Origin of the sequence: Leisingera sp. ANG-M6, assembly GCF_000813905.1 — a bacterium.
Lineage (GTDB): Bacteria > Pseudomonadota > Alphaproteobacteria > Rhodobacterales > Rhodobacteraceae > Leisingera.
Genome location: NZ_JWLG01000017.1, coordinates 168928 through 226598, shown reverse-complemented (window position 1 = coordinate 226598; position 57671 = coordinate 168928). Strand labels below are relative to the sequence as shown.

At 63.1% G+C, this 57671-nt stretch carries 49 protein-coding genes and 1 tRNA gene (2 of these 50 only partly in view); 29 read left to right on the top strand and 21 right to left on the bottom strand.

The window, feature by feature from the left end; translation table 11 throughout:
- Nucleotides 1-391 carry the 3' portion of a hypothetical protein gene (locus RA24_RS16125; protein ID WP_039145885.1) on the top strand. The gene continues 209 nt to the left of window position 1, outside the view, so only the last 391 of its 600 coding nucleotides appear in the window; its start codon lies off the left edge, out of view; its stop codon occupies nucleotides 389-391.
- 33 nt (nucleotides 392-424) lie between these two features.
- Here RA24_RS16125 and RA24_RS16120 read toward each other — a convergent pair whose 3' ends face one another.
- From RA24_RS16120 to guaB, 3 genes are all read right to left on the bottom strand, one after another.
- Nucleotides 425-2740 (bottom strand): ATP-binding response regulator, encoded by a 2316-nt coding sequence (locus RA24_RS16120; protein WP_039192889.1) that lies wholly within the window; start codon nucleotides 2738-2740, stop codon nucleotides 425-427.
- Nucleotides 2741-2834: 94 nt separating this feature from the next.
- A complete protein-coding gene (locus tag RA24_RS16115; protein WP_039192886.1) occupies nucleotides 2835-4007 on the bottom strand; it encodes an RsmB/NOP family class I SAM-dependent RNA methyltransferase in 1173 nt (390 codons plus the stop codon).
- A 36-nt stretch (nucleotides 4008-4043) separates the two neighbouring features.
- Nucleotides 4044-5492 carry an IMP dehydrogenase gene (gene guaB / locus RA24_RS16110; RefSeq protein ID WP_039192884.1) on the bottom strand — a complete coding sequence of 483 codons (1449 nt, stop codon included), beginning with the start codon at nucleotides 5490-5492 and terminating at the stop codon, nucleotides 4044-4046.
- A 186-nt stretch (nucleotides 5493-5678) separates the two neighbouring features.
- On the opposite strand from guaB, the gene RA24_RS16105 reads away from it, so the two are divergent.
- From RA24_RS16105 to RA24_RS16090, 4 genes are all read left to right on the top strand, one after another.
- Nucleotides 5679-6845: a CaiB/BaiF CoA transferase family protein gene (locus tag RA24_RS16105; RefSeq protein WP_039193066.1), complete on the top strand. Its 1167-nt coding sequence runs from the start codon at nucleotides 5679-5681 to the stop codon at nucleotides 6843-6845.
- A gap of 146 nt (nucleotides 6846-6991) precedes the next feature.
- Entirely contained in the window at nucleotides 6992-9037 is a 2046-nt protein-coding gene (locus RA24_RS16100; protein WP_052257570.1) for an ASKHA domain-containing protein, read from the top strand.
- 73 nt (nucleotides 9038-9110) lie between these two features.
- Nucleotides 9111-9184 (top strand) — tRNA-Gly (locus tag RA24_RS16095).
- Nucleotides 9185-9328: 144 nt separating this feature from the next.
- Nucleotides 9329-9811, top strand: coding sequence for a hypothetical protein (locus RA24_RS16090; RefSeq protein ID WP_019296263.1), 483 nt, complete (start codon nucleotides 9329-9331; stop codon nucleotides 9809-9811).
- Nucleotides 9812-9855: 44 nt separating this feature from the next.
- Here the strand turns inward: RA24_RS16090 and pgi are convergent, their stop codons facing one another.
- The 3 genes from pgi to zwf are packed head-to-tail and all read right to left on the bottom strand — an operon-like array spanning nucleotide 9856 to nucleotide 13624.
- Nucleotides 9856-11463, bottom strand: a complete 1608-nt coding sequence (gene pgi / locus RA24_RS16085; RefSeq protein WP_039192881.1) for a glucose-6-phosphate isomerase — start codon at nucleotides 11461-11463, stop codon at nucleotides 9856-9858.
- A gap of 17 nt (nucleotides 11464-11480) precedes the next feature.
- Nucleotides 11481-12152 (bottom strand): 6-phosphogluconolactonase, encoded by a 672-nt coding sequence (pgl, locus tag RA24_RS16080; protein ID WP_039192878.1) that lies wholly within the window; start codon nucleotides 12150-12152, stop codon nucleotides 11481-11483.
- On the bottom strand, nucleotides 12149-13624 hold the full coding sequence (gene zwf, locus RA24_RS16075; RefSeq protein WP_019296260.1) for a glucose-6-phosphate dehydrogenase: 1476 nt from the start codon (nucleotides 13622-13624) through the stop codon (nucleotides 12149-12151). The genes pgl and zwf overlap by 4 nt, the downstream gene beginning before the upstream one ends.
- A 140-nt stretch (nucleotides 13625-13764) precedes the next feature.
- On the opposite strand from zwf, the gene RA24_RS16070 reads away from it, so the two are divergent.
- Together RA24_RS16070 and RA24_RS21820 are read left to right on the top strand one after the other, a co-directional pair.
- Complete coding sequence (locus RA24_RS16070) at nucleotides 13765-14718, top strand: radical SAM protein (RefSeq protein ID WP_019296259.1); 954 nt, start codon at nucleotides 13765-13767, stop codon at nucleotides 14716-14718.
- 136 nt (nucleotides 14719-14854) lie between these two features.
- Nucleotides 14855-16345: a caspase family protein gene (locus RA24_RS21820; RefSeq protein WP_052269614.1), complete on the top strand. Its 1491-nt coding sequence runs from the start codon at nucleotides 14855-14857 to the stop codon at nucleotides 16343-16345.
- A 32-nt stretch (nucleotides 16346-16377) separates the two neighbouring features.
- Here the strand turns inward: RA24_RS21820 and RA24_RS16060 are convergent, their stop codons facing one another.
- Nucleotides 16378-16647: an usg protein gene (locus tag RA24_RS16060; RefSeq protein ID WP_019296257.1), complete on the bottom strand. Its 270-nt coding sequence runs from the start codon at nucleotides 16645-16647 to the stop codon at nucleotides 16378-16380.
- 224 nt (nucleotides 16648-16871) lie between these two features.
- Between RA24_RS16060 and gyrA the strand changes: the two genes are divergently transcribed.
- On the top strand, nucleotides 16872-19580 hold the full coding sequence (gene gyrA / locus RA24_RS16055) for a DNA gyrase subunit A (protein WP_039192875.1): 2709 nt from the start codon (nucleotides 16872-16874) through the stop codon (nucleotides 19578-19580).
- A gap of 138 nt (nucleotides 19581-19718) precedes the next feature.
- Nucleotides 19719-20069 carry a DUF6614 family protein gene (locus RA24_RS16050; RefSeq protein ID WP_039145874.1) on the top strand — a complete coding sequence of 117 codons (351 nt, stop codon included), beginning with the start codon at nucleotides 19719-19721 and terminating at the stop codon, nucleotides 20067-20069.
- A gap of 194 nt (nucleotides 20070-20263) precedes the next feature.
- Here RA24_RS16050 and RA24_RS16045 read toward each other — a convergent pair whose 3' ends face one another.
- The 3 genes from RA24_RS16045 to RA24_RS16035 are packed head-to-tail and all read right to left on the bottom strand — an operon-like array spanning nucleotide 20264 to nucleotide 23695.
- A complete protein-coding gene (locus tag RA24_RS16045; protein WP_039192872.1) occupies nucleotides 20264-21733 on the bottom strand; it encodes a carboxypeptidase M32 in 1470 nt (489 codons plus the stop codon).
- A gap of 3 nt (nucleotides 21734-21736) precedes the next feature.
- Nucleotides 21737-22882, bottom strand: coding sequence for a heme A synthase (ctaA, locus tag RA24_RS16040; protein WP_039192870.1), 1146 nt, complete (start codon nucleotides 22880-22882; stop codon nucleotides 21737-21739).
- 60 nt (nucleotides 22883-22942) lie between these two features.
- Nucleotides 22943-23695: an RNA methyltransferase gene (locus tag RA24_RS16035; protein WP_019296252.1), complete on the bottom strand. Its 753-nt coding sequence runs from the start codon at nucleotides 23693-23695 to the stop codon at nucleotides 22943-22945.
- Nucleotides 23696-23861: 166 nt separating this feature from the next.
- Between RA24_RS16035 and RA24_RS16030 the strand changes: the two genes are divergently transcribed.
- A complete protein-coding gene (locus RA24_RS16030) occupies nucleotides 23862-24494 on the top strand; it encodes a thiamine phosphate synthase (RefSeq protein WP_039192867.1) in 633 nt (210 codons plus the stop codon).
- 26 nt (nucleotides 24495-24520) lie between these two features.
- On the opposite strand, the gene RA24_RS16025 is transcribed toward RA24_RS16030, so the two are convergent.
- Complete coding sequence (locus tag RA24_RS16025; protein WP_039192863.1) at nucleotides 24521-25672, bottom strand: HupE/UreJ family protein; 1152 nt, start codon at nucleotides 25670-25672, stop codon at nucleotides 24521-24523.
- On the opposite strand from RA24_RS16025, the gene RA24_RS16020 reads away from it, so the two are divergent.
- The 4 genes from RA24_RS16020 to RA24_RS16005 all read left to right on the top strand — a co-directional run bounded on the left by RA24_RS16020 (nucleotide 25671) and on the right by RA24_RS16005 (nucleotide 29138).
- A complete protein-coding gene (locus RA24_RS16020) occupies nucleotides 25671-26480 on the top strand; it encodes a DUF4198 domain-containing protein (protein ID WP_039192861.1) in 810 nt (269 codons plus the stop codon). The genes RA24_RS16025 and RA24_RS16020 overlap by 2 nt on opposite strands.
- A gap of 41 nt (nucleotides 26481-26521) precedes the next feature.
- Nucleotides 26522-27430, top strand: a complete 909-nt coding sequence (locus tag RA24_RS16015; protein ID WP_039192858.1) for a PfkB family carbohydrate kinase — start codon at nucleotides 26522-26524, stop codon at nucleotides 27428-27430.
- On the top strand, nucleotides 27427-28341 hold the full coding sequence (locus RA24_RS16010; protein WP_039192855.1) for a pseudouridine-5'-phosphate glycosidase: 915 nt from the start codon (nucleotides 27427-27429) through the stop codon (nucleotides 28339-28341). The genes RA24_RS16015 and RA24_RS16010 overlap by 4 nt, the downstream gene beginning before the upstream one ends.
- Nucleotides 28342-28421: 80 nt before the next feature.
- Nucleotides 28422-29138, top strand: coding sequence for a DUF502 domain-containing protein (locus tag RA24_RS16005; protein ID WP_019296246.1), 717 nt, complete (start codon nucleotides 28422-28424; stop codon nucleotides 29136-29138).
- Here RA24_RS16005 and RA24_RS16000 read toward each other — a convergent pair.
- On the bottom strand, nucleotides 29135-30163 hold the full coding sequence (locus tag RA24_RS16000) for a patatin-like phospholipase family protein (RefSeq protein WP_019296245.1): 1029 nt from the start codon (nucleotides 30161-30163) through the stop codon (nucleotides 29135-29137). The genes RA24_RS16005 and RA24_RS16000 overlap by 4 nt on opposite strands.
- 100 nt (nucleotides 30164-30263) lie before the next feature.
- Nucleotides 30264-31037: a 3-hydroxybutyrate dehydrogenase gene (locus RA24_RS15995; RefSeq protein ID WP_019296244.1), complete on the bottom strand. Its 774-nt coding sequence runs from the start codon at nucleotides 31035-31037 to the stop codon at nucleotides 30264-30266.
- 428 nt (nucleotides 31038-31465) lie between these two features.
- Between RA24_RS15995 and RA24_RS15990 the strand changes: the two genes are divergently transcribed.
- The 5 genes from RA24_RS15990 (at nucleotide 31466) to RA24_RS15970 (ending at nucleotide 35602) form a co-directional block, all read left to right on the top strand.
- Nucleotides 31466-33181 (top strand): extracellular solute-binding protein, encoded by a 1716-nt coding sequence (locus RA24_RS15990; protein WP_241480954.1) that lies wholly within the window; start codon nucleotides 31466-31468, stop codon nucleotides 33179-33181.
- Nucleotides 33182-33253: 72 nt separating this feature from the next.
- Complete coding sequence (locus RA24_RS15985; protein ID WP_039192850.1) at nucleotides 33254-34087, top strand: arsenate reductase/protein-tyrosine-phosphatase family protein; 834 nt, start codon at nucleotides 33254-33256, stop codon at nucleotides 34085-34087.
- Between the two features lie 21 nt (nucleotides 34088-34108).
- On the top strand, nucleotides 34109-34585 hold the full coding sequence (locus RA24_RS15980) for an arsenate reductase ArsC (protein ID WP_039145841.1): 477 nt from the start codon (nucleotides 34109-34111) through the stop codon (nucleotides 34583-34585).
- Nucleotides 34582-35238, top strand: coding sequence for an aquaporin (locus RA24_RS15975; protein ID WP_039145839.1), 657 nt, complete (start codon nucleotides 34582-34584; stop codon nucleotides 35236-35238). Before RA24_RS15980 ends, RA24_RS15975 begins: the two co-directional genes overlap by 4 nt.
- 133 nt (nucleotides 35239-35371) lie before the next feature.
- Nucleotides 35372-35602 (top strand): hypothetical protein, encoded by a 231-nt coding sequence (locus RA24_RS15970; protein WP_019296239.1) that lies wholly within the window; start codon nucleotides 35372-35374, stop codon nucleotides 35600-35602.
- Nucleotides 35603-35625: 23 nt separating this feature from the next.
- Here the strand turns inward: RA24_RS15970 and RA24_RS15965 are convergent, their stop codons facing one another.
- Complete coding sequence (locus RA24_RS15965) at nucleotides 35626-36249, bottom strand: helix-turn-helix domain-containing protein (protein ID WP_039145837.1); 624 nt, start codon at nucleotides 36247-36249, stop codon at nucleotides 35626-35628.
- 64 nt (nucleotides 36250-36313) lie between these two features.
- On the opposite strand from RA24_RS15965, the gene RA24_RS15960 reads away from it, so the two are divergent.
- The 4 genes from RA24_RS15960 (at nucleotide 36314) to RA24_RS15945 (ending at nucleotide 41601) form a co-directional block, all read left to right on the top strand.
- The gene (locus RA24_RS15960) at nucleotides 36314-37819 is read left to right on the top strand and encodes a class I adenylate-forming enzyme family protein (RefSeq protein ID WP_039192847.1); all 1506 of its coding nucleotides are present in this window, start codon (nucleotides 36314-36316) and stop codon (nucleotides 37817-37819) included.
- Between the two features lie 5 nt (nucleotides 37820-37824).
- Nucleotides 37825-38481 carry a DsbA family oxidoreductase gene (locus RA24_RS15955; RefSeq protein ID WP_039192844.1) on the top strand — a complete coding sequence of 219 codons (657 nt, stop codon included), beginning with the start codon at nucleotides 37825-37827 and terminating at the stop codon, nucleotides 38479-38481.
- A 151-nt stretch (nucleotides 38482-38632) separates the two neighbouring features.
- Complete coding sequence (locus RA24_RS15950; protein ID WP_082020375.1) at nucleotides 38633-39868, top strand: multidrug effflux MFS transporter; 1236 nt, start codon at nucleotides 38633-38635, stop codon at nucleotides 39866-39868.
- A gap of 59 nt (nucleotides 39869-39927) precedes the next feature.
- Complete coding sequence (locus RA24_RS15945) at nucleotides 39928-41601, top strand: tetratricopeptide repeat protein (RefSeq protein WP_039192841.1); 1674 nt, start codon at nucleotides 39928-39930, stop codon at nucleotides 41599-41601.
- A 57-nt stretch (nucleotides 41602-41658) separates the two neighbouring features.
- Here the strand turns inward: RA24_RS15945 and mfd are convergent, their stop codons facing one another.
- Nucleotides 41659-45111: a transcription-repair coupling factor gene (mfd, locus tag RA24_RS15940; protein ID WP_039192839.1), complete on the bottom strand. Its 3453-nt coding sequence runs from the start codon at nucleotides 45109-45111 to the stop codon at nucleotides 41659-41661.
- A gap of 42 nt (nucleotides 45112-45153) precedes the next feature.
- A complete protein-coding gene (locus RA24_RS15935) occupies nucleotides 45154-45675 on the bottom strand; it encodes a hypothetical protein (RefSeq protein ID WP_019296232.1) in 522 nt (173 codons plus the stop codon).
- Between the two features lie 182 nt (nucleotides 45676-45857).
- Between RA24_RS15935 and hemB the strand changes: the two genes are divergently transcribed.
- On the top strand, nucleotides 45858-46856 hold the full coding sequence (gene hemB / locus RA24_RS15930) for a porphobilinogen synthase (protein ID WP_039145827.1): 999 nt from the start codon (nucleotides 45858-45860) through the stop codon (nucleotides 46854-46856).
- A gap of 150 nt (nucleotides 46857-47006) precedes the next feature.
- Nucleotides 47007-47582 carry a lipid-binding SYLF domain-containing protein gene (locus RA24_RS15925; RefSeq protein ID WP_019296230.1) on the top strand — a complete coding sequence of 192 codons (576 nt, stop codon included), beginning with the start codon at nucleotides 47007-47009 and terminating at the stop codon, nucleotides 47580-47582.
- Between the two features lie 92 nt (nucleotides 47583-47674).
- Here the strand turns inward: RA24_RS15925 and RA24_RS15920 are convergent, their stop codons facing one another.
- Entirely contained in the window at nucleotides 47675-48643 is a 969-nt protein-coding gene (locus RA24_RS15920) for an NAD(P)-dependent oxidoreductase (protein ID WP_275041216.1), read from the bottom strand.
- Nucleotides 48644-48667: 24 nt separating this feature from the next.
- Here RA24_RS15920 and RA24_RS15915 point away from each other — a divergent pair, with 24 nt between their 5' ends.
- The gene (locus RA24_RS15915; RefSeq protein WP_039192834.1) at nucleotides 48668-51145 is read left to right on the top strand and encodes a penicillin acylase family protein; all 2478 of its coding nucleotides are present in this window, start codon (nucleotides 48668-48670) and stop codon (nucleotides 51143-51145) included.
- 61 nt (nucleotides 51146-51206) lie between these two features.
- Here RA24_RS15915 and hflX read toward each other — a convergent pair whose 3' ends face one another.
- The 4 genes from hflX to trkA form a co-directional block, all read right to left on the bottom strand.
- Nucleotides 51207-52478: a GTPase HflX gene (gene hflX, locus RA24_RS15910; protein WP_039192832.1), complete on the bottom strand. Its 1272-nt coding sequence runs from the start codon at nucleotides 52476-52478 to the stop codon at nucleotides 51207-51209.
- On the bottom strand, nucleotides 52478-52717 hold the full coding sequence (gene hfq, locus RA24_RS15905) for an RNA chaperone Hfq (RefSeq protein WP_005611588.1): 240 nt from the start codon (nucleotides 52715-52717) through the stop codon (nucleotides 52478-52480). The genes hflX and hfq overlap by 1 nt, the downstream gene beginning before the upstream one ends.
- A gap of 119 nt (nucleotides 52718-52836) precedes the next feature.
- Nucleotides 52837-54372 (bottom strand): TrkH family potassium uptake protein, encoded by a 1536-nt coding sequence (locus RA24_RS15900; protein WP_039192829.1) that lies wholly within the window; start codon nucleotides 54370-54372, stop codon nucleotides 52837-52839.
- A 1-nt stretch (nucleotide 54373) separates the two neighbouring features.
- Nucleotides 54374-55750, bottom strand: coding sequence for a Trk system potassium transporter TrkA (trkA, locus tag RA24_RS15895; protein ID WP_039192826.1), 1377 nt, complete (start codon nucleotides 55748-55750; stop codon nucleotides 54374-54376).
- A gap of 113 nt (nucleotides 55751-55863) precedes the next feature.
- Between trkA and RA24_RS15890 the strand changes: the two genes are divergently transcribed.
- The 3 genes from RA24_RS15890 to RA24_RS15885 form a co-directional block, all read left to right on the top strand.
- Nucleotides 55864-56331: a hypothetical protein gene (locus tag RA24_RS15890; RefSeq protein ID WP_029204818.1), complete on the top strand. Its 468-nt coding sequence runs from the start codon at nucleotides 55864-55866 to the stop codon at nucleotides 56329-56331.
- Between the two features lie 329 nt (nucleotides 56332-56660).
- Nucleotides 56661-56807, top strand: coding sequence for a hypothetical protein (locus RA24_RS22550; RefSeq protein WP_193747140.1), 147 nt, complete (start codon nucleotides 56661-56663; stop codon nucleotides 56805-56807).
- A protein-coding gene (locus tag RA24_RS15885; RefSeq protein WP_052269612.1) for a caspase family protein crosses the window boundary here: on the top strand, nucleotides 56804-57671 show its start. Its footprint extends 1472 nt past the window's final position; only the first 868 of its 2340 coding nucleotides appear in the window; the start codon lies at nucleotides 56804-56806; the stop codon falls past the right edge of the window. Before RA24_RS22550 ends, RA24_RS15885 begins: the two co-directional genes overlap by 4 nt.

Sequence of the window (57671 nt, the reverse complement as noted above, 5' to 3'; positions counted from 1 at the left end):
GCGCGAACCTGTCAGCTGGCTGGGCAGTTGGTACCGCTACCGGCAGCGGCCCGCGCTGGACGGCAAACCCAACTCAACTAAGGGGGTCAGCTTCGACGATTTCCTGCACGCCTATTGCAAGGGCAAGCCGCCTGCGTTTGCCAATGTCGGCAGCCAGGCAAAATTCCTGGAAGCGCAGCCAAACGGCTGCAAAGTCAGCCATCTGTTCCGTTACGAGGATCAGGACGCGCTGAAAGGGTTTCTTGAATCCCGTCTGGACACCGAAATCCGCCTGGACCGCAAAAACGTCAGCCCTCAGGCGCCTCTGGATCTCAGCCCTGAAGCTGAGGCGCACCTGCGGCGCAAGCGCGCGGCTGAGTTCGAATTATACAGCAGCATTCCGGTCCGCTGAAAGAAAACCCGCCGGAACCGGCGGGTTGTCAGGTCAATGCAGCTGCGCGTGCACTGTCTCGGTCAACTGGTTGAGAGAGAAGGGTTTTGGCAGGAACACTGAGTTCGGCACGTCCGGCTCTGCCTCGCCAAAGGCCCCTTCTGCATAGCCGGAGACGAACACCACGCGGGTATCCGGGCGCTCCTTCAGCGCCTCGCGCACCCAGCTGGGGCCATCCATGCCCGGCATCACCACATCAGTCACGAACACGTCTACCGTCAGACCCGGATCTTCCAGCGTGCGCAGGGCATCCTCAGCCGACTCCGCCTCCAGCACCGTGTAGCCGCGCATCCTGAGCGCACGGGAGGCAAAGGCACGCACCGGCGCCTCGTCCTCGACCAGCAGCACCACGCCCTCCCCATGCTGTGCAGCAACAGTTTTATCTTCCGCCGCTTCCGGCTTCTCAGCGGCCATCTGCTCTGATTGCTGCTTATAGACCGGGAAGAACAGAGTGAACTGGGTGCCGTGCCCCTTTACCGAATCGACAAAGATATAGCCGCCCGTCTGCTTGATGATGCCATAGGCCGTGGACAGGCCCAGGCCGGTTCCTTCACCCGTACGCTTGGTGGTGTAAAACGGCTCAAAGACCTTCTGCAGCTTATCCGGTGCAATTCCGACGCCCTCGTCAGAAACCTTCACCGTCACCCAGTCGCCAGCAGGCACCGTAGCCCGGTTCCGCTCCAGCGGCTTGTCGAGAGAGATGACCTCTGTTTCGACCCGGATCTCGCCGCCTTGCGGCATCGCATCACGGGCGTTCACAACCAGGTTCATCAGCACCTGTTCCAGCTGCCGCTTGTCGGCTCGGATCGACTTCATCACCGGATCGTGGCTGAGGGTCAGGGTGACCTTTTCCCCCACCAGGCGGTTCAGCAGGTGGGTCAGGTCCGACAGCGTATCCCGCACATCCAGGGTTTCCGGCTGCAATGTCTGCTTGCGCGAGAACGCCAGCAGCTGGCTTACCAGCGAGGCCGCCCGGTTGGCGTTTTCATGGATCTGGATCAGATCGCCGTAATCCTGATCTCCCTGATCATGGCGCAGCAGCAGCAGGTCGCAATGGCCGGAGATCGCCGTCAGCAGGTTGTTGAAGTCATGCGCAACCCCACCCGCCAGCTGGCCGATCGCCTGCATCTTCTGGCTTTGCACGAATTGAGCTTCCAGCGTCTTCAGCTCAGTTGCGTCATTCAGAACCGCAATCAGCAGCGGCGTCCCCTCCTCCACCACGCGGGTCAGCGTGACCTGGACAAAAACTTCCTTGTCCGAGCGGGACAGCCGCAGGAATTCAGATTTGTTGGGTGCCAGCCCGTCCGCGGTATCGCGCAGCCAATCCGACATCGGGCGCCCCAGGCCCTCCATCAGCTGGCCAAGTTTGAGATTGGCGCAGTTATCGACGCCAAGCAGCCGCAGCGCCATCCGGTTGCTGCTCAGGATCTCACCCGTCGGCGCCACCTTCAGGAAAGGCACCGGCAGCGCCTCAAACCCGGCCTGGGCAGAGTCGAAACTGCTTTCGTCCACCTCCATCAGGAACAGTTCACTGCGGCCCTGAGTTCGGTTTTGCTCGCTGACCAGAACCTGCTTCGGTCCTTCCTTGGTGCTGAGCGTGTTGATCTGCCCCGCCAGCACCGGCAGCGCCGGAAACAGGCGGTCAGTAGATTTCACCCGCTCACCAATCAGGCTGCGGGCGGCCTCGTTCATGAACAATACCGCGCCGGTGCGGCCTACCGTGATCATCGGAACCGGCAGCGCATCGGCGCCGCGGCCATTGCCGCCGCGGTCCAGAATATCCTCGACCCGCCACAGGAAACTGCCGCCGCTCATCTGGTGCACGGCCAGCCGCACATGGCCCCGGCGGGTCACGATATCCTCACGCGCCGCGCCATCAACGCGGGCCCGGCTCTGCAGCCGGTAGAGCACTGCGGAAGGGTTCGCCAGGATCGAGCGCAAAGTGCCCGCCAGAGTATCGCGGCTGGCATCCTGAAACCGCTTGACCGCGGCACCGTTGCAGGCATGGATCATTCCGTCGCCGTCGGTGACAAAACTGGGCGTAGCATCTTTTTCGATAAAACCGGTCAATAGCTCTGCCGCCATCGACCGTGCGTTCAGGCGCATCCGGGTCTGCACCACCAGCAGCACTGCCACCGCAGCCAGCGTCAGCCCGACCATGACAAAACCACGTCCCATCCAGTCCGGCAGCGGCAGCATCAAAGGCCCAGCCATCAGGATCACCGCCAGCAGCAGTGTCGCCGCCAGCCTGGCGTGCTCAGGTGCGTAAACTCGCAGTTCCGGAACGGAGGTGTCTTGGCGACCGGACATTACGGCTCCATGGTCAATAGAGAATGCCGCCATAACGCGGCGGTTTAGGTTAAAACCACGTTAAGAAACACAAAGGTTTTCAGCCAAAACCCTATCAACCGCGTTTCGCGCGCGTCAACACAGCAACATAAAAGCCGTCGGTGCCATCCTGCACCTGCCAGCCGTTTTGATCGGCTAGATCCCAGCCGGGATTATCATCCATAAACCGTTGAACCTGCGCGATGTTTTCACCATCCAGCATGGAGCAGGTCGCATACGCCAGCACACCATCCTGTGAGACCAGCCCGGCGGCCTTGCGCAGGATTTCACCCTGGATGCGTTGCAGATCCGCCAGTCCATCGGCCGTCAGACGCCATTTACCTTCCGGCGCCCGCCGCCAGGAACCGGAACCGGAACAAGGCACATCGCATAAAACCAGGTCAAACGGCCCGGAGCTTGCCAGATCCGCAGTCGAAAGCAGCGAAACCTTTACCCCGGCACGCGCGGCGCGCGCCGGAAGGTCCTTCATCCGCCGCGGCTCGGCGTCATGCGCGAAACTCCGGATACCGGCGCGGGCCGCCATGGCGAGCGTCTTGCCGCCGCCGCCGGCGCAATAATCCAGGACCTTCATGCCGTCCGTCAGCGGCAGACGGTCCGTCACGGCTTGGCTGGCCGCGTCCTGCAGTTCTACCAGTCCGTCCTGATACGGTTTGGCGTTGCGCAATTTCCGCGCGCCTTCGGTCACCTCCAGCGCGGTTGCCGCTGCCGGATGCGGTTCAGCAATGATGCCTTCCGCAGCCAATGCTTGCACCGCCTGTTCAACAGTTCCGCGCGCGCTGTTCACCCGCAAATGCACCGGCGCCCGGCTGCGCATCGCCAGCGCAGCAGCCTCAGCCTGATCCCCCAGGCTGGCAGCGAAGTCCGGCCACAGCCAGTCAGGGATATCCAGCGCCTCCGCCCCGGCAGGCGCGGACGGCAGTTCCCGTTCCCCGTCCGTCAGAGGTGCGGGCGCATGGCCCTGGCCGGTAAACACCTCATCCGGGTTCTGCCCTGCCTCGCGCAGCGCGCCCAGGACCAGGCCGCGCCCTGTGCGGGAACCGCCGTTGGCTGCATGCGAGCGCAGGCAGCGCACCGCATCAAACACATGATCGCGCACTGCCGCCCGGTCCTTGGAACCGGCAAAACGGCTGCGGCGCCCCCAGGAAGTCAGCGCCTTCTCGGCAGGTTCCCCTGCCAGCACCTGGTCCAGGATTTCAATGGCCGCCTGCAGGCGGGCGGCGGGGGTCATACCCCTGCCCCGGTATCACAAGCGGCCATCATAGTCTCAGCCCACCCGGTAGTTCGGCGCTTCGCGGGTGATTTGCACGTCGTGGACGTGGCTTTCCTTCAGGCCGGCACCGGTGATGCGGACGAAGTTGCAGTTCTTGCGCATCTCGTCGACGGTTGCACAGCCGGTATAGCCCATCGCCGCGCGCAGACCGCCCACCAGCTGGTGGATCACTGCGTTTGCGCCGCCTTTATAAGGCACCTGGCCTTCGATCCCTTCCGGCACCAGCTTGTCGCTGGCCGCATCCTTCTGGAAATACCGGTCAGCAGAGCCGCGCGCCATGGCGCCCATCGATCCCATGCCGCGGTAGGATTTGAAGGAACGGCCCTGATAGAGGATCACCTCTCCCGGCGACTCATCGGTGCCGGCAATCATCGAGCCGACCATGGCGCAGGACGCGCCCGCCGCGATTGCCTTGGCAAAGTCGCCGGAGAACTTGATACCGCCATCCGCGATAACCGGCACGTCGCCGGCCGCTGCGGCGCAATCCATAATCGCGGTCAGCTGCGGCACGCCAACACCCGCCACCATGCGGGTGGTGCAGATGGAGCCCGGACCGATGCCAACCTTGACCGCATCGGCGCCGGCGTCGATCAGCGCACGCGTTGCCTCACCGGTGGCCACGTTGCCGGCAATCACCTGAATGTTGCTGTACTGCGCCTTGATCCGCTTCACCGCGTCGATCACGCCAGCGGAGTGGCCGTGCGCAGTGTCCACCACGACAACGTCCACACCTGCGTCGATCAGCGCCTCAGAACGCTCAAAGCCGCTGTCCCCGACAGAGCTGGCAGCCGCCACGCGCAGACGGCCCAGCTCGTCCTTGCAGGCAGTGGGGTTCAGAACCGCCTGCTCGGTGTCTTTGAGGGTCAAGAGACCCGTCAGCTTGCCGTCCTTGTCAGACACCAGCAGCTTTTCGATCCGGCGCGCCTTCATCAGCGACTTGGCCTCTTCCAGATCGGCCGGTTCCTGCAGCATCGCCAGGTTGTTCGAGGTCATCATCACCGAAACCGGCGTGCTGGCATCATTGGCAAAGCGCATGTCGCGGTTGGTGACGATGCCAACCACGCGGCCAGAGCCATCAACCACCGGGAAGCCGGTGACGCGGTAGCGTTCCTGCAGCGCCTGGGCATCGGCCAGGGTCTGATCCGGGGTCAGGGTAATGGGGTTGTAAACAATGCCGGAAACAAACCGCTTGACCCGGCGCACTTCGCGGGCCTGTTCCTCGGTGTTCAGGTTCTTGTGGATCACGCCCATGCCGCCGGCCTGCGCCATCGCAATCGCCATCCGTGCCTCGGTCACGGTGTCCATTGCCGAACTCAGCAGCGGAATGTTGAGGGCGATCGACTGGGTCACCCGTGTGCGCGTATCCGCAGTGTTGGGCAGAACGCTCGACGCGCCTGGCACCAGTAGAACATCATCAAAGGTGAGAGCCTCACGAATCTGCATTGGTCGTCCTCATGCATAACCCCGTTTGGCGGTGACCCTATGGCACAGAAGCTTGCGGGTGGAAAGAGGCCGGCGCCAAGAATTCCTGCAGCGCAGCAATTCTTTGGCAGCAGGCTGATCTGGGTCAATGCGCGCGGCACTGCTGCGGTTATCAGTAAAGCTGCAGAAATGATGCAGGATTTTGCCATGTCCGCCCCCTTGGAAAACATCACCATTCTGGACCTGACCCATGTTCTGGCAGGCCCCTATTGCTCGATGATCCTGTCAGACCTCGGCGCCAGGGTGATCAAGGTGGAACGGCCCGGAACCGGCGACGACACCCGCGCCTTCCCACCCTTCAAACACGGCAGCAGCGCCTATTTCGCAACCATCAACCACGGCAAGCGAAGCATCGCATTGGACCTAAAGGAACCGGAGGACCGTAAAATCTTCGAACGCCTGCTAGGTCAGGCGGACGTGCTCCTGGAAAACTACCGGCCCGGGGTGATGCAGCGGCTGGGCTACGGCTGGGAAGACCTGCACGCCCGGTTCCCCCGGCTGATCTACGGTGCGGTCTCGGGCTTCGGGCACACCGGCCCGGACGCGTTGAAACCGGCCTATGACATGGTGGTTCAAGCCCGTGGCGGGGTCATGTCGATCACCGGAGAGAAAAACCGCGAGCCGGTCCGGGTCGGCGCCTCCATCGGCGATATTGTTGCGGGCATGTTCCTCGGCCACGGCATTCTCGCAGCACTTCTGGACGTGCAGAAGACAGGCAAGGGCCGCTTCATCGACGTTGCGATGCTGGACAGCCAGCTGGCCCTCTTGGAACACGCCATCGCCATCACCTCCGTCACCGGCGAAGCACCCCAGCCCTCCGGTGCGCGGCATCCGTCGATCACCCCGTTTGAGACCTTCCACGCTGCGGACGGGCTGTTCGTGATCGCGGCCGGCAATGACGCGCTGTTTACCCGGCTCTGCGAAGCTCTGCAGCTGCCGCTGGCCGCGGACCCGCGCTTTGCCACCAACCCGGCGCGCTGCGAAAACGCGCGCCTTCTGAAGCGCTTGATCGAAGCAATTACTCTGGATCAGCCCAAGGCCCACTGGATCGCCGTGCTGAGCGAGGCCGGCGTTCCCACCGGCCCGATCCAGACCGTGGATCAGGTGCTGCGCGACCCGCAGATCCTGGCCCGCAACATGGTTGTCGATGTGCTGGACGAAGACGGCCGCCCGGAAAACCTGTCCGCCGGCAACCCGATCAAGATGAGCGGCCTGCCGGACCCGGATACCCGCCGCCCTGCTCCGCAGCTCGACGGCAACCGGGCAGAGATTCTGGCGTGGCTTGAGGACGTTGAGGCACAGGCGGGCGGCTAACCTAAAGCCGGGCCTTAAACCGCATTTCAAACACATCAATTCTTCAAAAATGGCGCCCGCAGACGGGAAAATGCCGCCCATTGCCTTTCGCTTGCCGCAAAAGCCCATATGCTCCGCCTAAATTGCGGAATGAGAAGGCCACAGGCATGACTGACGAACCCCTCGTTGTGTTTACCCCCTCCGGCAAACGCGGGCGTTTCCCCGCGGGCACGCCGATCCTGACAGCCGCCCGGCAGCTCGGTGTCGATCTCGACTCGGTCTGCGGCGGCCGCGGCATCTGCTCCAAGTGCCAGATTACGCCCTCCTACGGCGAATTCCCGAAGCACGGTGTGACCGTGGCCGAGGGCGCGCTGAGCGAGTGGAACAAGGTTGAGCAGCGCTACAAGGACAAGCGCGGCCTGATCGACGGCCGCCGCCTGGGCTGCCAGGCCACCGTTCAGGGCGACATCGTGATCGACGTGCCGCCGGAAAGCCAGGTCCACCGCCAGGTGGTGCGCAAGCGCGCCGAGGCCCGCGACATCACCATGAACCCCTCCACCCGGCTGTACTATGTCGAGGTGGAAGAACCCGACATGCACAAGCCCACCGGCGATATGGAGCGGCTGATCGAGGCGCTGGACGCCCAGTGGAACCTGAAAGGCGTCAAGACCGACCTCCATATCCTGAGCGTGCTTCAGCCTGCCCTGCGCAAAGGAGGCTGGAAGGTCACCGTGGCCGTGCATCTGGGTGACGAAAACCACCCGCCCAAGATAATGCACATCTGGCCCGGCTTCTACGAGGGCTCGATCTACGGCTTGGCGGTCGACCTTGGCTCCACCACCATCGCCGCGCACCTCTGCGACCTTCAGACCGGCGAGGTCGTGGCCTCCTCCGGCATCATGAACCCGCAGATCCGTTTTGGCGAAGACCTGATGAGCCGGGTCTCCTATTCGATGATGAACAAGGGCGGCGACCAGGAAATGACCCGCGCGGTGCGCGAGGGCATGAACGCGCTGTTCACTCAGATCGCGGCTGAGGCAGAGATCGACAAAGCGCTGATCGTGGATGCGGTCTTTGTCTGCAACCCGGTGATGCACCACCTGTTCCTAGGGATTGACCCGTTCGAACTGGGCCAGGCGCCCTTTGCGCTGGCGACCTCCAATGCGCTGGCGCTGCGCGCTGTGGAACTGGACCTGAACATCCACCCCGCCGCCCGCGTCTACCTGCTGCCGTGCATTGCCGGCCACGTCGGCGCCGATGCTGCTGCGGTGGCGCTGTCGGAAGCACCCGACAAATCCGAAGACCTGGTGCTGGTCGTGGACGTCGGCACCAACGCAGAGATCCTGCTGGGCAACAAGGAAAAGGTTCTTGCCTGCTCCTCCCCCACCGGCCCGGCGTTTGAGGGCGCGCAGATCTCCAGCGGCCAGCGCGCCGCCCCCGGCGCCATCGAACGCGTTGAGATCAACCCGGAGACCAAGGAACCGCGCTTCCGGGTGATCGGCTCTGACGTCTGGTCGGATGAGGACGGCTTCTCGGAATCCATTGCCACCACCGGTATCACCGGAATCTGCGGCTCCGGCATCATTGAGGCGATTGCCGAGATGCGCCTGGCGGGCGTGCTGGACGCCTCCGGCCTGATCGGCTCGGCAGAGCAGACCGGCTCCGCCCGCTGCATCGCGGACGGGCGCACCAATGCCTACATGCTGTGGGACGGCTCCGCCGAGGGCGGTCCAACCATCACCGTCACCAACCCGGACATCCGCGCGATCCAGATGGCCAAGGCGGCGCTCTACTCCGGCGCGCGCCTCTTGATGGACAAGTTCGGCGTTCAAAACGTCGACCGCGTGGTGCTGGCCGGCGCCTTTGGCGCGCATATCTCAGCGAAACACGCGATGGTTCTGGGCATGATCCCCGATTGCGTGCTGGAGAAGGTCACCTCGGCCGGCAACGCCGCAGGCACCGGCGCCCGCATTGCGCTTCTGAACACCGAAGCGCGCGGCGAGATTGAAGAAACCGTGCGCCGGATCGAGAAGATCGAGACCGCCGTCGAACCCCGCTTCCAGGAGCATTTCGTAAACGCCTCGGCAATCCCGAATTCGGCGGAACCCTTCCCGATCCTGGAAACCGTGGTGACCCTGCCGCAGGTGAATTTCAACACCGGCGGCGGTGACGGCGACGGCGCAGGCGGGCGCCGCAGACGCCGCCGCGGCTGATCCTGCCCGGCTGAAAATTCCGCTGCGGCGCCCTTGACCTTACCGGCGCCGCAGCATAATCCTGCCCTCACGAGCGGGTATGGTGAAATGGTATCATGCGAGCTTCCCAAGCTTAAGGCGCGGGTTCGATTCCCGCTACCCGCTCCAGCCTTCCATATTTTTCAAATACTTGCCGAACGCTCTCACGGCGCAGCCCTTTGACCGCCAAGGTCAAGCACCTGCTGCCTGTTTGTGCTAAACTGCCCCGGCACGCCCGCTTGTTAAGGGCGGCCAGTTTGGGAGGGTACCAGTATGACACGTCACTATTTCGCCGCCGCACTTCTGTGTGCATTCAGCGCCGGAACCGCAGGTGCGGGCACAACCTGGGAACAGGGCGGCACCGGAACAGGCATCGCCAGCAACACACCTACTGAGATTGCAGACGGCCATATGGTGATCCAGACCAGCAGCTCTTACGAAAATGTCGAGATGGAAGACGCCGATCATCCGATGAACGGCGCCGCCGGGCCGTGCTTTGGCGCGGTTGAGGCCGCACCATCCGGTGTCACCGGCGGCGGCATCTGCGCCTTCACCGACAAGGCCGGCGACAAGGTGGTGCTGCATTGGCATGCCGAAGGCATGGATGCCTCCGGCGCCCTAACCGGCAGCTGGAAACTGAGCGGCGGAACCGGCCCCTGGGCAACAGCTGAGGGCGGCGGCAAGTTTTCTTCGCTCACCGATCCGGCAAGCGGTAACTTCGTCAACACGATCACCAGCAGCGTAACGCTGCCCTGATCATTGCCGCGGGGCGTTTCCGCCCCGCGGGTATACTGTGAACGTTAGCCTCCGGCGCCGCGCACATAATCCAGCAAAGCGCGGGTTGAGCCGTCTTTGCCGTCTGCGCTCTTCTCCCCCGCGAGCAGCGGAGCCAGCGTGTTGGCCAGTTCCTTGCCCAGCTCCACCCCCCATTGGTCAAAGGAGTTGATCCCCAGGATCACCCCCTCGACAAACACCCGGTGTTCATAAAGGGCAATGATCTGGCCCAGCACATACGGGGTCAGTTTCGGGTAGACCAGCGTTGTCGAGGGCCGGTTGCCCGGAAACACCCGGTGTTGCGCCTGGCGTTCCAGCTCTGCGCCTTCAAATCCCTTGGCCTGCATCAGCGCGCGGGCCTCTTGCAAACTGCGGCCGCGCATCAGCGCCTCGGACTGGGCCAGGCAGTTCGCCACCAGCAGCTTGTGGTGATGCGCAAGTTCCGGCTCATGCCCTTGGGCGGCCACCAGAAACTCGGCAGGAATAACCGACGTGCCCTGATGCAGCAGCTGATAAAACGCGTGCTGGCCGTTGGTGCCGGGTTCCCCCCAGACCACCGGGCCGGAGGGATATGGCAGCGCCGTACCATCCATCGCCACCATCTTGCCGTTTGACTCCATCTCCAATTGCTGCAGATAGGCCGGCAGCCGCCGAAGCCGCTGGTCATAGGGCAGCACCGCGCGGGTCGGATGGCTGCAGACCTGCCGGTGCCAGATCCCGGTCAACGCCAGCATTACCGGCATGTTCTGCTGCCAGGGCGCGCTGCGGAAATGGTCATCCATCGCCTTGGCGCCGGCCAGAAAGGCGCGGAAATTCTCCGGCCCGACAGCCAGCATCAGGCTCAGTCCGATCGGCCCCCAGACCGAATAGCGCCCGCCGACCCAATCCTCAAAGCCGAACACATGCTTGCGCGGAATGCCAAAGGCGGCTGTTTCCTCCTCAGAGGTCGACAGGGCCAGGAATTGCTGAGCAGGATCGCCGCCGCCCGCCTCAACCCAGCGCCGCGCCGTCGCCGCATTGGTCATGGTTTCAATGGTGGTGAAGGTCTTGGAAGCAACGATCACCAAGGTTGTTTGGGGATCAAGCCGTTGCAGGATGTCGTGAATATGCGCGCCATCCACGTTGGACACAAATTGGCAACGCGGCCCGTCATGATAGGGTGCCAGCGCCAGCGTCGCCATGACCGGCCCCAGGTCCGAACCGCCAATGCCGATGTTGACCACATCGGTAAACGCCCCGCCCGGCCCCTGCATAACGCCAGAGCGGACATCGGCGGCCAATTTCTCCATCCGCTCCAGCGTCTTGCGCAAAGGTCCGCGGATATCCGCGCCATCGATCAGCAGCTCCGGTCCGTCGGGATCGCGCAACGCCGTGTGCAACACGGCCCGCTGTTCGGTTTCGTTGATTTGTCCGCCCTCGAACATCGCTTCGCGCTTGGCGGCAACTTTCCGGTCTTCGCACAGGTCCGTCAGAGCGGTGCGGACTTTGGCAGAAATCCGGGTTTTCGAATAGTCAAACAGCAGGGTTTCAACCCGCACGCTGAAATCTTCGGCCCGGTCCGGGTTTTTCTTAAACAGATCAACAATGTCTTCGCCGCAAACTTCGGAATGCAGCGTCTTCAATGCAGTGAACATTTCTACCTTTCCTGAGTTCAAGGCGCCCAATGGACGGACGTCTCGGACAGAACTGCCTGAATTGGCGCCTCTTCCGGCGGCAGCGTCATTGCCTTTTCCAATGCCTTGCGCTTGGCATCTCCGAAGATCACCAGATGCTTGGCAATCGCTCCGTCCAGCACCCGCGCAGTCAGGCTGATCCTCGCTTCGGGCTGGCTGTCCGGCCGCATCACCGCCAGCGGCGGCGCGTCAGCCGCCAAAACCTCTTCAATTCCGGCCGCACCTGGGAACAGCGAGGCCGTGTGCATGTCCTCACCCATGCCCAGCAGCAGCACCGACAGCGGCAGCTCCGGAACCACCCGGCTTTCAAGCTCCGCCAGCACTTCCTCCGGTTCCCGCTCCGGCACATGAAACGGCAGGAACTGTGCCGCCGAGGCCCGGTTCTGCAGCAGCCGCTTGCGGATCATCGCCGCGTTGGAGCGGGCATGCTCCTGCGGCACCCAGCGCTCATCCGTCGCCAGGACATGCACCCGGTCCCATTCGATGTCTGCAGCACAGAGATCATCAAAGATAAGCCCTGGCGAGGTGCCGCCCGCAACCGCAAAGGACGCTGCATCATGATGCAGCAGATGGGTCTTCAGATCCCCGGCGATTTCATTCGCAACTTCGATCGCCAGCATGTCCTGATCAGGGTATTCGTTGAATTTCATGGGTTGATCCCCCTCCATTCACGCCCGTCGCGGCGCATCAGCAAATTGGCATCCTCCGGACCGGTGGTACCGCTAACGTAGGGTTTAGGCACATCGCCGCGGGATTTCCAGCCCTCAATTACCGGATCGGTCCAGGCCCAGGCGGCTTCTACCTCGTCACCCCTCATAAACAACGTCTGGTTGCCGCGCACAACATCCATAATCAAACGCTCGTAGGCATCCGGCGGATCACCGCCCTCCGGCCCCAGCGCCTCGGCAAAGCTCATGTCCAAGGGCACGTCTATCAGCCGCATCCCGCCCTGCCCCGGTTCCTTGATGGTCACGCTCAGCGTAATGCCTTCATTGGGCTGCAGGCGGATCTTCAGATGGTTGGCGTGCCGCCCGGCCTCGGCCCCGAAAATCGAATGCGGCGCGTCCTTGAACATCACGTTGATGACGGAGGACCGGTTCACCAAACGCTTGCCGGTGCGCAGGTAGAACGGCGTGCCCGCCCACCGCCAATTGCTGATATGCGCCTTCAGCGCAACATAGCTCTCCGTGGTGCTGCGCGGGTTGCCAACCAGCCCGCGGTAGGAGGGATGCGGCGCCTCCGGGTCCAGATTGGCCTGATACTGGCCGCGCACGATGTGATGCGGCTCCACCGGGTCCAGCGCCCGGATCACCTTCAGCTTCTCATCGCGCACCGCGTCCGGGTCGAATTTCGCCGGCGGCTCCATCGCAATGAGGCACAAGAGCTGCATCAGGTGGTTCTGCATCATGTCGCGCATCGCGCCTGCGCGCTCGTAATACTCCTCGCGCCCTTCCACCCCGACGGTTTCCGCCACGGTGATCTGGATGTGGTCGACATACTGGCTGTTCCACAATGGCTCAAACAGCATATTGCCGAACCGGACCGCCATCAGGTTCTGCACCGTTTCTTTGCCCAGGTAATGGTCAATCCGGTAGATCTGGCCTTCGTCAAAGTGGCTGGCCAGGGTGCGGTTCAATTCCCGCGCAGTCTCCAGATCGCGGCCAAAGGGTTTCTCCACCACGATCCGCGTGTCCGCATTGGCCAGCCCGTGCCGGTGCAGGCGCTCGGCCAACGGCCCGAACAGACCGGGGCCGACCGAAAAATAAAACATTCGGATCGAGACGCTCTCCGGCGGGCGCAGCTGCTGGCTCAGCTCCTGCCAGCCCTCCTCGCCCAACGCGTCCAGCGCCACATAGCTCACCCGCTCCAGAAACGCCTCCAGCGCACCGCCGCCGCAGGCCTTGGGTCCCGCATGCGTGCGCAGGGCTTCCGCCACGACTGTCCTGTATTCGTCACTGGTCAGGCTGGTGCGCGCAGCGCCTATAATACGCTCATCCCCGGTCAGCTGGCCGGCGCAATGGCGGCGGAACAGCGCGGGCAGGATCTTGCGCTGCGCCAGATCGCCAGTGCCGCCAAAAATCACCAGGTCAAACGGATCGACCGGTATCACACGCGAAACCATTCTTGTTCATCCTGTCTCGGCCGGTGCAGGCGCGGCACACTGCCGCTCACATCCCTGTCATGTGCCTGCCCGGCTGCTTTCAATTCGTTCCCAGTATAAGGTAGCTTGCCGCGAAAGGAACTGCCCCGAAGGACATCCGCATGAAAGACCTGCAAAAATCTGCCGCCAACCTAGGCAAGTTCCAAGACGCCTTTGTGACGGCAGACGGTCAGCAGCGCGCCTCTGTGCCGCTCAGCCATCCGGAGACCCTTTGGTTCAATACCGGCACTCTGTGCAACATCGAATGCAGCAACTGCTATATTCTCAGCTCCCCCAGCAATGATGCGCTGGTCTATCTGACTGCAGCGGAAGTGCAGGACTACCTGGAGCAGATCGCGGACCGGAACTGGCCGATCCGGGAAATCGGCTTCACCGGTGGCGAGCCCTTCATGAACCCGGACATGATCCCAATGGCCCGCGCCGCGCTGGAGCGCGGGTTCGAGGTGCTGATCCTCACCAACGCCATGCGCCCGATGATGCGCAAGACGGTCAAGGCGGGCTTGCTGGCCCTGCTGGAAGACTTCGGGGACAAGCTGACCCTGCGGATCTCGGTCGACCACCACAGCGCCGAACTGCACGACAAAGAACGCGGTGCGGGCAGCTTTGCCAAGACCATCGAAGGCATGGAATGGCTGCGGGACAACGGCTTCCGCATGGCCGTCGCAGGCCGCACCGTCTGGGGCGAGACAGATGCCGAGGCCCGCGTGGGGTACGCCGCGCTGTTTGCCGAATACGGCTTTGCCATCGACGCGCAGAACCCCGGCCAGACCGTCTTGTTCCCGGAGATGGACGAGACTGTCGAAGTCCCTGAAATCACAACCGCTTGCTGGGGCATCCTGAACAAGTCGCCCGACAGCGTGATGTGCGCCTCCTCCCGCATGGTCGTGAAGCGCAAAGGCGCGGATACTCCCGCCGTTCTGGCCTGTACCCTGCTGCCGTATTCCCCTGAGTTCGAAATGGGCGCGACCCTGGCGGAGGCTGAACGCCCTGTGCAGCTGAACCACCCCCATTGCGCAAAATTCTGCGTCCTCGGCGGCGCCAGCTGTTCAGCCTGAGCGCTCAAGACGCTTTGACCTGTGCACGGCGGGATGGCACCATGGTGCCATATTGTCTGCCGGGTGTTGTGTCATGCGTTTCCTCATAGTTCTGTTTCTTTGTCTCCTGCCCATCGCCGCAGCCGCACAGAACCGGATGGCACTGGTCATTGGCAATAACAGCTATTCCGACGTTCCCGTTCTGGCCAAGGCCCGCGCAGACGCGCAGTCCATTGGCACAAAACTGAATGAGCTGGGCTTCACCGTCACCACAGCGCTGGACCAGGACCGACGCGGGCTGAACAAGAAGATTTCTGAGTTCACCGCCCGGCTGGAACCCGGTGATGCGGCCTTTGTCTTCTTTGCCGGCCACGGGGTGGAAATCGACGGCGAGAATTACCTGCTGCCCACTGACATCGCCGCCCCCAGCGCGGGCGGCAGCGATTTTGTGAAGTCCGAATCCATCGCCCTGTCCGACCTCTTGGACCGCGTCCGCAAGACTGGTGCACGCTCCGCCGTGGTGGTCATCGACGCCTGCCGCAACAACCCGTTCGAACTGGTCGAGGGCCGCAGCATCGGCACCACCCGAGGCCTTGGCCGGATTGCGGCCCCGCAAGGCACGTTCGTGATCTTCTCCGCCGGGGCCGGCCAGCTGGCACTGGACCGTCTGAACGAAGACGACACGGCGGAAAACTCCGTCTTCACCCGCGCTCTGCTGCCGCTGTTGTCCGAACCGGGGCTTGAGCTGCGCACGCTGGTTGCGGGCCTCCGGCGCGAGGTGCGTGACTTGGCGCTGACCGTCCAGCACCGCCAGGTGCCTGCTTATTATGATGAAATGCTGGGGGAATTCTATTTCACCCAGGCCGCCCTACCCGCTGAACCTGCGCCCTTGCCTGCAAGTACAATGCAAACGGATTTTGAGGTCGCCCGTTCGATAGGAACCCCGCAGGCCCTCGATAGCTTTCTGGAACGCTACACAGGCCGCGAGAACGAATACACCTACACAGTTGCCTTGCAGCTAAGGCAGGGACTGGAAACTGAACAGGCGCAGGCGGAGCCACCTGCCCGGGAAACGCCCGGAACCCCTGACGTTCCGGTCATCCCGGACTCCAAGGCGGTGATGCGGGACACACAGGCGGCGCTGAACGAAATCGGCTGCCAGGCCGGCCGCCCAGACGGGATTGCCGGCCCGCGCACCCGCAGCGCCTTTGCTGCCTATCTGGCAGCGTCGGACAGCACCCTCGGCGCCGATGATCTGGGCACCGCCCACGCACTGGAGGAACTGCGCCAAAAGGCGGGGGAAATCTGCAAATCTGCGCCCAGAACTGCCTCCACCCCGGCACCTTCTCCAACAAAAGCCGCTGCTCCGCTGGCAGGCGCCTGGAAGTTCAAGGCAACCTGCGCCTTGGTGGTCAAGGTCACGGGGAACGTCCATTACACCCATGCAGGCAGCAACAAATACCACGGGCGGCTCAGCGATTCACTGGGCCAGAACGCCAACACAGAAGTCTACCTGAACGGCCAGCAGATCAGCGGCACGGACTACTTTCCCGGCATCACCGTCACCTGGCGCGGGCGCCTGGCGGCGGACGGGCGCAGTTTCACCTCCAGCGGCTCCACCGGCTGCGCGGTCTATGCCTGGCGCTGATCCGACACAATGGAATTAGTCAGTGGGTCTGGTCAGTGGATCTGGAACTCTCCGACCACATTGCGCCATTCGCCGGGGCCGATCATCTTGCGGTGATTGAACCGCACCGAATGCAGCGGCCCCTCAATCTCGCGATGCCAGAATTCGATGAACTCAAACAGCCGCGGGTGGTCCGGCGCAAGGTCGTATTCCTGCCAGACAAAAGTGTTCAATACATGGATGTGGTCCGGCATGTGATAAGTGAATTCCGCCGTGGTCAGCCCGTATCCCTTGAGCATCAGCTCGGTTTCGCTGGTCTCCATCTCTAGCCTCCAATTCTTACCCCCTCTGATTGATGCTAGGCTGCAATTGGTTAATTTCCTCAAAAACAGTGCGTTACCAATGCGTGAACGGCCAGAATCCGGCTTTCGGGGGCTGTGTGCTTGCGCCCCATATACGGTCTCTGATAGGGTGCGAACACAATATATAGACCCAGAAGAAAGAGCGGGCAGCCAACGTGAGCGATACGCCGGAAACTCCTGAAAACATGGACGAAAACCTGCCGGAACGCCCGGCCTATGACGGGCCGACCGTTTCCATCGAAGCCGAGATGCGCAACTCGTATCTCGACTATGCGATGTCGGTCATCGTCAGCCGTGCAATTCCGGACCTGCGGGACGGTCTGAAACCGGTTCACCGCCGCATTCTCTATGCAATGCACGAATCCGGCAACACCCATGACAAGGCCTACCGCAAGTCGGCCCGCCCGGTTGGCGACGTGATGGGTAAATACCACCCGCACGGCGACAGCGCGATCTATGACGCGCTGGTGCGGATGGCGCAGGACTTCTCGATGTCGCTGCCGCTTCTGGACGGTCAAGGCAACTTCGGCTCGATGGACGGCGACAACCCGGCGGCCATGCGTTACACCGAGGTCCGCATGGACAAGCCCGCCGCGGCGATCCTGGCGGATATCGAGAAAGAGACCGTCGATTTTCAGGACAACTACGACGGCAAGGACCGCGAGCCGACCGTGCTCCCGGCCCGCTTCCCGAACATGCTGGTCAACGGCGCCGGCGGCATCGCGGTCGGCATGGCCACCAATATCCCGCCGCACAACCTGGGCGAAGTCGTCGATGCGACGCTTGCGCTGATCGAGGACCCGGATCTGACCAGCGAACAGCTGATCGACTACATCCCTGGCCCCGACTTCCCGACCGGCGGCGTCATGCTGGGCCGCTCCGGCGCCCGCAAGGCCTATCTGGAGGGCCGCGGCAGTGTGATCATCCGCTCCAAAACCCGCGTCGAGGAGATCCGCAAGGACCGCTATGCCATTGTCGTGGATGAGATTCCCTATCAGGTGAACAAAGCCGCGATGATCGAAAAGATCGCCGAGCAGGTCCGCGAGAAAAAGATTGAGGGCGTCGCCCATGTGCAGGACGAATCCGACCGCAACGGCGTCCGGGTTGTCGTTGAACTGAAACGCGACGCAACGCCTGAGGTGGTGCTGAACCAGCTGTTCCGCTTCACCCCGATGCAGACCTCCTTTGGCTGCAACATGCTGGCGCTGAACGGCGGCCGTCCCGAGCAGCTGACCCTGCGCCGGTTCCTGACCTCCTTCATCGACTTCCGCGAGGACGTGGTCGCCCGCCGCACAGCTTATGAGCTGCGCAAGGCCCGCGAACGCAGCCACATCCTCTGCGGACTCGCGGTTGCCGTCTCCAACGTCGATGAAATCGTCGCAACCATCCGTTCCTCCGCTGACGCGGCTGAGGCGCGCGAGAAGCTGATGACCCGGCGCTGGCCGGCCGCCGACATCGCGGACTACATCCGCCTGATCGACGACCCGACCCACACCATGAACGACGACGGGACCTATAACCTGTCAGAGACCCAGGCCCGTGCCATTCTGGAGCTGCGCCTGCAGCGCCTGACCCAGATCGGCGTGAAAGAGGTCACCGACGAGCTCGAAGAACTGGCCCGCAAGATCAAGGAATACCTTGAGATTCTGTCCTCGCGCGAGCGCATCATGGGCATCATCAGCGACGAGCTGCGCGAGGTGCGCGACAACTTCGCCGTGCCGCGCCGCACCGAGATCGTCGACTGGTCCGGCGACATGGAGGACGAGGACCTGATCGAGCGCGAGGACATGGTGGTGACCGTGACCTCCGGCGGCTACATCAAGCGCACGCCGCTGGCCGACTTCCGCGCCCAGAAGCGCGGCGGCAAGGGCGTCTCGGGCATGCAGACCAAGGAAGAGGATGTGATCACCACCCTCTTCGTGGCCAACACCCACACCCAGCTTCTGTTCTTCACCACCGACGGCATGGTCTACAAGCTCAAGACCTGGCGCCTGCCGCAGGGCGGCCGCACGTCCAAGGGCAAGGCAATCGTCAACATCCTGCCGATCCCGACCGGGGTTTCCATCGCTGCCATCATGCCGGTCGATGTGCCGGATGAGGAATGGGAAAATCTGCAGGTGGTCTTTGCGACCTCCGGCGGCGACGTGCGCCGTAACCGTCTGTCGGACTTCACCAACGTCCGCCGCAACGGCAAGATCGCGATGAAGCTGCCGGAGGACGGCTCCGTCAAACTGGTGAACGTGCGCATCTGCTCCGAAGATGACGACGTGATGCTGTTCACCAATTCGGGCCGCGCCATCCGCTTCCGCTCCACCGATGTGCGGGTGTTCAACTCGCGCGAATCCACTGGTGTCCGCGGCATCAAGCTGACCGGTGAGGACGATGTGGTCTCGATGTCGGTGATCCGCCACTCCAAATACACCCCGGAGCAACGGACCGCTTACCTCAAGATGCGCCGTGCCATGGCCGGTCTGACCGACGACGCCGAGTCTTCGGATGAGGATGCGCCCGAGGATCCGAACTTCTCGACCGAGCTTTATGCAGAGATGTCGGCAGCCGAGAACCTGATCCTGACCATCACTACCGGCGGTTCGGGCAAACTTTCGTCCTCGCACGACTATCCGGTGCGCGGCCGCGGCGGCATGGGCGTCACAGCGATGGACAAGGCGATGCGCGGCGGCGAGATCGTGGCCTCCTTCCCGGTGGAAATGGACGACCAGATCATGCTGGCCACCTCCAAGGGGCAGTCGATCCGGGTTCCGGTCGATGGCATCTCCTTCCGCTCGCGTTCTGCCGGCGGGGTGCGGGTGTTCAACACCGGAAAGGGTGAAGAAGTGGTCTCCGTCGCCTGGATTGCCGAGAACGGCGAGGAAGAGGACGGCGGCGAAGAATAAGCCCCCTCGCACACCAACCCATTGAAAACATTGAACGCCGTCCCGTTGCCGGGGCGGCGTTCGCTTCGTTAACGGCCCCCTAACGGATCTTAGGTAGTGTTACGGCAAGTTCTGATTTCTCATGAAGGGAATACCCCAATGAACTTGTACCACTGCTCCATCGACCTGCATCACGAGGCCAAGGCGCTCACCTTTGCCAGCGCGGTCGATCAATGGATGGGTTATCTGCACGAACGCGGCGTGATCCAAAGCTGGCGGCTGCTGCGCCGCAAACTGGACATGGCCAGCGACACCTGCCGCGACTTCCTGCTGGAAATCGAATTCAGGGACATGACCCAGCTGGATCAGGCGTTCCGGGTGCTGGGCGAACATGACGAGGAAGTGGAGAAACTCTACTCCCACGTCAGAGCTTTGATCGCCACGGCCGACATCGGCCTCTACCGGCCCTTCCCGGATCCGGAACGGGCGGAACGGATGGCGCTGATCTGACGGGCATATGCCTCAGACCAGGGTGGCTCCCAGCACATAACTGGCAAAAATCAGGTAGGCGACGGCTGTATGCATCAGATTACTCTCTTACTCACACCCCCAAGGATTAAGAGAATACTGTTAAAATGCGGCATTTCCGGGGCAGCGGGTTTTCCGCTGCCGCCAGAGGGCCTTAGCCGTGATGCACTGCCGACTCAGAGATCGTAGAGCAGGCTGAATTTCTCTTCGAGATAGGCCAGCAGCGGGGCGTGGCCCGGCTCCATGCCGGAGGCGTGCACAATGGTCTCACGCGGGCTGCGCAACCCGCCATGCTGCTGCAGGTTCTCCTTCAGCCATCCGGTTGCGCCTTCTGTGTTGCCCTCAGCCAGTTCTGCATCCAGCCCCGGCACATCCCGGCGCAGTGCCTGATACAGGCAGCCGGCATAGACATTGCCCAGCGTGTAGGTCGGGAAATAGCCGAACAGGCCCACCGACCAATGCACGTCCTGCAAACAGCCGTTGGACGGCTTGTCCACGGCATAGCCGAAGTCCGCCTCGAACCGGTCGTTCCAGGCCGCTTCCAGATCCTTCACTGCCAGATCGCCGCTCATCAGCGCGCGCTCCAGGCCGAACCGCATCATGATATGGAGGTTGTATTGCAGCTCATCCGCTTCTGTCCGGATATAGCCCTTTTGCACCGTGTTCACGGCAGCATAGAAAGCATCCGCATCAGCAACACCGAAATCGCCAAAGGCGTCTTTCATCTCCTCAAACAGCCAGCCGGTAAAGGCGCGGCTTCGGCCGATCTGGTTCTCATAGATCCGGCTCTGGCTTTCATGCACCCCCATCGACACGCCGCTGCCCAGCGGCGTCAGCAGGTAATCGCGGCTGATGTTCTGCTCATAGGCCGCGTGGCCGACCTCATGAATGGTGGAATAGAAGCAGTTGAACGGATCACTTTCGCTGGTCCGCGTAGTGATCCGCACGTCCAGCCCCGCGCCGGAGCAGAACGGATGCACCGCCTTGTCGACCCGGCCATGGGACATGTCATAACCGAACTGTTTGGCGAGCTTGCGGGTCAGCTTCATCTGCGCGGCTTCATCGAAACTGCCGGTCAACCCCGTCGGCGCGGGTTTCTCCAGCACCTTGGCGCGCAGCTCCACCAGTCCGGGGCGCATGGCATCAAAGATTTCCGCGATCGCGGCCCCGGTCATGCCGTGCTCATAGTCCTCGACCATGGCGTCATAAACACCACCGCCCGCGGCCAGCGCCAGGCCTTCCTCGCGTTTCAGTGCGACAACTTCCTCCAGCACCGGCACAAAGGCCGCCACATCCTCATCCGCCCGCGCCGCAGCCCACTGCCCCTGCGCGACAGACGTGACCTGAGCGATCTTCTTGGCCAGATCGGCGGGCACCTTGACCGTCCGCTCGTAGCTGCGGCGGATCTCGCGCAGCTGGGCTTCACCCGCCTCATTCGGGGCAACCGCCTGTTCCAGCCACTCCGCCACCCGCGGGTCGGAGCGGCGGGCGTGCAGCACCGCCTCCATCGCGGCCATTTCCTCGCCCCGCTGCGGCGCGGCCCCGCGCGGCATCATGGTTTCCTGATCCCAGCCCAGACGGCCCGCAATCTGCCCCAGCGCCTGGGTTTCGCGCTGGAAGGCCATCAGTTCGTCAAATGCGCTCATAGGTCAGTGATCCTTGATCGAGGTTGCAATGGGATAGGCAGACAGGAAGCGGGCGCGCAGGATCAGTGCCCAGACACCAATTGCCACCAGCTGATGGGTGATCGCGGCGTGAAGCGGCGCGGCGTATACCACGGTGATGACGCCCAGCAGCACCTGCACGGAGAGCGCCGCAAAGACCGCGTTGAACGCAAAGCGGGTGCGCGCATGGGCAGAGCCGCGCCCGCGCAGCCAGGCCACCGCGCCAAAGGCAAACAGCAGATAACCCGCAACCCGGTGGATGAATTGCACCAACCCGGGGTTTTCAAAGAAGTTCTTCCAGACCGGCTCAATCATGAAGGGGTTTGGCGGGATCACCTGCCCGCCCATCAGCGGCCAGTCAGTATAGGAGCGGCCCGCGTCAATGCCCGCCACCAGCGCGCCCAGCAGGATCTGCAGGAAGGCGAAATGCATCAGGCCGGTGGACAGGCTGAACAGCTTGGCCTCCTTGGCCCGGCGCGCCTGCATCAGCTCGCGCTCTTCGCGGCCCAGCATCAGCACATACCAGACAATGAAGCCAAGGATCACAAACGCCAGCCCCAGATGGGTGGCCAGCCGGTAGGAGGCGACGGCGGTCATCCCTTCGCCCTGGGTCACGCCAGAGGCCACCATCCACCAGCCGATGGCGCCCTGAACCCCGCCGAGGAGACCGGGCAGCGCCAAACGGCCCGCCCAGCCGGCGGGAATCTTGCGCGCAGCCAGGAAGCCCAGGAACCCAAGCGCCCAGACCACGCCAATGAAACGGCCCAGCTGGCGGTGGCCCCATTCCCACCAGTAGATCGATTTGAAATCAGACAGTTCCATCCACTGGTTCTGAATGCGCCACTGGTCGATTTCCTTGTATTTGTCGAACTCTGCCTGCCATTCGGCCTCCGACATCGGCGGGATCGCCCCGGTCACCGGGCGCCATTCGGTGATCGACAGGCCGGAGTCGGTCAGGCGGGTCAGCCCCCCCACAACGATCATCGCAACCACCAGCGCAAACAGCACCATCAGCCAGGCACGGATCGCCTTGCGGGCACCGCCGCGGCCGCGGTCGATCAGACCGGTCTGCACCGCGGGCGCGTCTTTCTTCTCGCCCTCAACCTCTTCGAAAATGCTGCGCTTGCTCATGCTTGCCTCTTTGTCTGTGGTGCCAAGCTAGGGGCGGGTAATCTAAAGGTCCAGAGCGGCTTACTCGCCGCCGCGTTCTTTCCAGCGGACCATCTGGCGCATGATGCCGTGCAGCATCTGCACGTCCGAACGCGTCATCCGCATCCGGCTCCACAGATTACGCAGGTTGGTCTTCATGCCCTCGGCCTTTTCCGGCGGGAAGAAGAAGCCAGCCGCGTCCAGACGGTCCTCGTAATGCTCCACCAGCTTTTCGACCTCAACACCTGTGGCCCATTCGCCTTTGCGGCCCAGATCGGTGGTCTCATGCAGCACGTCGCTGGACTGGCGCATCCATTCATAGCCGGTCAGCAGCACGCACTGGCCCAGGTTCAAGGAGGCATAAAGCGGGTTCACCGGCACCGAGATGATGGCGTTGGCCTTGGCGATATCTTCATTCTCAAGGCCCGCACGTTCGGGGCCGAACATCACCGCGACTTTCTCCCCCGCCGCGATCTTCTCAGCCGCGATCTGCATGGCCCGCTCGGGGCTGTAAACCGGCTTGGTCAACCCGCGCTGGCGGGCGGTGGTGGCAAAGACATAGGTGCAGTCGCCCAGCGCCTCCGGCACGTCGGCGCACAGCTGCGCCTCATCCAGCAGCCGCCCGGCGCCAGAAGACATCGCCACCGCCTTGGGGTTCGGCCATCCGTCGCGCGGCGCCACGATGCGCATCCGGTCGAGGCCGAAGTTCCACATCGCCCGCGCCGCGGCACCGATATTCTCGCCCATCTGCGGGCGGACAAGGACAAAGGCGGGCTGGGGCGTATCGGTGGGCATCGTGTTCTCCGGCAAAATCGGACCTGCTGTACTGCCCGCGCGGCGGCGGGGCAAGGTCCAGCGCGGGTTTGGGCTTCATTTACCGGGGCTTCACCGCCGCAAATCCTTGCGTCCTGCCGGAAATCGGCTAAACACCGTCAAACCGCCTGAACAATGGAGCACCGCCATGGGAAGCCCCTCTGACGCACCGGAGCAGCCGCAGATCTACCTGATCTCCCCGCCGAGTTTCGAGCTGGGCAAATTTCCCGGCCAGCTGGCACGGGTGCTGGATGAGGTGGACGTGGCTTGTGTGCGCCTGGACCTGGCGAGCCGCGATCAGGACACCCTGAGCCGCGCGGGCGATGCGCTGCGCGAAGTGACCATGGCGCGCGACGTGGCGCTGGTGATCTCTGACCATCAGATCCTGGCGGAACGGCTGGGCCTGGACGGCGTGCATCTGACCGATGCGTCAAAATCCATCCGCACCGCGCGCAAGGCGCTGGGGCCGGATGCGATTGTCGGCTGTTTCTGTGGCGCCTCGCAGCATGACGGCATGGTGGCCGGTGAGGCGGGCGCGGATTACGTGAGCTTTGGCCCGGTGGGCACCTCCGGTCTGGGGGATGGCGCGCAGGCGGAAGCAGACCTGTTTGAATGGTGGTCCAAGATGATCGAGGTGCCAGTGGTGGCCGAGGGCGGCCTGACTGAGGATCTGGTGCGCGGCATCGCACCCCATACCGATTTCTTTGGCATCGGTGATGAGATCTGGCACGCGGAAGACCCGCTGGCGGCGATGAAGGTGCTGATGCGGGCGATGGGCTGACCTGCCCCTGAGCATTTGGCAGGTGTTTACAGAAACACCCGCTCCACAAACCAGTAGCCGCCGATCATTGCGATGGTGACAGAGGCCGGGATCGCTACCCGGCCGCGGTATTTCGGATGCCGCCCGAACCACAGGCGCACGCCAACGTAGGCGGCGGCAATCACCGCCAGCTGACCCAGTTCCACCCCCACGTTGAAGCCGATCAGCGCAGGCAGGAACTGGCTGGCAGGCAGGCCGAACTCCCCCAGCACGGAAGCAAAGCCCAGCCCGTGCAGCAGCCCGAATCCGAAGATCACAAAGCTGCGCCAGGTGTGCAGCTTGCGGGCAAAGATGTTCTCGACCGCGACGAACACGATCGACAGGGCAATCAGCGGCTCAACGATGGCGGGGTCCACCTTGACCATGCCCAGCGCGCCCAGCGCCAGGGTGATGGTATGGGCCACAGTGAACAGGCTCACCTGCAGCAGCAGCGGCTTCACCCGCGGGCTGAGGAAGAACAGCCCCAGCACAAACAGGATGTGATCCAGCCCCTTGGGCAGAATGTGAGTGAAGCCGACGGGAATGTACTCCATGAAGGCCTCAACCGGGGTCTTGGCTGCGCCGCCCTGCAGCGGGATCGGAGGGGACGTCTCACCGCCCTGCAGGTAGCCGGTATAGGGTTCTTTGACACCGTTCTGCCGCAGCACCACACCGCCTGAGCCCTTTGGCCAGGTAATGCGCAGGCTTCCGGATTCGGGCGGGATCTCTCCTGTGAGCTCAAGGTAGGACGCCCGCGGCAAGCTGGCGTTGCCGACCTCGGGGATGGTGATCCTAGCGACAACCAGCGCAACCGGGCTGCCAGCCTGCACGGAAAACGTCTCCAGCCATTCCTCGGCGAACAACTGCACCATCGGTTCCAGTTCATCCGCGCTCAGCGCGCGCAGTTCGTCATAGTCGGCAGCCTGGGCGGTCTGGTTGGTGTCCGTCAGCCCATCGAGGTTGATGCCCGCAACAAAGGCCTCGACGTTCAGGCGCAGCTTCAGCGTGATCTGCCCGTCCTTCACCGTGAAATCGGCAATCGCCGGCGTGACCTCATGCGCGCGGGCTGGCGGCGATGCTATTGCAACCACGCAGAACAGCAGCGCAAATAGGCCCTGCAACCAAGTGACGCCGCGCCTCACAGCCAAGGAACCATTCATGCAATACCGCCTGTTCTGCTCAATTCTTTGTGCCGGGCTGGCCCTTGGGGCCGCGCCGGTTCTCTCCCACGAGTTTTGGATTGAGCCGGAGAAATATCAAGTTAAATCCGGGGAAACGGTGGTGGCTAAGCTGCGCAATGGTCAGGAATTCAACGGCGCCGAGCAGCCTTACCTGGATCATCGGATTGCCCGCTACGAGGTGATACATGATGGCACAACCACTCCGTATGAAGGCCGCATGGGGGATATGCCCGCCTTTTCTGCGGAGGTGATGCAGGACGGGCTGGCGGTGCTGATCCACCAGACGCAGCCGCAGACCATCAGCTATGACAGCTGGGAAGAGTTCCAGGCGTTCATTGACCACAAGGCGATTGGTGACGTGCGTTCCCGGCACCAGGCGCGCGGGCTGGCGGATGCGGGTTTCACTGAGCAGTACATCCGTTATGCCAAGGCGCTTGTGGCGGTCGGCGATGGTGCCGGTTCGGACCTTGCCACCGGGCTGGAGACCGAAATTGTGGCCTTGGCCAATCCCTATGCGGACGACACAGCAGGCGGGCTTCCGGTCCGGGTGCTGTATCAGGGTGCTCCACGGGCAGGCGCGCAGGTCGAGGTATTTGCCAAGGCCCCGGATGGCACAGTTTCCATTACAACCCAGCTGACGGATGCGCAGGGGGAAACCGCTGTTGCCGTCCTCCCCGGCCACAGCTACCTGCTGGATGCGGTGGTCCTGCGCCCTGCCCCGGAGGGCGCGGATTACGTTTGGGAAAGCCTGTGGGCGGCGCTGACATTCGCGGTGCCTGTCCGGTGATGCCGCTTGCAGAGGCCTGTCAAAGGCGGCAATAGGTCATTATGACACAAGCCCCTACCCCCCAAACACCCGCCATCCTGTGCATCGGGTCGGTCCTGTGGGACATCATCGGCCGCTGCACCAGTGAAATGCAGCGCGGATCGGACATGCCCGGGCGCATCACCCGGCTGCCCGGCGGCGTTGCCATGAACATCGCCATGACCCTGTCGCGCTTTGGTATGAAGCCTGCGCTGCTGACTGCCGTGGGCCGCGACCCCGAGGGCGACGAGCTGATCCACGCCTGCGGCCACTTCGGCCTGATCACCGATCACATCTACCGCTCCGAGGATCTGCCCACCGACCGCTACATGGCGGTGGAAGGCGCCAACGGGCTGATTGCCGCCATTGCCGACGCCCATTCGCTGGAGGCTGCAGGCGACAAGATCCTGCGGCCGCTGTCCGACGGCTCACTTGGCACCGCAGACGCGCCCTATGAGGGCCAGGTGGCGCTGGATGGCAACCTGACCCTGTCGCTGCTGGACGATATTGTTGCCAGCCCGGCCTTTGCCAAGGCCGACCTGCGCGTGGCGCCTGCGTCGCCGGGCAAGGCGGAACGGTTGCGCCCGTTCCTCACCCGCACGCGCGGCACGCTGTATGTGAACCTGGAAGAAGCCGGCATCCTGTGCCAGGCGGAGTTCACCGACAGCGAAACCGCCGCCACGGCGATGCTGGACCGGGGTGCTGCCCGGGTGCTGGTCACCGATGGCGGCTCCTCTGCCACCGTCGCTGATGCCGAGGGCGCCATCACCCTTGTCCCGCCCCGCGTTACCGTCGCCCGGGTGACCGGCGCAGGCGATACATTCATGGCCGCCCATATCGTTGCCGAGGCACGGGGCGAAGACCGCAAAACCGCTTTGGCCTCAGCCCTCAAGGCTGCTGCCACTTACGTTTCAGGAGAACCCCCGCTTTGATCGACATTCAGTATTCAGCCGAAGTCCAGGCCGCCAAGGCCGCAGGGCAGGCCATCGTTGCGCTGGAAAGCACCATCATTACCCACGGCATGCCCTATCCGCAAAATGTCGAGGTCGCAGCACAGGTGGAGCAGGACATCCGCGGTGCCGGTGCCGTGCCTGCCACCATGGCGGTGATTGAGGGCGTGCTGCATGTGGGGCTTGAACCCGATCAGCTGCAGGCGCTGGGACAGGCCAAAGGGGTTGCCAAGATCTCCCGCGCCGACATGCCCGCCTGCATCGCCACCGGCGGCACCGGCGCCACCACCGTTGCAGCCACCATGATCGCGGCGCGGCTGGCGGGCATTTCCGTCTTTGCCACCGGCGGTATCGGCGGTGTCCACAAGGGGGCGGAGACCACGTTCGACATTTCCGCCGACCTGATGGAGTTGGCGCAAACCCCGGTGACCGTTGTGGCCGCGGGTGCCAAGGCGATCCTCGACCTGCCAAAGACGCTGGAAGTGCTGGAAACCCAGGGCGTGCCGGTGATTGCCTACGGGCAGGACAGCTTCCCCGCGTTCTGGTCAGCCCAGTCGGAGCTGAAGGCACCGCTGCGCATGGACACCCCCGCTGACATCGCCCGCGCCCATGCCACGCGCCAGGCCATGGGGCTGCCCGGCGGCCAGCTGGTGGCCAACCCGATCCCGGCAGAGACTCAGATCGCGGCAGAGGAATTGGCCCCGGTGATTGCCCAGGCCCAATCCGAGGCGGACGCCCAGGGTGTTGCAGGCAAGGACGTGACCCCCTTCCTGCTGAGCCGCATCTTCGAGCTGACCGAAGGCCGCTCGCTCACCGCGAACATTGCATTGGTGCGCAACAATGCCCGGCTGGCGGCAAAGATCGCACAGGAACTCAACAATCTCGCACAATGAGTTGATTTTTGGGGCGGAAACCATTGCTCCGCCCCAAAACAGTGCCTAGGTTCCACGCGGAATTCCTGGAAAACTGATCTATGACCACGCCATTCGACGAAGAACCCCAACGCCGCCGCGGCCTGTTCGCCAGCCTGCGGGCCTCCTTCTTTACCGGCATCGTGGTGATTGCGCCGGTGGGGCTGACCATCTGGCTGCTGTGGTCGGTGATGGGCTGGATCGACAGCGTGGTGCTGCCGCTGGTGCCGCACACCTTCCGCCCTGAGCAATACATAGGCATCAACCTGCGCGGCGTCGGGCTGATCATCTTCCTGTTATTCACCATCATCGTCGGCTGGATTGCCAAGGGCATCATCGGCCGCTCGCTGATCACCTTTGCCGAAGGCCTGGTGGACCGGATGCCGGTGGTGCGCACGGTTTATTCCGGTATCAAGCAGATCTCCGAGACCGTCTTTGCCCAGTCCGAGCGCAGCTTTGAAAAGGCCTGCCTGGTGCAATACCCGCGCAAGGGCATCTGGGCCATTGGCTTCATCTCCACCCATGCCAAGGGTGAGATTGCCAAGCGCGCCGAAACCAGCGGCGGGCTGGTCAGCGTTTTCCTTCCGACCACGCCGAACCCCACCTCCGGTTTCCTGCTGTTCGTGCCGGAGGAAGACGTGATCGAACTGGAGATGTCGGTGGAGGACTCGGCCAAGCTGGTGATCTCAGCAGGCCTCGTATATCCGAACCCCAAGGACCCCACCAAGCCGGTGGAAAACGGCAAGAAGCCGAAGGTCCTGGAAAAAGAAGACGCCTAACCGAACATTGCCGGCAGATCGGCGGAGGAGCGCACCCCAAGGTTTCCCCGGTCCCGCGCAAGGAACGCCTCTGCGGCAGCCCGTCCTGCCTGTTTCAGCCGCGCCAGGATCTGCGGCACCGGAAACAGCTTGGTGGTGACCGACAGCTGCGTCATCAGATCGTCATCAGCGATCATGTGCACCCGCACCTGTTTCATCCGGCCCTGCTGAATGGTGCCATCGGCCAAAAGACGCTGCACGAAATTGATCGCCCGCAGTTCCCGCAGCAGCGAGGAGTTGAAGCTGATCTCATTCACCCGGTTGCGGATCTGCTGCGGCGTCTTGGGGATCTCGTCGCGCTCCAGCGGGTTGATGTTGACGATCACCACATCCCCTGGCAGGTCCTCGCGGAACAGCGGAAACAGCGCTGGGTTGCCGGTGTAGCCGCCGTCCCAATAGGCCTCCATGCGGCCTGTTTCCGGGTCCTCGATCTCCACTGCCTGAAACAGGTCCGGCAGGCAGGCGGAGGCCAGGATCGCGTCGGTGCTGATCTCCTCACCCTCAAAGATGCGGATCTTGCCGCTGCGCACGCAGGTCGCGCAGATGAAAAGCTCCGGGCCTTCGCCGGCGCAGACCTCGGCAAAATTGAACTGCTCCACCACCTCGCGCAGCGGGTTCTTGTAGAACGGGCCATAATGATAGGGCGAGATCACCTGACTCAGGCTCTCCAGCGGCGAAAACGGCATCGCCGCCTCCAGTGCGCCGGCCCAGGCCACCGCATCAAACCGCGTCAGCCAATGATTGAACCGCATGTCGCCCACGGCGCCCATCCGCGCCCACAGCCCGTCCAGCGCCGCCTTGGCACCTGCACGCCCGTCCTGCACCATGCCGGCCTTGAGCGCCGCCCCGTTCAGCGCCCCGGCGGAGGTCCCGGTGATGCCGGCAACCTCGATCTCCTCGTCCTCCAGCAGCCGGTCGAGCACACCCCAGGTAAAGGCCCCATGCGCGCCGCCGCCCTGCAGGGCCAGATTAATCCGTGTCACCAAACGCCACCTGCCTATTTCACCTTTGTGAAAATACTCCGGGGGTGAATTGCCCCGTCGGGGCAAGAGGGGGCTGGCCCCCTCCCGCCGTTACCGCACGCGCTTACAGCGCCGTCCAGCCGCCATCGACGCTGAGGGTGGTGCCGGTGATCTGCGCCGCCGCGTCCGAGCACAGGAACACCGCAGTTCCGCCCAGTTGCTCCACCGTGGCAAACTCGCGGCTCGGCTGGCGTTCCAGCATCACCTTCTTGATCACCTCATCCCGGCCCATGTTGTATTTCTCCATGGTGTCGGGGATCTGCGCCTCCACCAGCGGTGTCAGCACATAGCCCGGGCAGATCGCGTTGCAGGTGATCGGCTCCTCCGCGGTCTCCAGCGCCACGGTTTTAGTCATACCCACCACCCCGTGCTTAGCGGCCACATAGGCGGCTTTGTAGGGCGAGGCAGTCAGCCCGTGCGCTGACGCAATGTTTACGATCCGTCCCCAGCCTGCGGCGCGCATTTTGGGCAGCGCCGCTGCCATGGTGTGGAAGTTCGAGTTCATGTTGATGGCGATGATCGCATCCCATTTTTCCTGAGGAAACTCGTCAATCGGCGCCACATGCTGGATGCCGGCGTTGTTGATCAGGATATCGCAGGCTCCGGCCTTTTCGATCAGCGCGCGGCAGTCCGTGCCCTTGGACATATCGGCCTGGACGTACTGGGCCTTGACGCTGAACTCACGGGCGAGTTCTGCTGCGAGCGCGTGATCCTCTTCCCGGTCGGTAAAGGAGTTCAGCACAACATTGGCCCCTGCCCGTGCCAGCTCTCGGGCCACCCCCAGGCCGATGCCTGAATTCGATCCGGTGATAACGGCGGTCTTGCCTTGCAATGTCATCGCGTCCTGCCTCTTGGCTGATTGAAACTGCCGTTACTGTGCCATGCTGCAGATGCAAAAGAAACGCGTAAGACTACGGATGCCGCGAAGGTCATTCCTGCCATTTTCGCAGCTTGCAAAAAGAGAGAAACGGGCAGAAAAAAACGCCCGCACAAGGCGGGCGTTAGTTATTGAGGCAGGTTTCATACAGGCAAGAAACCTATCGAGCAGTGACCCCTTTATAAGCAATTTCCGGCTTTCGTCCAAGCTAAAAGTTTGAAAAGACGAAAAAGCGCACGTAGCGTGCGGAGGCAAGAAAATAAGGGCAGAGCGGGATTGTTGTGAATCAGCGAAAAGAAAATTTCCGGACTCTTCGCGCGGCATTGGCTGGAATCACCCTGGCAATTACCGCGAATTATGCGCAAGCAGAATCGGCCCATGGCATAGCTATGTACGGCGACCCCGCACTGCCACCGGATTTTGTGTCTTTACCCTATGCGAACCCGGACGCGCCGAAGGGCGGCAAGGTTGTGTTCGGCAATACCGGAGGTTTTGACAGCCTCAATCCGTTCACCCTTAAGGGGACCTCTCCGTGGCAGCTGAGGTTCTGGGGATACGAGAGTCTGATGGGCCGTTCCTGGGACGAGCCATTCACCCTTTACGGTCTTCTGGCCGAATCGATTGAGGTGCCCGAGGACCGTTCCTGGGTCGAATTCACCCTGCGGCAGGAGGCCCGATTCTCTGACGGCAGCCCGGTCACGGTAGAAGACGTGATCTGGTCCTATGAAACATTGGGTACCAAGGGGCATCCCCGTTACCGCGGATTCTGGACCAAGGTAGAGACAATCGAACAGACCGGTCCGCGCAGCCTGCGTCTGACCTTCAATGTTGAGGACCGCGAGCTTGCGCTGATCGCCGGCCTGCGCCCGATCCTGAAAAAGGCGCAATGGGACGGCAAGGACTTTGCCAGCGATACAATTGAGGGCGCGCCCATCGGCACCGGTCCTTATGTGGTCAGCGCCTATGAGCCCGGCCGCTTTGTCACCCTGCGCCGCAATCCCGGTTATTGGGGTGCGGACCTGCCCCTGCAGCGCGGAACCCAGAATTTCGACGAGCTGCGGATCGACTTCTTTGGTGATGAAACCGTTCTGTTCGAGGCCTTCAAGGCGGGCGAACTGAGCGCATTGCGCGAGTTCAATGCCGACAAATGGGAAAGCGCCTACAGCTTCCCGGCGATCGCCCGCGGCGATGTGGTCAAGAGCGAGATCCCGCATCAGCGCCCCTCCGGCATGACCGGGCTGGTGATGAACACCCGCCGCGCGCCGCTGGATGATTGGCGCGTGCGCGAGGCGCTGCTGCTGGCGTTCAATTTCGAATACATCAATGGCACCGTGACGGGCGGTGCTCAGCAGCGCATCACCTCCTATTTCTCCGGCTCGGTTCTGGGAATGCGCCCCGGCCAGGCAGAGAACAAAGTACGCGCGCTGCTGGAACCATTCCAGGACAGCCTGCTGCCGGGCACGCTGGAGGGCTACACTCTGCCCCAAGGCGACGGCAGCAAGCGCAACCGCGGCAACCTGCGCAAGGCGATGAAACTGCTGGAAGAGGCCGGCTGGACCGTCACTGATGGCGTGCTGCGCAATGCGGCGGGCGCCGTGCTGGAGCTCAGCGTGCTGATCCGCCAGGGCGATGGCGAAATGAAGACGGTCACAGAAATCTACGCCCGCGCACTGGAGCGGCTGGGTATCAGCCTGACCGCCGAGACCGTAGACAATGCGCAATACGCCGAACGGGAAAACGCCTATGACTTCGACCTCACCCGGTTCCGCCGGGAACTGTCGCTGAGCCCCGGCAACGAGCAGCGCTATTACTGGGGCAGCGACGGTGTGGATCAGCCCGGCAGCCGCAACCTGATGGGCATGGACAGCCCGGCAGCCGAGGCGATGATTGACGCCATGCTGACCGCAACCGAGCCTGAGGATTTCACCGCAGCGGTGCGGGCGCTGGACCGGGTGCTGACCGCCGGGCGCTATGTCATTCCATTCTGGAGCTTTGATACAGGGCGCATCGCCCACATCAAGGAGATGCGGTTCCCGGACAGGCTGCCGATTTACGGCGACCGAACCGGGTTCATGCCGGACGTCTGGTGGTATCAGGCGGACTGACCGTGCAAAGCGGTTCTGCGCACACCACCAAGCCTGTTGACAGCAGCTATCTATTTCCGTATTTCGCGAAATATGGAAATAGAACTGTCAGATAAACTCGCCGCTCTGGCGCACCCGAAGCGGCTGGCGCTGTTCCGGCTGCTGATGCGCAGATACCCGGACGGCGTGCCGGCGGGTGAAATTGCGCAGGCGCTGGAGTTCAAGGCAAACACTGCCTCAGCTTACCTGTCTGCTCTTAAGCAGGCCGGCCTCATCACCCAGCAGCGCACCGGCACCTCGCTGATGTATGCCGCCAACCTGCCGGGCCTTCGCGGCATGTTCGACAGCCTTTTGACCGGCTGCTGCCAGAACCGGCCCGATATCTGTACCCCTGTCACTAGTGAAGTGGAAACCATGCCGACAACTGAACGCCCGTTTAATGTCCTGTTTATCTGTACTGGCAACTCTGCCCGCTCCCTGCTGGCCGAGGCTATTCTGAACTCCGAGGGCGGCGGCAGGTTCCGCGCCTTCTCTGCCGGAACGCGGCCATCGCCGGGCCCCCGACCCGAGGTGATAGCCCTGCTGCAGGCCAAGGACATTGACACCAGCAGCCTGCGATCGAAGGACCTGGATGAATTTTCCGGCCCGGACGCGCCGCAGATGGATTTCATCTTCACCGTCTGCGACCACGCCGCCAATGAGGAATGCCCGGCCTGGCCCGGCCAGCCGATGAGCGCACATTGGGGCCTCGCAGACCCGGTCAAGGCCGAAGGCACCGATGCCGAACGCCGCCTTGCCTTCCAGCAGGCCTATGGGCTGCTCAGAAACAGGATCATAGCCTTTGCGGCGCTGCCCTTTGAAACACTCGACCGCATGTCGCTTCAGCATCAGGTTGACGATATCGGCCGCCTGAACTCCCCCGACTGAACAAAAGCACGGACATATAACATGAACATTCTGGTCCTTTGCACCGGCAATTCCGCGCGCTCCATTCTACTGGAGTCGATTTTCAACACGCTGGGCGCTGGCCGAACCCGCGCCTATTCGGCGGGATCCAATCCCACCGGCAAGGTGCATCCGCAGTCGCTGGTGCTGCTGAATGAGCTGGGCCACGACGTTTCCGGTGCCCGCTCCAAGAGCTGGGACGAGTTCGCCGAAGCGGATGCGCCGGAAATGGACATCGTGATCACCGTCTGCGCGTCTGCCGCTGGCGAGACCTGCCCGATCTGGCCCGGTGCCCCCGTGCGCGCCCATTGGGGGGTTGAAGACCCGGCAGCGGCTGATCAGCCGGAGTGGGACAAGGCATTCCGCACTGCCTACATCACACTGGAGAAGCGCGCCAAGGCGCTGCTGGAACTGCCGTTTGAGGACATGAAGCCAGCGGAGCTTTCCGAACAGCTCAAGCGGATCGGAGAGATCGTATGACCGCACAGAAACTGCTGGCCGAGGGTCTGGGCACCGCCATGCTGCTGATCGGCGTCGTCGGCTCCGGCATCATGGCAGAGACGCTGGCGGATGGGAATGTGGCCCTGGCACTCTTGGCCAATGCCATCGCCACGGGCTGCATGCTTTATGCCATCATCACCACGCTTGGACCCGTTTCCGGCGCCCATTTCAACCCGGCGGTGACGCTGGCCTTTGCCCTGCGCGGCGAGCATTCCTGGAGCGCTGTCGCCCCCTATGTCATAGTGCAGATCGGCGGCGGCATCCTCGGCGTTTGGGCCTGCCACGTGATGTTCGATCTTGCAATTCTGCAAAGCTCCGCCACCATGCACCGGACCGGTACCGCACAATGGTTTTCCGAAATCCTGGCCACCTTCGGCCTCTTGTTCGTGATCTTCGGCGGGCTGCGTTCCCGCCCCGAGGCGGTGCCTGCGCTGGTTGGCCTCTACATTACCGGCGCCTATTGGTTCACCTCCTCGACCAGCTTTGCCAACCCGGCGGTGACCATCGCCCGCGGCTTCAGCGACACCTTTGCCGGCATCTATCCCGGCCACATACCGATGTTCATTCTGATGCAACTGATTGCGGTTGGCATCGGCCATCTGGTGCTGCCGCGGCTCTTCGCGAAAAGCTAGAGATCAGCAAAAATCCGCTCACATGAGCCGCCCCAGGTCAGCACCCTGGGGCGAAAGTTACAAAATGACACGAAAAGTGTTACCATGAGGGTCTGCGAACCATAAACAACCGTTTGTCAGGGAGTGCCCCCAAATGCCTGTACAAGCAGCAGCTGCCAGCTGGATTGACAGGATGCCCCGCATCAAACAGCGCTTTCCGCATCTGAAAGCCAGCAACGCGCCGTCAATACTGGATGACCGGGACAGATTCGTTGCCTATTTGGCGCGAACGCATCACCTCACCATGAATGAAGCCAAGGAAGAGGTGGACGATTTCCTGTATATCGAAAGCCTGCTGAGAGAGCTGGACGGCCGCCCGCACTGATCCTTCCCGCAAGTATACGCCAGTCAGGCCAGTGACGTCACCCAGAGGATCGTCGCGTCCTCAGGACTGACGGAAATGACATTGTGGCCCATTGCTGCGTCGTAGTAGGCACTGTCGCCGCGGCGCATCTCCACCGGCTCATAAAATTCCGTATAGAGCTTGACCACGCCGGTCAGCACATAGAGGAACTCCTCGCCGTCGTGGCGCACCCAGCCATCAAACTCTTCCATTGACCGTGCCCGCACCCGCGCGCGGTACGGCAGCATCTGCTTGCGCGTCAGCCCGTCGGCCAGCAGCTCGTGCTCATATGTCGCGGTCGCATGGGCGGAGCCGTCACCGGATTTGGTCACCGTCATCCGGCCGTTCACCTGGTCCCGCTGCGGCGGCGTGAACAGCTGCGGAATGGAGATTTCCAAGCCCTCTGCCAGCTTCTTCAACGCCTCGTAAGTCGGTGACATCTGGCCGTTTTCGATCTTGGACAGGGTAGAACGCGCCAGCCCGGCCTGATTGGCCGCATGCTCCAGCGTCCAGTCGCGCGCCTTGCGCAGCTCGCGCACGCGGGCGCCCAGGTCCAGTGGTTCTGCTTGATCGTCGCCGCCGTTCGCGCGGGCGATGGTGATCAGGGATTTCGGATCGCGGCTTTTCATAACAACTCTATAAGCCGCACCTGCGAAGCTTGCAACGCAGCACAGCGCGGGCTAGCCCTTTGCCATGCTGTCGGTTTTTGATCAGGGGCCGTTTGCGCCCTGCCCTTCGCCCTTCAACCTTGCCGCCCATGTGCTGCGCCATGCCGCGCGGCTGGCGGGCAAGACCGCGTTGTCCGTGCTCGACGGTGATGCTCGTGATGATTGGAGCTATGCCCGGCTGGAGGCCGCCGTGCGCGGTACCGGCACCGGGTTGCTGCAAGCCGGGCTGACACCCGGGGACATCGTGCTGATGCGGCTGGGGAATACGGTGGAGTTTCCGGTTGCCTATCTGGGCGCCATTGCCGCCGGGCTGATTCCGGTGCCGACCTCATCGCAGCTGACAGAGGCGGAAACCGCGCGGATGATTTCAGACCTCGATCCGGCGGCGGTGCTGCGCGACCCGGCTGTGGCTTGCGCGAGTCACCCGAAACAGATCAGCACCGAGGCGCTGCTGGACATGCACGGATTGCCGCCGTGCGAATACGCCATGGGCGATCCTAAGCGGCTGGCTTATGTGGTCTACACTTCCGGCACCAGCGGAAATCCGCGTGCGGTGGCGCACGCCCACCAGGCGGTCTGGGCGCGGCAGATGATGGTAGACGGCTGGTACGGGCTGACAGAGCATGACCGGCTTCTGCATGCCGGCGCCTTCAACTGGACCTACACCCTGGGCACCGGGCTGATGGACCCTTGGGCGGCAGGCGCCACCGCGCTGATCCTGGCCCCCGGCACGCCGCTGGAGGACCTGCCTGACTTGCTGAAGGAACACCGCGCCACGATTTTTGCCGCGGCCCCTGGCGTCTACCGCAAGTTCCTGAGCGGCAATGCGCTGGACCTGCCGGATCTGCGGCACGGGCTTTGCGCTGGTGAAAAGCTGTCACGCCATCTTCACGAAGCCTGGGAAGCTGCCACCGGCTGCGGCCTCTATGAGGCTTTCGGGATGTCGGAGTGCTCGACCTTCATCTCTTCCTCGCCCGCGCGCCCGGCGCAGGACGGCGCCTTGGGGCAGCCGCAGCCGGGCCGAAAGGTTGCCATTCTCGGCGTTGATGGCCCGGTGCTGATGGGTGAGGAAGGGACCATCGCCATCCACCGGTCTGACCCCGGCCTGATGCTGGGCTACCTGGGTGCGCCGGAGGAAACTGCGGCCCGCTATCAGGGTGACTGGTTCCTGACAGGCGATCAGGGGGCAATGTCTGCGGACGGCCAGATCCGCTATCTGGGACGCAGCGACGACATGATGAATGCCGGCGGCTACCGGGTGTCGCCGATTGAGGTTGAGACCGCGCTGGCCGCCCATCCCGGCATCACCCAGGCCGGCGCTGCTGCGGTTGAAGTGAAGGAAGACACTTATATCATTGCCGCCTTCTATACCGGTCCCGAAGAGTTGAAGACCGAAGACCTGCAGGCCTTTGCATCCGAACGCCTGGCCCGCTACAAGCAGCCCCGCGCATATGTTCACCTGGACGCGCTGCCCACTGGCGCCAACGGGAAACTGCTGCGCCGCGCCCTGCCCGCCCTGTTCAAAGGATGACCTAAATGCCCGCCGTCAAGCTCGACATCCTGTCCGACCCGATCTGCCCCTGGTGCTATATCGGCAAGACCCATCTGGACAAGGCGCTGGCGGAGGTGCCGGATCATCCGTTTGTCATCGAGTGGCACCCGTTCCAGCTGAACCCCGACATGCCGCGCGAGGGCATGGACCGGCGCGAATACCTGGAGCGCAAGTTCGGCGGCAAGGAGGGTGCGGTAAAGGCCTATGCCCCAGTGGTGGAGCACGCCGAGAAGGCCGGGCTGACGATCAATTTCGAAGCCATGCAGCGCACCCCGAACACGCTGGACGCGCACCGGCTGATCCATTGGGCCGGGGTTGAGGGCAAGCAGACAAAGGTCGTTGATGGGCTGTTCAAGGCCTATTTCGTCGACGCCAAGGATATCGGCAACCACGCAGTTCTGGCGCAGGTCGCGCAAGAGGCAGGCATGGAAGCGGACGTCGCCGCCCGCCTGCTGGAAGGCGACAGCGATGTGCAAGCCATCCGCGACCGCGACGCCCATTCCCGCAAAATGGGCGTGAGTTCGGTCCCGACCTTCATCGTTGCCAACCAGCACGCAGTGCCAGGCGCTCAGCCGCCGGAGCTGTGGAAACAGGTGATTGAAGACATCCTGCAGCAGTTGAAGGCCGCAGAGACCGAATAGGCGGGCGGAAATTACTTAGCATCGCAACTATGCACAGCAACCTGTGCAGCCGGGCGCTAGCACGGCAGGAAGGATTGTGGTAGCGGAACCGAACAGCTCCCAGACCGGCCTCATTCCCCGGATCCATCTGAAGAGCTGTTAGAGGTTTCAGATGTCCCAATCCCAGGCTCACAACCCGGCCCATGGCATGGCCAAGGCTGAGTTCATCGCTCTGATTGCGATGATGTTTGCCACCATTGCGCTGTCGATCGACGCCATGCTGCCTGCCCTGCCGGAAATTGGCCAGACGCTCAGCCCGGACAACATAAACCGCGCGCAGCTGGTGCTGACGTCCTTTGTGCTGGGCATGGGGCTTGGCACTTTCTTTACCGGTCCGCTGTCGGACGCCTTTGGCCGCAAGCCGGTGGTGGCTGCGGGATGCGCCCTTTATGTCCTCGCCGCGCTGACCGCCTGGCTGTCGCCCTCGCTGGAGGTTCTGCTGATCTCCCGCGTGCTAATGGGGATCGGTGCTGCCGGCCCGCGGATTGTGGGCGTTGCCGTTGTCCGCGACCTTTATTCCGGTCGCGAAATGGCCCGGCTGATGTCGATTGCAATGATGATCTTCATGATTGTTCCGGCCATTGCCCCCTTGATGGGGGCCGGCATTATCGCCCTGTCCGGCTGGCGTGCCATCTTCCTGCTGTTTGCCCTGTTTGCAGCGATCATTGTGCTGTGGACCAGCCTCCGCCTGCCGGAGACGCTGGCCGTAAACGACCGCCGAGCCTTTCGCGCGCCGCTGCTGATGGCCGCGGTCAAGGAGATGCTCACTCACCCGACGGTGCGCCTGTCGATCATGGTGCAGACGCTCTGCCTGGGCATGCTGTTCACCATGCTGACCATGGTGCAGCCGGTTTACGACATCATCTTTGGCCGCGCGGACAGCTTTCCCTTGTGGTTCGGGCTGGTCGCGGTAATTTCCGGCACCGCCAGCCTGCTGAACGCGGCTATCGTGGTCAGGATCGGTATGCGCCGTATCGTCACCGTTTCGCTGGCCGCCCAGATCCTGATCACCGGCGCGATGCTGCTGATCAGCGGCTGGAGCCTGCCGGACCCGTGGATGTTCGGCCTGTTTGTGGCCTGGCAAGCCAGCGTTTTCTTCATGGTGGGCACCACGGTCGGCAACCTCAATGCCATGGCAATGGAGCCGATGGGCCATATCGCCGGCATGGCGGCCTCGGTGATCGGGGCGATCTCGACAGTTCTGGCTGCCGCCGTTGCCGCACCTGTCGGGCTGCTGTTTGACGGCTCGCTGGTGCCGCTGGCGGCAGGACTGCTGATCATGGCCTGTATCGCGTTCCTGCTGATGCTGCAGATGGCCAAGGCTGAGGCGCGGCTTCCCGCTGAATAACAGCCTTGCCCGGATAACGCCCCCTGCATAACTTTCCCCTGAAACGGGGGAGGTTCTTCATGGGCTATGATTACGATCTCGGCAGTTATTCCTGCCAGGTGACAACCGCTTCGCCTGTGGCGCAGCTCTGGTTCGACCGGGGACTGGTCTGGACCTATGGCTACAACCACGAAGAAGCCATCGCCTGCTTTCGCCGCGCGCTGGAACACGACCCGGACTGCGCCATGGCCCATTGGGGTGCTGCCTATGCGGCCGGTCCGAATTACAACCTGCCCTGGGATCTGCGCGACGCCAAAAGCCGGGCCGAAGCGCTGGCCGAAGCCTTTGACGCGGCGCAATCCGCCCTGGCCTGCGTAGAAGGCTGTACAGAGGCCGAACAACTGCTGATCCGCGCCATACAGACCCGCTATCCCCAGCGCGAGCCGGGTGAGGACATGCACGCCTGGGACTATGACTTTGCCGATGCGATGCGCGCGGCCTTCGCCGCCTGCCCGGATCATCTGGACCTGCGCACGGTCTATGCCGAGAGCCTGCTGAACCTGACGCCCTGGAAAATGTGGGACCTGAAAACCGGGTTGCCCGCCGAAGGTGCAGCCACGCTGGAAGCGCAGGAGGTGCTGGAATGGGCGTTGGACAGTGATCCGGCGGCGATGCAGCACCCGGGGCTGCTGCATCTTTATGTGCATCTGATGGAGATGTCGCCCGCGCCCGAAAAGGCGCTGAAGGCTGCGGACGCCCTGCGCACATTGGTGCCTGACGCGGGCCATCTGGTGCATATGCCGACCCATATCGACGTGCTGTGCGGCGACTACCGCAGTGTGGTTTACTGGAACCAGAAGGCGATCGAGGCGGACCTGAAATTCTATGAGCGCGAAGGCGCCTTCAACATTTACACCGGATACCGCCAGCACAACTACCATTTCGTGATCTACGGCGCGATGTTCCTGGGCCAGCTGGAACCGGCGCTGGCGGCCAATCAGGGCATTCTGGACACCACCCCGCCGGAAATGCTGCTGGTCGAAAGCCCGCCCATCGCGGATTTCTTTGAGAGCTACCTGGCGATGCACCCGCATATCCTGGTCCGCTTCGGGCGCTGGGAGGAGGCGATGGCGCTGGAGCTGCCGGAAGATCAGGACCTTTACTGCACCTTGACAGCCAACACCCATTACGCGCGTGCCATCGCCTATGCCGCGACGGGCCGGGTGGCACAGGCCGAGGCGGAGGAGCAATTGTTTCTGGCAGCCAAGTCCCGGGTGCCGGGCAGCCGACGGCTGCATAATAACAAAGTCAGTGATTTGCTTGAAATCGCATCAGAAATGCTGCGCGGGGAAATTGAATACCGAAAGCAGAACTATGACGCGGCCTTTGCCCATTTGCGCCGCTCGGCGGAGCTGGACGACAACCTGCCCTATGACGAACCCTGGGGCTGGATGCAGCCCACCCGCCACGCGCTGGGGGCGCTGCTGTTCGAACAGGGCCACGCTGAGGAAGCCGAGGCCGTCTATCGCGCGGACCTTGGGCTGGACGATACCTTGTCTCGCGCCTCTGTGCATCCTGGCAATATCTGGAGCCTGAAGGGGCTGCATGATTGCCTGAAGGCCCGCGGCGAAAGTGTTGAAATCAGGCACATTAAACAGCAGCTGGACCTGGCGCTGGCGCGGGCTGACCGGGCCGTGGGCGCCTCCTGTTTCTGTGCTCAGGCAGCGATGACGCCCACCCCCTGCTGCGGCTGAGCAAATTTCTTGCGAAGAAATTTGCCAAGGAAATTCGAATTTCCTTGGCGCTTAAATTCAAGCCTTCGCCTTCTTTTTCTCGGCCACGACCTTTTCCGCCAGGTCGCGTGCGATAGCAAAGGCGCCCTTGATCTTGTCGGCATCTTTCTTCCAGTCGCGGCGCACGACGATCTTGTTGTCCTTCACCTTGGCCAGGCCGTTCTGACCCTGGATGAACTCCACCAAGCCCTGCGGCGAGGCAAATTTGTCGTTGTGGAACTGAATTGTCGCGCCCTTCGGCCCGCCGTCCATCTTGGCGATGCCTGCCCGTTTGCACATCGCCTTGATCCGGACCACCAGCATCAGCGTGTTCACTTCCTTGGGCAGCTTTCCGAAACGGTCGATCAGCTCCGCGGCGAAGCCTTCCAGCTCTACCTTGGTCGACAGTGACGACAGGCGGCGGTAGAGGCCCAGGCGCACATCCAGATCCGGCACGTAATCCTCGGGTATCAGCACCGGAACGCCCAGATTGATCTGCGGCGCCCATTGCTCGTCGGCATCCGAAAGGCCCTCCATCTCACCCGCCTTGATCTTGGCAATCGCCTCTTCCAGCATCGACTGGTAGAGCTCATAGCCAACGTCACGCATCTGGCCGGACTGTTCCTCACCCAGAAGGTTGCCGGCACCCCGGATATCAAGGTCTTGCGAGGCGAGGGTGAAGCCTGCGCCCAGCGTGTCGAGCGATCCGAGTACCCGCAGCCGCTTCTCTGCCGCCGGGGTCAACCGCTGGCGCGGTTTGGTGGTGAGATAGGCATAGGCGCGGGTCTTGGAGCGCCCGACGCGGCCGCGGATCTGGTATAGCTGCGACAGGCCGAACATGTCAGCCCGGTGCACCACCATGGTGTTGGCGGTCGGAATATCGAGGCCGCTTTCGACAATCGTGGTGGCCAGCAGCACATCGTATTTGCCGTCATAAAACGCGTTCATCCGGTCGTCGAGTTCCCCCGCCGCCATCTGCCCGTGCGCCACCACGTAAGTCAGCTCCGGCAGCTGCGCCTTCAGGAACGCCTCGACATCTGGCAGATCAGTGATGCGCGGCACCACATAGAAACTCTGCCCGCCGCGGTAATGCTCTCGCAACAGTGCCTCGCGGATCGTAACGGTATCGAATTCGCTGACGTAGGTGCGGATTGCCAGACGGTCCACCGGGGGCGTGCCGATGATCGACAGGTCGCGTACCCCGGTCAGGGAAAGCTGCAAGGTCCGCGGGATCGGGGTTGCCGTCAGCGTCAGCACATGGATGTCGCTGCGCAGCTGCTTCAGCCGCTCCTTATGGGCCACGCCAAAGTGTTGTTCCTCGTCAATGATCAACAGGCCGAGGTTCTGGAACTTGATGTTCTTGGCCAGCACCGCGTGGGTGCCGACCACGATGTCGACGGTGCCCTTGGCCAGCCCTTCGCGGGTTTGGCTGGCTTCCTTGGTGCTAACAAAGCGCGACAACTGCCTGACCTGCAACGGGAAACCGCGGAACCGATCGGCAAAAGACGCGGCATGCTGGCGCGCCAGCAGAGTCGTTGGTGCAACCACCGCCACCTGCAGGCCCGACATTGCGGCGACAAAGGCCGCGCGCATCGCCACCTCTGTCTTGCCAAAGCCGACGTCGCCGCAGATGAGCCGGTCCATCGGCTGGCCGGAGTGCAGGTCCTCCATCACATCCTCGATGGCGCGCAGCTGGTCGTCGGTCTCCTGATAGGGGAAGCGGGCCGAGAACTCCTCCCACGCGTGCGGCGGCGGATCCATCACCGGTGCCTTGCGCAGGGCGCGTTCCGCAGCGATGCGGATCAGCTTGTCCGCCATCTCGCGGATGCGTTCCTTGAGCTTGGCCTTCTTGGCCTGCCAGGCGCCGCCGCCGAGCCGGTCCAGCAAGCCTTCCTCGTGGCCGTATTTGGACAGAAGCTCGATGTTTTCGACCGGCAGGTACAGCTTCGCCTGTTCGGCATATTCCAGCAGGATGCATTCATGCGCCGCGCCCGCCGCGGTCACCACCTCCAGCCCCTTGTAGCGGCCAATGCCGTGGTCCACATGCACCACCAGATCGCCGGGGCTGAGCGATTGGGTTTCGGTCAGGAAGTTCTCTGCCTTGCGGCGTTTCTTCGGTGCCCGGATCAGCCGGTCGCCCAGCACGTCCTGCTCTGCGATCACTGTCATGTCCGGGGCTTCGAACCCGTGTTCCAGTGCCCAAACCGCCAGATGCAGGCCGGATTTGCCGATGCGGGTGCCATCCATCACCGGAATCGCTTCAGCCAATCCCTCATCCTCGATCAGCCCGGTCAAACGTTCCCGCGCGCCTTCAGAGTATGAGGCGATGAGGACCGGCCCCTCTTGCATCCGGGCCTTAATGTGCGCCGCCAAGGCACCGAAAAGGCTTATGTTTTCCTGTTGCCGCTCCGGCGCAAAATTGCGTCCGATACGCCCGCCGGCATCCGCCACACCGGGACCGGAGGCCTGGGGCAGCGGATGGAACTGCACCACCCGCATGTCCGAAACTGCCGCCTCCCATGCCGCATCATCCAGATACAGCAAGCCCGGCGGTGTCGGTTTATAGACTGTGTCGATCCGCCCTTTTTGCTCCAAGGCGTGTTTGCGGGTGCCGTACTGGTCCTCGATGCTGTCCCAGCGCGCCAGCCGCGCGGGCGTCATCTGATCGTCCAGCGTGACAGTCGCCTGCGGCAGGTAGTCGAACAGCGTTTCCAGCTTCTCATGAAAGAACGGCAGCCAGTGTTCGATCCCCTGGTGCTTTCGCCCTGCACTGACGGCCTCATAGAGCGGATCATCAGTGCCAGCCGCGCCAAACTCAATCCGGTAGTTCTGGCGGAACCGGGTGATCGCCGCCTCGTCCAGGATCACCTCGGAAACCGGTGCAAGCTCCACCACTTCCAGCTTTTCGGTGGTGCGCTGGGTGGCGGGGTCAAAGCGGCGGGCGCCATCCAGCACATCGCCGAACAGGTCCAGCCGCACCGGGCCGCTTTCGCCCGGCGGGAAAATGTCGATGATACCACCGCGAATGGCATAGTCGCCCGGCTCCATCACCGTGGGACTTTGGGAAAACCCCATACGAACCAGGAAGTTGCGCAGCGCATCTTCATCCACCCGCTGATCGACCCGGGCGGTAAAGGCCGCCTCGCGCAGCACTTCGCGCGCGGGCACCCGCTGGCTGGCGGCATTGAGCGTGGTCAGCAGCACGAACTGCTTGGGCATCTGGTGCACCAGCGCGGCCAGCGCGGCCATCCGCGCCGCCGAAATATCGGCATTGGGCGACACCCGGTCATAGGGCAGGCAGTCCCAGCCCGGAAACACAAATACCGGCATATCCGGCGCAAAGAAGGCCAATGCCGCGCGCATCGCCTCCATCCGCTTGTCATCGCGGGCCACATGCAGCACCGGCGCGCCGGATTTCTGCACTTCCTTCAGGATCAGCCGGGCGTCAAACCCTTCGGGCGCGCCGCCCATGGTGATTGCACGCTGTGCCATACGGTTTCCTTTCCGGGACTTCCTCCGGGATGGCCCCGGGTCTTACAGGGCTCCGATTGCCAGGTTCTGGTACATCCCCCAGAACGCCGTGACCAGAATGGAGACCGTTCCGACAAACTGAATGTAGAGACGGCAAAACGCCAGCCGCCTGCGCAGATCCTCCCCCGCGGCCTGCTCCCGCGCGATCCGGCGGGCAGTGAAAAAGCTGATCAGCCCCACAACCGACATCGGAAAGGCCAGCAGGAACACCGCCTGGGCGATCTCCATCAGATACACAAACCCAAGCGTCGCCAGTGCCGACAGCACGAAACAGGCCAGCGCCACAATCCACGGCCCCGAGACCTCAGCGATATAGAGCATCCGGTTCACGTTGACCCGGGTGATATCCTCCAGGTCCCGCTCCGCCTGGCCGCCGCGGCGGCGCGCCCGGTAGACCATGTCGTAAGGAACGCCCAGAATCCAATGGCTGGCAGAGGACCACAGGACAGCCAGCGAAATCCAGTACCACAGGTTGGAGAAAGACCGCAGGTCAATCATCTCATAGATAATTTCGAGAAGATCCACTCAAGCCCCCGTCTGCCGCTGCCGGCCCTTGGGGCCTTTTCTTGTAACCGGCCCTATATCAACCGGGAAGGGCCCGCAGGCAAGCCCGCAGGGCGCACAAGTTTCCCGGCGCGGCGAATGTGCCTCTTGTTCCCGGGGCGGCTTCCATGCCACCCATGGGCCAGCCAAAACGAGAGACCGCCATGAAGCCCACCGTCGCGCCCTTTCCCGCCGCCCGCCTGCGCCGCACCCGTGCCAGCCAGGCGATCCGCAACCTGGTGCAGGAAAACACCCTGACCCCGTCTGATTTCATCTGGCCGGTGTTTGTCCGCGACGGCGAAGGCCAGGAGGAGCCGGTTGCCTCAATGCCGGGCGTAATGCGCCGTTCGGTCGACAGGATTGCCGAGGCGGCGGTGGAGGCCCAGGCACTGGGTATTCCCGCCATCTGTCTGTTCCCCTACACCGATGCCTCGCTCAAGACCGAGGACTGCGCCGAGGCCTGGAACCCGGACAACCTGACCAACCGCGCCATCCGCGCCATTAAGGATGCGGCGCCGGAGATCGCGGTGATGACCGACGTGGCGCTCGATCCTTACAATATCAACGGCCACGACGGTTATGTGGTGGATGGCGAAATCGTCAACGACGCCACCGTCGAGGCGCTGGTCAAGATGACCCTGGCCCAGGCCGATGCCGGCGCCGACATCATCGGCCCCTCGGACATGATGGACGGCCGCATCGGCGCCATGCGCACCGGATTGGAGCAAGCCGGACACCACAATGTGGCGATCCTGTCCTATTCTGCCAAATACGCCTCAGCCTACTACGGCCCGTTCCGCGATGCGGTCGGCGCTTCCGGCGCGCTGAAGGGCGACAAGAAGACCTATCAGATGGACCCGGCCAACAGCGACGAGGCGCTGCGGCTGATCGAACGCGACCTGATGGAAGGCGCCGATATGGTTATGGTCAAACCCGGTATCGCCTATCTGGACATCTGCCAGCGGGTGAAATCGGCCTTTGGCGTGCCGACCTACGCCTATCAGGTCTCCGGTGAATACGCGATGATCCAGGCCGCGGCGCAAAACGGCTGGGTGGATGGCGAAAAGGTGATGATGGAAAGCCTGATGGCCTTCAAGCGCGCCGGCTGCAACGGCATCCTCACTTACTTCGCTCCCGCCGCGGCGCGTCTGCTGAACGGCTGAGCCCCCAAGCCAGGCCGTGATGATCACTTCAGCGGGAAGCCGCCAATATCTGCCTTTGCAGCGGATGACAGGCAGCGGTTTTCCGCGTATAACCCTGCCCAGAGCCGGACCAAACCGGCCTTGGAGCAATTCATTACAGGCACCTGAAAAATGAGCGATAATTCCTCTACCCGCATGACCCGCCGCGGTTTTGCCCTGACCGCTTTGGCCGGCGCAGGCGTGACTGCCGCCTGCGGCAACGGCGTCGGCAACACAAACGCAGCCACCATCGACGCCCGTGTCGATGCCACGCTGAACCACATGTACAACCAGTACCCCAATACCCGCACCCTGGCGGACAAGGCTTCCGGCATGCTGGTGATGCCGCTGGTGACTGAGGCGGGCTTTGTCTTTGGCGGCGCCTATGGCCGCGGTGCGCTGCGGATCAATGATGTGACCGTCGACTACTACGCCACCTATAAGGGCAACGCCGGCATTCAAATCGGCGCCCAGCAATACGCCCACGTGCTGTTTTTCATGACCCAGGACGCGCTGTCCGGCTTCCGCCGCTCGCAGGGCTGGGCGGCTGGCGCCGATGCCGAGTTTGTCATCATGAACGAAGGCGAGTCTTTGCGGGCCGATACCAATACGCTGACCTCGCCGGTGCTGGCCGTGGTCTTTGCCCAGGCGGGCCTGCGTGTGGGTGCCACCCTGGAAGGCACCAAATACACCCGTATCATTCCCTAAGCGGAAACAGGCGGCAGAACCCGCCTTTTCTTCTGGCTTGAAATATCCTCGCCGGAGGCATGGCCTTTCCAATTGGAAAGGCCACTTTCATGTCAGCCGTCCAGCTTGCGCAGCCGCTTGAACAGCGACGAGGTGTCCCAGCGCCCGCCGCCCATCTTCTGCACGTCCTTATAGTACTGATCCACCAGCGCCGTCACCGGCAGGCTGGCGCCATTGCGGTTTGCCTCATCCATGCAGATGCCCAGATCCTTGCGCATCCAGTCCACCGCAAAACCATGGTCGAAATGATCGTCCAGCATGGTTTCATGCCGGTTCACCATCTGCCAGCTGCCCGCGGCGCCCTGGCTGATCACTTCAACCACGGCGCGCCCGTCCAGGCCGGATTTTTCTGCAAAATGCAGCGCCTCGCTCAGGCCCTGCACCAGGCCCGCAATGGCTATCTGGTTGCACATCTTGGTCATCTGCCCGGCACTGCTGTCGCCAATGCGGCGGCAGATCTTGGCATAGGTGTTCATCACCGGCTCTGCGCGGGCATAGGCGTCTTCGTCACCGCCGCACATGACGGACAGCACGCCATTTTCCGCCCCTGCCTGGCCGCCGGAAATCGGCGCATCGACAAAGGCAATCCCCTGCTCCGCCGCAGCGCCGTACAATTCGCGCGTGACCTTGGCCGACACCGTGGTGTGATCGATAAAGACCGTGCCCTTGGCCATGCCGGCAAAGGCCCCGTCCGCGCCCAGGCAGACCGAGCGCAGGTCGTCGTCATTGCCGACACAGGCCATTACGAACTCTGCGCCTGAGGCCGCTGCCCGCGGGGTCGCCGCAAAGTGGCCGCCATGCTCCTTGGCCCAGGCCTTGGCCTTGGCCTCGGTGCGGTTGTAGACGGTGACCTCATGGCCCGCGGCCTGCAGGTGCCCCGCCATCGGATAGCCCATGACGCCAAGCCCCAGAAACGCGATTTTTGCCATCTGCTTTTCCCCTGATCTGTCTTCGCATATGTTGGCGCCAACCCTACCACCGCCGCCGCGGGGCGCAATCTGCCATGCGGCTGGAAATGACAAAAACCCAAGGGAAAACAACCGCTGATGGGACTTCTTTTCCGCTGGCTGCTGCGCCTTGCTGCGGGCCTGATTCTGCTGAGCGTTCTGGCCGCCGCACTGGTCTATTACCTCGCCTCGCAGTCGCTGCCCGAATACAACAAGGAACTGGCCCTGCCCGGCCTCTCTTCGCCTGTCGAAATCGTGCGCGACAACGCCAATGTCCCGCATATCTTCGGCAGCTTCGGTGCCAGTGATGAAGATGTCTATTTCGGCCTAGGCTACGCCCACGCGCAGGACCGTCTGTGGCAGATGGCAGTGATGCGGCGCACGGCACAGGGACGCCTGTCGGAAATCTTCGGCACCCGCACGGTGGAGACCGACACCTACCTGCGCCGCCTCGATCTCTACAATCTGGCGCGGCAGTCGGTGGAGGTGCAGTCGCCTGAGGCGATGGCCGCGCTCAAGGCCTATGCCGACGGTGTGAACGCCCGGCTGCTGGAGATCAACGAGGACGCATTGGGCCGCGGCGCGCCGGAAATGTTCCTGTTTCAGATGCCGCTAGCCCCTTGGCAGCCTGCCGACAGCATCGCGATCATGAAGCTGATGGCGCTGCAGCTTTCGGGCCATATGCGGGAAGAGATCCTGCGCGCCCGCACCTCGCTGGCGCTGAATGATGCGGACCGGATCCGGGACATCCTGCCGGACGCTCCCGGCAAAGGCGTGACCGCCCTGCCCGAATACGCCGAATTGGTACCGGGCGCCCGGCAATTTGCGGCTTCGCAGCCCTCAGGAAATGATAGTCTTCTGTTCCCGGTTGCCCCGCGCGGTCTCGCTGGCGCCTCCAACGCCTGGGCCGCCGCGCCCAGCCGCTCGGCAGCGGGCGGAACGCTGCTGGCAAACGACCCGCACCTCGGCCTCAGCGCTCCGGGTGTTTGGTATCTGGCGCGGCTGGAGCTGGGCACCGGTGGTGTGATCGGCGGCACCATCCCCGGCATTCCGGCGGTGATCACCGGCCGCTCCGACACTTTGGGCTGGGGGGTCACCTCCTCCTACATGGACGATCAGGACCTGTTCATCGAAAAGCTGAACCCCGAAAATCCGCAGGAATACCTGAGCGTTGACGGCTACAAGAAATTCGTCACCCGCCCCTCAATCATCAAGATCAAGGACGAGGCCCCCGTCACTCTGACCCTGCGCTGGACCGACAACGGCCCGGTGCTGCCCGGTTCCATGTTCAACCTGGCGGAAATCACCCCGCCCGGCCACGTGGTGTCGCTCGGCTGGACTGTGCTCAGCCCCAGGGACACCTCGATGAGCGCGACCATCGGTCTGATGCGCAGCGCCTCTGTGCAGGAGGCGATCATCGCAGGCGAAGATTTTGTTGCCCCGGCGCAGAACCTGACGCTGGCGGACAAGGACACAGTCGCGCTGAAAACCGTTGGCGCCTTCCCGCTGCGCCACGCAGACCACCAAAGCAAAGGGCGGATGCCCAGCCAGGGCTGGCGCCCGGAGAACCGCTGGCAGGGCCAGGCGCCCTATGCGGAAAACCCAGAGTTTGTTGCCCCTGCCGGCGGCATCCTGGGCAACACCAACAACAAGATCCTCGACCGCCCGTTCCCCAAACATGTCTCCTTTGACTGGGGTGATACCCAGCGCATCCACCGCTGGGAAAAGCTGATGCAGAACCGCGAGGTGCATACCCGCGACAGCTTTATCGAGGCGCAGCTGGACACCGTGTCCTACACCGCGCGCACCCTGCTGCCGCTGATCGGCGCAAACCTGTGGTTCACCGGCGAGGCTGCCCCCGCAGGCACCCGCGAACGTCAGCGCCAAATCGCCCTGACCCTGCTGTCGGAGTGGAACGGCGAGATGAACGAGCATCTGCCGGAGCCGCTGATCTATGCCGCCTGGCTGCGCGCGCTGCAGGCCCGTCTGATCACCGATGAGCTGGGACCGGTTGCCAAATCCTACCGCCATGTGGAGCCGCTGTTCATCGAGCGCGTCTTCCGCAACGTCGACGGTGCTGCCGCCTGGTGCGACGTGCGCCAGAGCGCGCCGGAGGAGAGCTGCACCGACATGGCCCGCCTCGCACTGGATGACGCGCTCATCTGGATCGAGGAGCGTTATGGCGACGCGCTGGAATCCCTGCGCTGGGGGGATGCGCATCAGGCGGTGCAGGACCATGCGGTGCTGGGCGACGTGCCGCTGCTGCGTTATTTCGTGAACATCCGCCAGTCCACCAGCGGCGGCGACAACACACTGCAGCGCGGTAAAAGCTCCGGCAAGGATCCCGACCCGTTCCAGAATATCCACGCTGCCGGCTACCGCGGGGTCTATGACTTTGCCGATCCGGACAGTTCTGTCTTCATCACCGCCACCGGCCAGTCCGGCCATCCGCTGTCGCGTTACTATGACGACATGGCCCAGCTGTGGCGCCGGGGCGAGTACATCCCGATGTCGCTGGACGAAGAACTGGCCCGCGCCGCGGCTGTCGGCATCACCCGGATCACCCCCCGCCAATAATAACGGGGCAAAAAAAAACGGGCGCTGCGGCGCCCGTTTTTCTGTCTGAATGGTGCAAGCTTCACAGCCTTTCGAACTTGGCCTTCTGCCGGTCGGTCCACAGCACGGTGATGTCAAACCCGGTCTCGGTTTGCTCCTCGCGCTGCACCAGATCCTCCTTGAACAGCCAGGCCCGCTGCTTGCCCTGCGCGAAGGTAAGCTGCAGCAGCTCCTCGTGCCGGACGCCCTGCAGCTTCTCCGCAATGTCGGCCAGCAGGCCGTCCAGCCCCTCACCTGTCAAAGCTGAGATTGCATGGATGCCTTCCTCGCGCTCAGCACGCTGACGGCGCGCGTCCGCCTCTTCCTCAGACAGCTGGTCCAGCTTGTTCCAGACCTCGATCCGGGCGCGGTTTTCGTCCACGCCCAGCGACGTCAGGATCGCCTCCACATCCTCTGCCTGCTCCTCGCTCTGGTCGTGGCTGATGTCGCGCACATGCAGGATCACATCGGCGGCTAGCACCTCTTCCAGCGTGGCGCGGAAAGCAGCGACCAGCTCTGTCGGCAGGTCCGAGATGAAGCCCACGGTGTCGGACAGGATCACTTCCGGCCCATCGGGGATCTGCACCCGGCGCATGGTCGGGTCCAGGGTGGCAAAGAGCATGTCCTTGGCCATCACCTCAGCGCCCGTCAGCCGGTTGAACAGCGTCGACTTGCCAGCGTTGGTGTAGCCCACCAGCGCCACAATCGGATAGGGGACCTTGGCGCGCGAGGCGCGGTGCAGCGTCCGGGTCTTCACCACCTTGTCGAGCTGCCGGCGCAGCCGCACCAGCTGGTCGTCGATGGCACGCCGGTCAGCCTCAATCTGGGTTTCGCCGGGTCCGCCGACAAACCCCAGGCCGCCGCGCTGGCGCTCCAGGTGGGTCCAGGCCCGCACCAGCCGCGTCCGCTGATAGCTGAGCGCCGCCATTTCAACTTGCAGCACGCCTTCACGCGTCGCTGCACGGTCGGAGAAGATCTCCAGGATCAGCCCGGTCCGGTCGAGAATCTTGACCTTCCAGGCCTTCTCCAGGTTGCGCTGCTGCACGGGGGAAACCGGCCCGTCGATCAGGACCAGTTCAATTTCATTCGCCTTCAGGATGCCTGCCAGCTCTTCGATCTTGCCGGAGCCGAACAGCATTCCTGGATGCGCCTTGGGCAGGCGCACCACGTTTGATCCGATCACCTCAAGATCGGGCAAGGCCGCTGCCAGCGCAACGGCCTCCTCAAGCGCGGGAGCAGCCTCGCGGCGCCCGCTGTCTGATTTGATTTCCGGATGCAGGACCCAGGCGCGGGTCTGCTTCCTGTCATGCTCCATCAATTGGAGTCTTCACCCTCATAGAGACTGATCGGCTGGGCTGGCATGATGGTCGAGATCGCGTGTTTATAGACCAGCTGCGACTGTCCGTCGCGGCGCAGCAGCACGCAGAAGTTATCGAACCAGGTGATCACACCCTGCAGTTTGACCCCGTTGATCAGAAAGATTGTAACCGGAACCTTGGTTTTGCGAACGTGATTCAGGAAGGCATCCTGAAGATTCTGTCTGTCCGAAGCCATTTTTATTATCTCGCCTTTGTTCTTGCCACGCGCTGCGGACCAGCACGCACGTTAAAATTCAGTATGAACAAAGAAAATATAAGTTTCCACCCGAAAAACACTTTTCACTGCCAAGGCGGTCAGCTGCGCCAGAGGTTCGGGGACAGCAGCGCGATAAAGGCCAGGGTTTCCAGCCGCCCCAGCACCATGGCGACACACAGGATCAGCTTGGCCGGGTCGGTCAGCAGGTTCAGCACAATCGGCGTGCTGCTGGCGCTTTCGGTCAGCGGGCCAGTAGTCGACAGCGCGGCAATTGCCAGCACAAGGGACTGCTCGAAGCTGGAGCCGACGGCGGCCAGCGCAGTGCTGACCAGCGCCAGCGACAGGGCAAACAGCATGAAAAAGATCCAGGCAACAAAAGCCCCGTTTTTCTGCAGCCGCTTGGTGCGGTCGCCCTCGCCGCTCACTGAACTCGGGTGCACCAGCCGCTCCATTTCGCGCAGCCCGTTGAGGTAGAGTGCGTAAACCCGCAGCAGCTTGACCCCGCCGGCCGTTGTCGCCACGCCGCCGCCGAATACCGCCAGCCCAAGCAGGATCATGCCCGGCGTTTCCAGCCCGGACCAGGTGCGGGCCGCCTCCCAGTGAACACTCTCGAAGCCGGTGGTGGACAGGAAAGACATCACCGTGAACACCGTCCCCCACAGTGCCCTCAGCGCCTGCAGCAGATCCTCGCCTGCGTCCACTTCATAAGCCGCCACCCAATGGCGCAGGAACAAAAGCAGCGGCACACCAAAGACGATCAGCAGACCGGTTCGGAATTCCGGGTCCTTGTCCAGCCGCCCCTGCCCGGATGTCACCGTGTCGCTGGAGAAAGTCAGCCGTGACAGCGCGAAGAACATAAACAGGAACATGACCATCTCGCCAGCAATGCCGCTGCCTGCGTTCTCGACCCCGCCAGTTGCGGAAATGCCCGAGGTCGCCATCACCGACATCGCATGGCTAAGGCCTGCAAGCGCTTGCTCGCCTGTGATCATCAGGAGCAGCCACAGAACCATCGTCAGCCCGGCATAGACCGGCGCAAGCGTGCGTGTGACAAGCACCAGCTGGCGCCGCGGGTCCGCCCGCTCCATATGGCCAGGCCCCGCAGTGCCGCCGCCCGGCTCCCCCTTGGCGGTGACCTCGAACCCGCCCAGCGACATTGGTGCCAGCACGGCTGAGGCTGCTACCCACATCAATAGCCCGCCCATCCAGCCGACCATGGCCCGCCACAGGTGCACGCTGGGCGGCAGGCGGCCGGGATCGGCCCAGATATCGGCACCGGTGGTGGTGATGGCGCTGATCATGTCGAAATAGGCATTCACATAGCGGGTGCTGACCAGCGCATCCTGCACCGGCACTGCCAGGAACAGCGGCAGAACCGTGAAGGTCGCCAGCAGTGACAAAAGCTGCCCCGGCATCCCGTAGCGCGGCACCCGGTTGCCCATCGACAGGGCAATCAGCACCACTAGGATCAGCCCGGCCAGGCCGGAGTAGAAAAAGCTCTGCGATGTGTGATGGTCGTCCAGCACCAGCGCATGAATGGCCGGCAGCCACATCGCCAAGGAAGCGATGCCCCAGATCAGCAGGAACAGCGGCAGGCGCAGGACGCCAATGGGGGCTTGGACCACGCGGCGCATGCTAGAAGTAGTCGATCGACACCTGCAGGAGCCGCTCCACCTCGGGCACGTCGTCCGCCATTGCAAACAGCGCGATCACGTCGCCTTCCTCGATCCGGGTTTCACCCGACGGGCGCAGCATCTCGCCGCCCTTCAGAATGCCGCCAACCAGCACGCCCTCGGGAAAGTCCGTCTCGCGGATCATCTGCCCGGCAATCGGCGAGGTCGACAGCACCTCGGCCTCGATCATCTCTGCCTCTGCGTCGCCCAGCGAGTAGACCTGCCGCACCCGGCCATAGCGGATGTGGCGCAGGATGGAGCTGACAGTGGTGGAGCGCGGGTTGATATAGGCGTCAATCCCGAGGTGCGGCAGCAGAGGTACCAGAGTCGGGTCATTGATCAGCGCAATTGCCAGCGGGCAGCCTTCGGCCTTGGCGCGCACTGCCGCCAGCATGTTGACCTTGTCGTCGTCGGTCACCGCCAGCAGCGCGTCGGCCTTGTCGATGCCCGCCTCGATCATCAGCGAGCGGTCCAGACCGTCTCCGTTCAGCACGATTGTGCGCTCCAGCGCCTCGGCGGCGCGTTCGGCGCATTTGCGGTCCCGCTCGATCACCTTGGCCCGGATCCGGGACGTACTGGCCTCCAGCGCCTTTGCCACTTCCAGCCCAACGTTGCCGCCGCCGACTACAACCACCCGGTCCTGGCGTTTCTCTTTCTTGCCGAACACCTCGATGGTGCGCGGCACGTCGTCCACATGCGAGAACACATAGCAGCTGTCGCCCACGAACAGCTGGTCGCCCGGCTCCGGTGCAAACAGGGTTCCATCGCGGCGGACCCCCACCACAATTGCACGCAGCGTAGAAAACAGGTCCGTCAACTGGCGCAGCGGCGTGTTTACCACCGGGCATTCGGCATCAATCTGGATGCCCAAAAGCTGCGCCTGGCCGCCCATGAAGGTCTCGGTATCAAAGGCGGCTGGCGCCGACAGCCGCTGCATCGCCGCCGCGGCAACCTCCCGCTCCGGGCTGATCACTACGTCAATCGGCAAATGCTCGCGCTGGTACAGATCGGAATAAATCGCGGTCAGATAGCTCTTGGCCCGCAGCCGCGCGATCTTGCGCTGAACCTTGAAGACGGAATGCGCCACTTGGCAGGTCACCATGTTGACCTCATCCGAGTGGGTGGCGGCGATGATCATGTCCGCATCCCGTGCCCCGGCCCGGTCCAATACGTCCGGATAAGAGGCAAAGCCGTGAATGCCCTGCACGTCCAAAGTGTCGGTCGCCCGCCGCACCAGCTCCGCATTGCTGTCAACCACCGTGACATCATTGTGCTCACCGGACAGGTGCCGGGCGATCTGCCAGCCGACCTGGCCCGCGCCGCAGATAATGACCTTCATTTACATGTCCCTTGGCGGAGTTTCGGGCAGAGATTTGTCCGATGTGAATGACAGATGCCGCTTTCACGGTCAAATTAATTGTAACTTCCTCAGTTTGCGGCCATTCTTTCACCATGCGACGGAGTTTGACAGTCACGGCAGCCGCTGTTTTGCTGGCCTTCGCAACGGCCTGCGGACCGCTGCCGGTCTACTACAAGCAGGGGGCAGAGGTTTCCCGCCTGCAAAGTGATGAGCTGACCTGCGCCACCCAGGCACTGAAAGACGCCCCTGTCGCAAATGAAATCCGGCAGCATCCCCCTGTCTTCTACCCGGGCAGGCAGGTCTGCCACGGCGGCAAGTGTTACTACCGGCCTGGATACTGGGTGGACGGCGGCATTTACACAGTCGACGTGAACAAGCCCCTGCGCAAACGGCTGGAAAAATCCTGCATGGCCTCGAAAGGCTATCAGCAAATTGCGCTGAAGCGCTGCACCCAGCGCAACGCGGCAGTGCCCGCAGGGCCGCGGCTGGCCCCCTTGAGCGAAGCTTCCTGCGCGCAGCGGAACCGGGATGGCAGCATTGTCATCCGCACCGGCGGCTAGGAAATCCAGTCTCCCCGCGGACCTGAGCGGCAAATTTGCGGCAGGACAGTTTTGATTTGCGGCCTAAGATCAAGTAGGCTGAACACCGATTGTTTTATTTGCAACCAGTATTCTCAATAGAGAAAGGTACCCGATGCGGATTCATTTCCTGTTTGCAGCGCTGCCCTTGGCAGCCGTCACTGCGGCCTGTGAACCAACGGCTCCGATAGCGCCGCCGCCTTCAGCCGCACCGGCCCCTGCTCCCGCAACCTACAGTGCGCCTGCCACGCGGCCTGCGTCCGCGACTTCAACTGCTCCTGTACCGGCTCCAGCACCGGCGGCGCCAGCCATTGAACCCGTTGGCCCGCCGGGCGGTGGCGGCGCTGGTGCCGGCGGCGGCGGCGGTGGTTCCGGCGGCGGTGGTGGCGGCTCCGGCGGCGGTGGTGGCGGCTCCGGCGGTGGCGGAGGCTGGGGTTAACCCCCTGTCCTCGCCATGACAGCCCTTCCCCCCCTTCATCCAGCGATTGCAGCCGCGTTGCTGGCCTTTGCGCTGCCACCAGCGTCAGCGCAGGCGGCCTATGAAACCAGCGAACGGGGTGCCGCCCCGGAAACCGCCATCGTCATCGGCATCCAGGATTACGACCACGTCAGCGATCTGACCAATACCCGCAAGGACGCTGAGGCGATGGCCGGGATGCTCAAGTCCTTCGGGTATACCGTCTACGAGGGCTACGACCTGGACAAACGCGGCTTTGAGGCGCTGCTGCGCCAGGCCGCGCTCAACATCCGCGATGGCAGCCAGGTGTTTTTCTATTACGCAGGCCACGGCATCCAGCTGGGGCGGCGTAACTATCTGCTGACCAGCGATGCGGAGCTTTCGGGCATTCACGATCTGCCGTTCCAATCGGTGACGCTGGACCGCGTGTCCGCCATTCTGGGCGGCAAGGCCGGGAGCCAGATCCTGATGCTGGATTCCTGCCGCGACAATCCGGTGCCGCAGGCCAAGCTGAACGCCGAGGTCGGTGCCCAGCTCTATGAGGCGCGCGAAGGTTTTGACGTGTTCCGCCCGCCGCTGAACACACTGGTGGCGTTTTCCACCTCCCCCGGCGCCACCGCACTGGATGGGGAGCCAGGCAGCAACAGCCCCTACACTGCCTCTGTCGTGCGGCATTTTCCCGACAACCCCAATGAGGACGCGATGACCGTGCTGGCGGCCATCCGCAGCGATGTCTACAGCGCCACCGGCAACACCCAGGTGCCCTGGGAAAGCTCCACCTTGATGCAAAAGATATATCTGCGCCCCGCCGAACGGTCGCTGAATGTCGCTGCAGCGGAGCCGGAGGCCACCACGGAACCTGCTC

Coding starts and splice junctions, on each gene's coding strand:
- RA24_RS15960 (WP_039192847.1), top strand. CDS start 36,314: ATGCTGTCGGTTTTTGATCAGGGGCCGTTTGCGCCCTGCCCTTCGCCC.
- RA24_RS15950 (WP_082020375.1), top strand. CDS start 38,633: ATGTCCCAATCCCAGGCTCACAACCCGGCCCATGGCATGGCCAAGGCT.
- RA24_RS15900 (WP_039192829.1), bottom strand. CDS start 54,372: ATGCGCCGCGTGGTCCAAGCCCCCATTGGCGTCCTGCGCCTGCCGCTG.
- RA24_RS15955 (WP_039192844.1), top strand. CDS start 37,825: ATGCCCGCCGTCAAGCTCGACATCCTGTCCGACCCGATCTGCCCCTGG.
- RA24_RS16045 (WP_039192872.1), bottom strand. CDS start 21,733: ATGAGCGCATTTGACGAACTGATGGCCTTCCAGCGCGAAACCCAGGCG.
- gyrA (WP_039192875.1), top strand. CDS start 16,872: ATGGACGAAAACCTGCCGGAACGCCCGGCCTATGACGGGCCGACCGTT.
- RA24_RS15925 (WP_019296230.1), top strand. CDS start 47,007: ATGAGCGATAATTCCTCTACCCGCATGACCCGCCGCGGTTTTGCCCTG.
- pgl (WP_039192878.1), bottom strand. CDS start 12,152: ATGAAATTCAACGAATACCCTGATCAGGACATGCTGGCGATCGAAGTT.
- RA24_RS16060 (WP_019296257.1), bottom strand. CDS start 16,647: ATGGAGACCAGCGAAACCGAGCTGATGCTCAAGGGATACGGGCTGACC.
- RA24_RS16120 (WP_039192889.1), bottom strand. CDS start 2,740: ATGTCCGGTCGCCAAGACACCTCCGTTCCGGAACTGCGAGTTTACGCA.
- RA24_RS16090 (WP_019296263.1), top strand. CDS start 9,329: ATGACACGTCACTATTTCGCCGCCGCACTTCTGTGTGCATTCAGCGCC.
- pgi (WP_039192881.1), bottom strand. CDS start 11,463: ATGTTCACTGCATTGAAGACGCTGCATTCCGAAGTTTGCGGCGAAGAC.
- RA24_RS15965 (WP_039145837.1), bottom strand. CDS start 36,249: ATGAAAAGCCGCGATCCGAAATCCCTGATCACCATCGCCCGCGCGAAC.
- RA24_RS15945 (WP_039192841.1), top strand. CDS start 39,928: ATGGGCTATGATTACGATCTCGGCAGTTATTCCTGCCAGGTGACAACC.
- RA24_RS16025 (WP_039192863.1), bottom strand. CDS start 25,672: ATGAATGGTTCCTTGGCTGTGAGGCGCGGCGTCACTTGGTTGCAGGGC.
- RA24_RS15975 (WP_039145839.1), top strand. CDS start 34,582: ATGACCGCACAGAAACTGCTGGCCGAGGGTCTGGGCACCGCCATGCTG.
- RA24_RS15970 (WP_019296239.1), top strand. CDS start 35,372: ATGCCTGTACAAGCAGCAGCTGCCAGCTGGATTGACAGGATGCCCCGC.
- RA24_RS16015 (WP_039192858.1), top strand. CDS start 26,522: ATGACACAAGCCCCTACCCCCCAAACACCCGCCATCCTGTGCATCGGG.
- RA24_RS15985 (WP_039192850.1), top strand. CDS start 33,254: ATGGAAATAGAACTGTCAGATAAACTCGCCGCTCTGGCGCACCCGAAG.
- RA24_RS15990 (WP_241480954.1), top strand. CDS start 31,466: ATGTACGGCGACCCCGCACTGCCACCGGATTTTGTGTCTTTACCCTAT.
- RA24_RS16070 (WP_019296259.1), top strand. CDS start 13,765: ATGAAAGACCTGCAAAAATCTGCCGCCAACCTAGGCAAGTTCCAAGAC.
- RA24_RS16020 (WP_039192861.1), top strand. CDS start 25,671: ATGCAATACCGCCTGTTCTGCTCAATTCTTTGTGCCGGGCTGGCCCTT.
- RA24_RS15890 (WP_029204818.1), top strand. CDS start 55,864: ATGCGACGGAGTTTGACAGTCACGGCAGCCGCTGTTTTGCTGGCCTTC.
- RA24_RS16105 (WP_039193066.1), top strand. CDS start 5,679: ATGTCCGCCCCCTTGGAAAACATCACCATTCTGGACCTGACCCATGTT.
- hflX (WP_039192832.1), bottom strand. CDS start 52,478: ATGGAGCATGACAGGAAGCAGACCCGCGCCTGGGTCCTGCATCCGGAA.
- RA24_RS16030 (WP_039192867.1), top strand. CDS start 23,862: ATGGGAAGCCCCTCTGACGCACCGGAGCAGCCGCAGATCTACCTGATC.
- guaB (WP_039192884.1), bottom strand. CDS start 5,492: ATGCAGATTCGTGAGGCTCTCACCTTTGATGATGTTCTACTGGTGCCA.
- hemB (WP_039145827.1), top strand. CDS start 45,858: ATGAAGCCCACCGTCGCGCCCTTTCCCGCCGCCCGCCTGCGCCGCACC.
- mfd (WP_039192839.1), bottom strand. CDS start 45,111: ATGGCACAGCGTGCAATCACCATGGGCGGCGCGCCCGAAGGGTTTGAC.
- zwf (WP_019296260.1), bottom strand. CDS start 13,624: ATGGTTTCGCGTGTGATACCGGTCGATCCGTTTGACCTGGTGATTTTT.
- ctaA (WP_039192870.1), bottom strand. CDS start 22,882: ATGAGCAAGCGCAGCATTTTCGAAGAGGTTGAGGGCGAGAAGAAAGAC.
- RA24_RS21820 (WP_052269614.1), top strand. CDS start 14,855: ATGGCACTGGTCATTGGCAATAACAGCTATTCCGACGTTCCCGTTCTG.
- RA24_RS16100 (WP_052257570.1), top strand. CDS start 6,992: ATGACTGACGAACCCCTCGTTGTGTTTACCCCCTCCGGCAAACGCGGG.
- RA24_RS16035 (WP_019296252.1), bottom strand. CDS start 23,695: ATGCCCACCGATACGCCCCAGCCCGCCTTTGTCCTTGTCCGCCCGCAG.
- hfq (WP_005611588.1), bottom strand. CDS start 52,717: ATGGCTTCGGACAGACAGAATCTTCAGGATGCCTTCCTGAATCACGTT.
- RA24_RS16115 (WP_039192886.1), bottom strand. CDS start 4,007: ATGACCCCCGCCGCCCGCCTGCAGGCGGCCATTGAAATCCTGGACCAG.
- RA24_RS16005 (WP_019296246.1), top strand. CDS start 28,422: ATGACCACGCCATTCGACGAAGAACCCCAACGCCGCCGCGGCCTGTTC.
- RA24_RS15995 (WP_019296244.1), bottom strand. CDS start 31,037: ATGACATTGCAAGGCAAGACCGCCGTTATCACCGGATCGAATTCAGGC.
- RA24_RS15915 (WP_039192834.1), top strand. CDS start 48,668: ATGGGACTTCTTTTCCGCTGGCTGCTGCGCCTTGCTGCGGGCCTGATT.
- trkA (WP_039192826.1), bottom strand. CDS start 55,750: ATGAAGGTCATTATCTGCGGCGCGGGCCAGGTCGGCTGGCAGATCGCC.
- RA24_RS16050 (WP_039145874.1), top strand. CDS start 19,719: ATGAACTTGTACCACTGCTCCATCGACCTGCATCACGAGGCCAAGGCG.
- RA24_RS15980 (WP_039145841.1), top strand. CDS start 34,109: ATGAACATTCTGGTCCTTTGCACCGGCAATTCCGCGCGCTCCATTCTA.